Source organism: Microcoleus sp. B7-D4 (genome assembly GCF_036705125.1).
In the GTDB taxonomy this organism is placed as follows: Bacteria; Cyanobacteriota; Cyanobacteriia; order Cyanobacteriales; family Microcoleaceae; genus Microcoleus.
In genome coordinates this window covers 1-57,671 of sequence record NZ_JAUBTT010000014.1, presented here as the reverse complement: position 1 = coordinate 57,671, position 57,671 = coordinate 1, and the positions used below count along the sequence as shown (strand labels likewise).

General features: G+C 45.6%; 52 protein-coding genes (1 of these 52 running past the window's edge). 31 read left to right on the top strand and 21 right to left on the bottom strand.

Annotated elements, in window-relative coordinates; translation table 11 throughout:
- Positions 1–78 carry the 3' portion of an adenylate/guanylate cyclase domain-containing protein gene (locus QUB12_RS08090; protein WP_333141430.1) on the top strand. Its footprint begins 1,692 nt before the window's first position, so only the last 78 of its 1,770 coding nucleotides appear in the window; the start codon falls outside the window, past its left edge; its stop codon occupies positions 76–78.
- A gap of 241 nt (positions 79–319) precedes the next feature.
- On the opposite strand, the gene QUB12_RS08085 is transcribed toward QUB12_RS08090, so the two are convergent.
- Positions 320–3,301 carry a PAS domain S-box protein gene (locus QUB12_RS08085; RefSeq protein WP_333306310.1) on the bottom strand — a complete coding sequence of 994 codons (2,982 nt, stop codon included), beginning with the start codon at positions 3,299–3,301 and terminating at the stop codon, positions 320–322.
- A 686-nt stretch (positions 3,302–3,987) separates the two neighbouring features.
- Here QUB12_RS08085 and QUB12_RS08080 point away from each other — a divergent pair.
- Genes QUB12_RS08080 through QUB12_RS08070 form a run of 3 tightly spaced genes read left to right on the top strand, consistent with a single transcriptional unit; the run spans position 3,988 to position 5,507 of the window.
- Positions 3,988–4,161, top strand: coding sequence for a hypothetical protein (locus QUB12_RS08080; RefSeq protein ID WP_333290005.1), 174 nt, complete (start codon positions 3,988–3,990; stop codon positions 4,159–4,161).
- 12 nt (positions 4,162–4,173) lie between these two features.
- Positions 4,174–5,289: an anthranilate phosphoribosyltransferase gene (gene trpD, locus QUB12_RS08075; RefSeq protein WP_333141425.1), complete on the top strand. Its 1,116-nt coding sequence runs from the start codon at positions 4,174–4,176 to the stop codon at positions 5,287–5,289.
- Positions 5,286–5,507 carry a hypothetical protein gene (locus tag QUB12_RS08070; RefSeq protein WP_333141423.1) on the top strand — a complete coding sequence of 74 codons (222 nt, stop codon included), beginning with the start codon at positions 5,286–5,288 and terminating at the stop codon, positions 5,505–5,507. The genes trpD and QUB12_RS08070 overlap by 4 nt, the downstream gene beginning before the upstream one ends.
- A 106-nt stretch (positions 5,508–5,613) precedes the next feature.
- Here QUB12_RS08070 and QUB12_RS08065 read toward each other — a convergent pair whose 3' ends face one another.
- The gene (locus tag QUB12_RS08065) at positions 5,614–6,258 is read right to left on the bottom strand and encodes a retropepsin-like aspartic protease (RefSeq protein WP_333141421.1); all 645 of its coding nucleotides are present in this window, start codon (positions 6,256–6,258) and stop codon (positions 5,614–5,616) included.
- Between the two features lie 389 nt (positions 6,259–6,647).
- Here QUB12_RS08065 and carA point away from each other — a divergent pair, with 389 nt between their 5' ends.
- The 5 genes from carA (at position 6,648) to QUB12_RS08040 (ending at position 11,446) form a co-directional block, all read left to right on the top strand.
- Positions 6,648–7,805, top strand: coding sequence for a glutamine-hydrolyzing carbamoyl-phosphate synthase small subunit (gene carA, locus QUB12_RS08060; protein WP_333141419.1), 1,158 nt, complete (start codon positions 6,648–6,650; stop codon positions 7,803–7,805).
- 181 nt (positions 7,806–7,986) lie between these two features.
- Positions 7,987–8,343, top strand: coding sequence for an STAS domain-containing protein (locus QUB12_RS08055; RefSeq protein ID WP_015176627.1), 357 nt, complete (start codon positions 7,987–7,989; stop codon positions 8,341–8,343).
- 384 nt (positions 8,344–8,727) lie between these two features.
- Positions 8,728–9,183 carry a ribonuclease III domain-containing protein gene (locus QUB12_RS08050; protein ID WP_333102974.1) on the top strand — a complete coding sequence of 152 codons (456 nt, stop codon included), beginning with the start codon at positions 8,728–8,730 and terminating at the stop codon, positions 9,181–9,183.
- Positions 9,184–9,437: 254 nt separating this feature from the next.
- On the top strand, positions 9,438–10,871 hold the full coding sequence (rlmB, locus tag QUB12_RS08045) for a 23S rRNA (guanosine(2251)-2'-O)-methyltransferase RlmB (protein WP_333306308.1): 1,434 nt from the start codon (positions 9,438–9,440) through the stop codon (positions 10,869–10,871).
- Positions 10,872–11,167: 296 nt separating this feature from the next.
- Positions 11,168–11,446 (top strand): DUF1816 domain-containing protein, encoded by a 279-nt coding sequence (locus QUB12_RS08040; protein ID WP_333306306.1) that lies wholly within the window; start codon positions 11,168–11,170, stop codon positions 11,444–11,446.
- A 134-nt stretch (positions 11,447–11,580) separates the two neighbouring features.
- Here QUB12_RS08040 and QUB12_RS08035 read toward each other — a convergent pair whose 3' ends face one another.
- From QUB12_RS08035 to QUB12_RS08025, 3 genes are all read right to left on the bottom strand, one after another.
- The gene (locus tag QUB12_RS08035; protein WP_333306304.1) at positions 11,581–12,411 is read right to left on the bottom strand and encodes an alpha/beta hydrolase; all 831 of its coding nucleotides are present in this window, start codon (positions 12,409–12,411) and stop codon (positions 11,581–11,583) included.
- A 55-nt stretch (positions 12,412–12,466) separates the two neighbouring features.
- On the bottom strand, positions 12,467–13,768 hold the full coding sequence (locus QUB12_RS08030; RefSeq protein WP_333306302.1) for a serine hydrolase: 1,302 nt from the start codon (positions 13,766–13,768) through the stop codon (positions 12,467–12,469).
- A 213-nt stretch (positions 13,769–13,981) separates the two neighbouring features.
- Complete coding sequence (locus QUB12_RS08025; protein ID WP_333287548.1) at positions 13,982–14,437, bottom strand: helix-turn-helix domain-containing protein; 456 nt, start codon at positions 14,435–14,437, stop codon at positions 13,982–13,984.
- Between the two features lie 159 nt (positions 14,438–14,596).
- Between QUB12_RS08025 and QUB12_RS08020 the strand changes: the two genes are divergently transcribed.
- The 3 genes from QUB12_RS08020 to QUB12_RS08010 all read left to right on the top strand — a co-directional run bounded on the left by QUB12_RS08020 (position 14,597) and on the right by QUB12_RS08010 (position 18,416).
- The gene (locus tag QUB12_RS08020; protein ID WP_333306300.1) at positions 14,597–14,767 is read left to right on the top strand and encodes a hypothetical protein; all 171 of its coding nucleotides are present in this window, start codon (positions 14,597–14,599) and stop codon (positions 14,765–14,767) included.
- A gap of 759 nt (positions 14,768–15,526) precedes the next feature.
- Entirely contained in the window at positions 15,527–16,987 is a 1,461-nt protein-coding gene (gene gatA, locus QUB12_RS08015) for an Asp-tRNA(Asn)/Glu-tRNA(Gln) amidotransferase subunit GatA (RefSeq protein WP_333306328.1), read from the top strand.
- A 142-nt stretch (positions 16,988–17,129) separates the two neighbouring features.
- On the top strand, positions 17,130–18,416 hold the full coding sequence (locus tag QUB12_RS08010) for an alpha/beta fold hydrolase (protein WP_333306298.1): 1,287 nt from the start codon (positions 17,130–17,132) through the stop codon (positions 18,414–18,416).
- Between the two features lie 104 nt (positions 18,417–18,520).
- Here the strand turns inward: QUB12_RS08010 and QUB12_RS08005 are convergent, their stop codons facing one another.
- Positions 18,521–19,264 carry a pentapeptide repeat-containing protein gene (locus QUB12_RS08005; RefSeq protein WP_333306296.1) on the bottom strand — a complete coding sequence of 248 codons (744 nt, stop codon included), beginning with the start codon at positions 19,262–19,264 and terminating at the stop codon, positions 18,521–18,523.
- Between the two features lie 277 nt (positions 19,265–19,541).
- On the opposite strand from QUB12_RS08005, the gene QUB12_RS08000 reads away from it, so the two are divergent.
- The 4 genes from QUB12_RS08000 (at position 19,542) to QUB12_RS07985 (ending at position 23,552) form a co-directional block, all read left to right on the top strand.
- Entirely contained in the window at positions 19,542–19,670 is a 129-nt protein-coding gene (locus QUB12_RS08000) for a hypothetical protein (protein ID WP_333306294.1), read from the top strand.
- 179 nt (positions 19,671–19,849) lie between these two features.
- Positions 19,850–20,500, top strand: coding sequence for an ATP-binding protein (locus QUB12_RS07995; protein WP_333306292.1), 651 nt, complete (start codon positions 19,850–19,852; stop codon positions 20,498–20,500).
- A gap of 297 nt (positions 20,501–20,797) precedes the next feature.
- Positions 20,798–21,136 carry a DUF3593 domain-containing protein gene (locus tag QUB12_RS07990; protein WP_333141396.1) on the top strand — a complete coding sequence of 113 codons (339 nt, stop codon included), beginning with the start codon at positions 20,798–20,800 and terminating at the stop codon, positions 21,134–21,136.
- Positions 21,137–21,461: 325 nt separating this feature from the next.
- Positions 21,462–23,552, top strand: coding sequence for a serine/threonine-protein kinase (locus QUB12_RS07985; protein WP_333141394.1), 2,091 nt, complete (start codon positions 21,462–21,464; stop codon positions 23,550–23,552).
- On the opposite strand, the gene QUB12_RS07980 is transcribed toward QUB12_RS07985, so the two are convergent.
- Genes QUB12_RS07980 through QUB12_RS07970 form a run of 3 tightly spaced genes read right to left on the bottom strand, consistent with a single transcriptional unit; the run spans position 23,529 to position 28,561 of the window.
- A complete protein-coding gene (locus tag QUB12_RS07980; protein ID WP_333141392.1) occupies positions 23,529–25,127 on the bottom strand; it encodes a helix-hairpin-helix domain-containing protein in 1,599 nt (532 codons plus the stop codon). The two genes, QUB12_RS07985 and QUB12_RS07980, sit on opposite strands and share 24 nt — an antisense overlap.
- The gene (locus QUB12_RS07975) at positions 25,111–25,899 is read right to left on the bottom strand and encodes an LAGLIDADG family homing endonuclease (RefSeq protein ID WP_333141390.1); all 789 of its coding nucleotides are present in this window, start codon (positions 25,897–25,899) and stop codon (positions 25,111–25,113) included. Before QUB12_RS07975 ends, QUB12_RS07980 begins: the two co-directional genes overlap by 17 nt.
- 1 nt (position 25,900) lies before the next feature.
- A complete protein-coding gene (locus QUB12_RS07970; RefSeq protein ID WP_333141388.1) occupies positions 25,901–28,561 on the bottom strand; it encodes a DNA polymerase III subunit alpha in 2,661 nt (886 codons plus the stop codon).
- Between the two features lie 267 nt (positions 28,562–28,828).
- On the opposite strand from QUB12_RS07970, the gene QUB12_RS07965 reads away from it, so the two are divergent.
- Positions 28,829–29,692 (top strand): DUF4037 domain-containing protein, encoded by an 864-nt coding sequence (locus QUB12_RS07965; RefSeq protein ID WP_333141386.1) that lies wholly within the window; start codon positions 28,829–28,831, stop codon positions 29,690–29,692.
- Between the two features lie 73 nt (positions 29,693–29,765).
- Here QUB12_RS07965 and QUB12_RS07960 read toward each other — a convergent pair whose 3' ends face one another.
- Together QUB12_RS07960 and QUB12_RS07955 are read right to left on the bottom strand one after the other, a co-directional pair.
- Complete coding sequence (locus QUB12_RS07960) at positions 29,766–30,185, bottom strand: lysozyme inhibitor LprI family protein (RefSeq protein WP_333141384.1); 420 nt, start codon at positions 30,183–30,185, stop codon at positions 29,766–29,768.
- Positions 30,186–30,201: 16 nt separating this feature from the next.
- The gene (locus tag QUB12_RS07955; RefSeq protein ID WP_006632397.1) at positions 30,202–30,516 is read right to left on the bottom strand and encodes a DUF2499 domain-containing protein; all 315 of its coding nucleotides are present in this window, start codon (positions 30,514–30,516) and stop codon (positions 30,202–30,204) included.
- A gap of 406 nt (positions 30,517–30,922) precedes the next feature.
- Between QUB12_RS07955 and csaB the strand changes: the two genes are divergently transcribed.
- From csaB to trmB, 4 genes are all read left to right on the top strand, one after another.
- Entirely contained in the window at positions 30,923–31,969 is a 1,047-nt protein-coding gene (csaB, locus tag QUB12_RS07950; RefSeq protein WP_333141381.1) for a polysaccharide pyruvyl transferase CsaB, read from the top strand.
- A 13-nt stretch (positions 31,970–31,982) separates the two neighbouring features.
- The gene (locus tag QUB12_RS07945) at positions 31,983–32,798 is read left to right on the top strand and encodes a Uma2 family endonuclease (RefSeq protein WP_333306290.1); all 816 of its coding nucleotides are present in this window, start codon (positions 31,983–31,985) and stop codon (positions 32,796–32,798) included.
- Between the two features lie 74 nt (positions 32,799–32,872).
- On the top strand, positions 32,873–33,592 hold the full coding sequence (locus QUB12_RS07940; RefSeq protein WP_333306288.1) for a Uma2 family endonuclease: 720 nt from the start codon (positions 32,873–32,875) through the stop codon (positions 33,590–33,592).
- A 159-nt stretch (positions 33,593–33,751) separates the two neighbouring features.
- Positions 33,752–34,384, top strand: coding sequence for a tRNA (guanosine(46)-N7)-methyltransferase TrmB (trmB, locus tag QUB12_RS07935; protein WP_333306286.1), 633 nt, complete (start codon positions 33,752–33,754; stop codon positions 34,382–34,384).
- Between the two features lie 193 nt (positions 34,385–34,577).
- Here trmB and QUB12_RS07930 read toward each other — a convergent pair whose 3' ends face one another.
- Together QUB12_RS07930 and QUB12_RS07925 are read right to left on the bottom strand one after the other, a co-directional pair.
- Complete coding sequence (locus tag QUB12_RS07930) at positions 34,578–36,092, bottom strand: phospholipid carrier-dependent glycosyltransferase (RefSeq protein ID WP_333306283.1); 1,515 nt, start codon at positions 36,090–36,092, stop codon at positions 34,578–34,580.
- A 23-nt stretch (positions 36,093–36,115) separates the two neighbouring features.
- Positions 36,116–36,343: a hypothetical protein gene (locus tag QUB12_RS07925; RefSeq protein ID WP_333306281.1), complete on the bottom strand. Its 228-nt coding sequence runs from the start codon at positions 36,341–36,343 to the stop codon at positions 36,116–36,118.
- A 57-nt stretch (positions 36,344–36,400) separates the two neighbouring features.
- Here QUB12_RS07925 and QUB12_RS07920 point away from each other — a divergent pair, with 57 nt between their 5' ends.
- Positions 36,401–40,027: a CHAT domain-containing protein gene (locus tag QUB12_RS07920; protein ID WP_333306278.1), complete on the top strand. Its 3,627-nt coding sequence runs from the start codon at positions 36,401–36,403 to the stop codon at positions 40,025–40,027.
- A gap of 121 nt (positions 40,028–40,148) precedes the next feature.
- On the opposite strand, the gene QUB12_RS07915 is transcribed toward QUB12_RS07920, so the two are convergent.
- The 5 genes from QUB12_RS07915 to acsF form a co-directional block, all read right to left on the bottom strand.
- Positions 40,149–41,528, bottom strand: a complete 1,380-nt coding sequence (locus QUB12_RS07915) for a site-specific DNA-methyltransferase (protein WP_333141366.1) — start codon at positions 41,526–41,528, stop codon at positions 40,149–40,151.
- Between the two features lie 14 nt (positions 41,529–41,542).
- The gene (locus QUB12_RS07910; protein WP_333141364.1) at positions 41,543–42,067 is read right to left on the bottom strand and encodes a hypothetical protein; all 525 of its coding nucleotides are present in this window, start codon (positions 42,065–42,067) and stop codon (positions 41,543–41,545) included.
- A 76-nt stretch (positions 42,068–42,143) separates the two neighbouring features.
- Positions 42,144–42,575 carry a hypothetical protein gene (locus tag QUB12_RS07905; protein WP_333300956.1) on the bottom strand — a complete coding sequence of 144 codons (432 nt, stop codon included), beginning with the start codon at positions 42,573–42,575 and terminating at the stop codon, positions 42,144–42,146.
- Entirely contained in the window at positions 42,568–43,155 is a 588-nt protein-coding gene (locus tag QUB12_RS07900; RefSeq protein ID WP_333141360.1) for a Uma2 family endonuclease, read from the bottom strand. Before QUB12_RS07900 ends, QUB12_RS07905 begins: the two co-directional genes overlap by 8 nt.
- A gap of 105 nt (positions 43,156–43,260) precedes the next feature.
- Positions 43,261–44,337, bottom strand: coding sequence for a magnesium-protoporphyrin IX monomethyl ester (oxidative) cyclase (gene acsF, locus QUB12_RS07895; RefSeq protein WP_190738830.1), 1,077 nt, complete (start codon positions 44,335–44,337; stop codon positions 43,261–43,263).
- Between the two features lie 514 nt (positions 44,338–44,851).
- Between acsF and QUB12_RS07890 the strand changes: the two genes are divergently transcribed.
- Positions 44,852–45,328: a TM2 domain-containing protein gene (locus tag QUB12_RS07890; protein ID WP_333141357.1), complete on the top strand. Its 477-nt coding sequence runs from the start codon at positions 44,852–44,854 to the stop codon at positions 45,326–45,328.
- Between the two features lie 176 nt (positions 45,329–45,504).
- The gene (rpmF, locus tag QUB12_RS07885) at positions 45,505–45,678 is read left to right on the top strand and encodes a 50S ribosomal protein L32 (protein ID WP_006632406.1); all 174 of its coding nucleotides are present in this window, start codon (positions 45,505–45,507) and stop codon (positions 45,676–45,678) included.
- A 42-nt stretch (positions 45,679–45,720) separates the two neighbouring features.
- On the opposite strand, the gene queA is transcribed toward rpmF, so the two are convergent.
- The gene (queA, locus tag QUB12_RS07880) at positions 45,721–46,863 is read right to left on the bottom strand and encodes a tRNA preQ1(34) S-adenosylmethionine ribosyltransferase-isomerase QueA (RefSeq protein WP_333141355.1); all 1,143 of its coding nucleotides are present in this window, start codon (positions 46,861–46,863) and stop codon (positions 45,721–45,723) included.
- A gap of 147 nt (positions 46,864–47,010) precedes the next feature.
- Here queA and QUB12_RS07875 point away from each other — a divergent pair, with 147 nt between their 5' ends.
- Positions 47,011–47,400, top strand: coding sequence for a hypothetical protein (locus QUB12_RS07875; protein ID WP_006632408.1), 390 nt, complete (start codon positions 47,011–47,013; stop codon positions 47,398–47,400).
- Between the two features lie 342 nt (positions 47,401–47,742).
- Here the strand turns inward: QUB12_RS07875 and QUB12_RS07870 are convergent, their stop codons facing one another.
- Positions 47,743–48,336 (bottom strand): YraN family protein, encoded by a 594-nt coding sequence (locus QUB12_RS07870; RefSeq protein WP_333141353.1) that lies wholly within the window; start codon positions 48,334–48,336, stop codon positions 47,743–47,745.
- Positions 48,337–48,350: 14 nt separating this feature from the next.
- On the opposite strand from QUB12_RS07870, the gene QUB12_RS07865 reads away from it, so the two are divergent.
- The 3 genes from QUB12_RS07865 to QUB12_RS07855 all read left to right on the top strand — a co-directional run bounded on the left by QUB12_RS07865 (position 48,351) and on the right by QUB12_RS07855 (position 50,703).
- Positions 48,351–48,866 (top strand): pentapeptide repeat-containing protein, encoded by a 516-nt coding sequence (locus QUB12_RS07865; protein ID WP_333141352.1) that lies wholly within the window; start codon positions 48,351–48,353, stop codon positions 48,864–48,866.
- A gap of 295 nt (positions 48,867–49,161) precedes the next feature.
- A complete protein-coding gene (locus QUB12_RS07860) occupies positions 49,162–50,163 on the top strand; it encodes a DMT family transporter (RefSeq protein WP_333141349.1) in 1,002 nt (333 codons plus the stop codon).
- Between the two features lie 21 nt (positions 50,164–50,184).
- Positions 50,185–50,703: an SET domain-containing protein-lysine N-methyltransferase gene (locus QUB12_RS07855; protein ID WP_333141347.1), complete on the top strand. Its 519-nt coding sequence runs from the start codon at positions 50,185–50,187 to the stop codon at positions 50,701–50,703.
- A 410-nt stretch (positions 50,704–51,113) separates the two neighbouring features.
- Here QUB12_RS07855 and dnaG read toward each other — a convergent pair whose 3' ends face one another.
- Complete coding sequence (gene dnaG, locus QUB12_RS07850; protein WP_333141345.1) at positions 51,114–53,141, bottom strand: DNA primase; 2,028 nt, start codon at positions 53,139–53,141, stop codon at positions 51,114–51,116.
- 261 nt (positions 53,142–53,402) lie between these two features.
- On the opposite strand from dnaG, the gene QUB12_RS07845 reads away from it, so the two are divergent.
- From QUB12_RS07845 to QUB12_RS07835, 3 genes are all read left to right on the top strand, one after another.
- Positions 53,403–54,338: an NAD-dependent epimerase/dehydratase family protein gene (locus QUB12_RS07845; RefSeq protein ID WP_333141343.1), complete on the top strand. Its 936-nt coding sequence runs from the start codon at positions 53,403–53,405 to the stop codon at positions 54,336–54,338.
- Between the two features lie 155 nt (positions 54,339–54,493).
- Positions 54,494–55,438, top strand: a complete 945-nt coding sequence (locus QUB12_RS07840; protein ID WP_333141341.1) for an Rpn family recombination-promoting nuclease/putative transposase — start codon at positions 54,494–54,496, stop codon at positions 55,436–55,438.
- Between the two features lie 18 nt (positions 55,439–55,456).
- Entirely contained in the window at positions 55,457–57,553 is a 2,097-nt protein-coding gene (locus tag QUB12_RS07835; protein WP_333141339.1) for a tetratricopeptide repeat protein, read from the top strand.
- Positions 57,554–57,671: the final 118 nt, after the last annotated feature.

The following is a 57,671-nucleotide window of genomic DNA, read 5'->3' as shown; positions in this document are numbered from 1 at the left end:
GCGGGACTTTTTGCGGCTTGTTTGGGGCAAAATCCGGGGGATAAGGTGGCTCGAATTTATTGGGAAAGGTGTCAGTAGTTAGTTGACAGTTGACAGTTGACAGTTGACAGTTGACAGTTGACAGTTGTCAGTTGTCAGTTGGTAGTTGTTAGTTGGTGATTTTTAGTAATAACCAAGGACTACTGACTGCTGACTAATGACTAATGACTAATGACTACTGACTGCTGACTAATGATTAATGATTAATGACTACTGACTACTGACTACTGACTACTGACTACTGACTATTGATTAATGACTAATGACTAATAACTGCTGACTACGGTTGTTCGATCGGCAATTCTATGATAAACTCGGCTCCGTGGCCGAGTGCAGAAACGCAAGTCAGTTTGCCACCGTGTTCTTGGACAACTTTGTAGGAAATGGACAAGCCTAAACCGGTGCCTTTGTCAGCGGGTTTGGTGGTAAAAAAAGCCTCGAATAACTGCTGGGAAACTTCTTCTGGCATACCGGGGCCGTTGTCAGAAATCCTAATTACAGCATTGGAGTTTTGGACTTCAGTCCTAATTTTAATCTTGCTGCGGTTAGCTTTGACTTCGGCAACTGAACGCCCTTCGTTGTATTCCTCGATCGCGTCGATCGCATTTCCGATCAAATTCATAAATACCTGATTGATTTTCCCAGCATAACACTCAACCAAAGGCAAATTTCCATAGTCCTTAATTACCGCAATTTCGGGATAGTTGCCTCTGGCTTTCAAACGGGTTTGCAGAATCAGCAACGTTCCTTCAATCCCTTCGTGCAGATTAACTTTGCTCATTTGAGAATCATCTTTGCGGGAGAAATTTCTGAGCGATCGCACGATTTCCCGAATGCGATCGGCCCCAACCTGCATCGAAGACATCGCTTTGGGCAAATCTTCTAGCAGAAACTCTAATTCGATATCCTTAATTTTATCTTGAATTGCTGCCGGCGGCTGTGGGCAGTGCTGCTGGTACATATCGATCAAATCCAGCAAATCTTCCGTGTAGTGGCCGACGTGGACGAGATTGCCGCACACGCTGCTAACAGGATTGTTAATTTCGTGAGCAACACCAGCTACCATTTGACCGAGAGTAGACATTTTCTCAGTGTGAATCAATACCGCTTGAGTTTGCTGCAATTCGTGCAAAGTATTTTCGAGTTGAAGTTTTTGTTGGGTTAACTCTGTTTGCGATCGCAGTAAAGCTTCTTCACTGCGTTTTTGCTCGGAAATATCAGTAATTAACCCTTCCAAAGCTATCAATTCTCCAGAGTCGGAAAACACTCCCAAACCTTGCTCCCAAACCCATTTTAATTCGCCGTTTTTAGTAGTAATTCGGTAATTTAGCTGATAGGGTCGATTTTCTTGTAAGGCAACTTGCACGGCATTCCACAAATTCTCGCGATCGTCCGGGTGAGTCAATTCCGATATAGAAACTTGCCGAGTGCCGATAAATTCTTCAGGAGAATAGCCGGCTAACTGATAGCAACCTTCGCTGACAAACTCCATACTGCGATCGGCATCGTTCCGAAAACGGTAGGCCATTCCCGGCAAATTGCTCATCAGCGTCGCCAAAGCCCGCTGGCTTTCCCGTAGGGCTTCTTCGGCGTGTTTGCGATCGGTAATATCCGTCATCACCGCCAGCATACAGAGTTCGCCGTCCAAATTAATCAATTCCGCTGACAGCAAACACACCACCACCGATCCCGACTTCATGCGAAACTCGCACTCCTGATTGCGAACAACACCTTGTTCGTGCAAACGGCGCCTAAAATTAAGTCTGTCTTCAGGCCTTACCCAAATATTTAACCCCGGTACTGTATTCCAGGTCGTTTCTTCTAAACTGTAACCAGTCATCGACAGAAAACTATCATTAACTTCTATAAAACGACCCTCAGCAAAAGTAGTAATTATCATCGGATCTGGACTCGACCGAAAAGCCTTAGAAAACTTTTCTTCCGATAACCTCAACTTTTTAATAGCCTCTTCCAACTGACTTGTCCGCTCTTTAACCCGGCATTCCAATACCTCATTAGCCTGCTTCAGGGCTTCCTCAGCCTGCACCCGATAAGTGATATCGCGCACCACGCCTTGCAGCCCTATTTTGCCGCCGATATCCATAGAAGTTAGCAGCACCTCCGCCGGAAACTCAGAACCATCCAAACGGCAGTGCCGCCAGTCAAAGCGGCAATTTCCCGATCGCATAGCCGTATTAATTCGCTCTTGATAAATACTCCTAGAATCTTGTCCGTCCGGTTGCAACGGCGGGCTAAATTCGGCAGGATGCTTGCCGCAAAACTCCGACTCAGTGCTGCATCCAAATAACTTTAAAGTAGCCGGATTGCAATCCAAAAAACCCTCTTCGTCTAGCAGCATTACCGCATCAGTCGTCGATTCGTACAAAGTGCGAAACTTTTTTTCCGACGCCTGCAAAGAAGCAATCAACTGCATCTTTTCCTCCGCCGCCCGCTTTTGCTCAGTAATATCCTGCATTACTTGAGAAAAGCCCTGCAACTTTCCCCTTTCATCGCGCAAAGGAGTAACAATAATATTTGCCCAAAATCTTGATCCGTCTTTGCGAAGCCGCCAGCCTTCATTTTCGTATCTACCTTCGGCCACCGCCCTGATTAATTTTTCTTGGGGCTTGCCGATTTCAATATCTTCTTTCGTGAAAAAACACTCCGCATTATTGCCGACTATTTCATGAGCTCTGTATCCCAAAATGCGTTCTGCACCTGAATTCCAGCTAGCTACATACCCATCAGGATCTAACATGAATATAGCGTAATCCTTAACGCCTTCAATTATTAAGCGCAGGCGTTCTTCGCTTTCTCGAAGTCCAGATTCTGCTTGCTTGCGCTGGGTGATATCTTCTACAAAACCTTCGTAGTAGAGCAATTTACCTGCTTCATCGCAGACAGCCCGCGCATTCTCAGCGATCCAAATTATTGTTCCGTCTCGGCGATAAATCTGCGACTCAAAATCCGATACGATGCCCTGTTCTTGCAAAGCATAAACAAACTGATCGCGGCGATCGGGATTGACGTAAAGCTGATGGCTGATATCAGTCAGACAGCCCATTAATTCCTCGGCGGAATTATATCCGTAGATTCGAGCCAAAGCTGGGTTAGCGCTGATGTAGCGACCGGATTGGGTTGTTTGAAAAATACCAGACACAGCATTTTCAAACATACTATAATATTTTGCTTCCATTTGGTGCAGTGCCTCCGCGACATTCAGGCATTCTATCGCTTTATTTCCTAATTTTTGATTTCCCACTTGTGAATACCCTGCTCTTGTGTGTGAGTTGAATATTTTTGGTTTACAGCCTGTTAATTTTGAGCCGTTATTTAGGCTAAAGATGGTGTTTCGCAGCCGGAGACGAGTGTGTTTATTCATCTGTCCTACGGGGCTGTTAGTTGTTAGTCGTTGCTGCGGAAAGTTTACTTGCTCCGCTATTTAGTTGAGGCGTGGCTGGCTGTCACAATCGCCTTGGCAAATAGCTCGGCCTGCGGTGCAGGTGTTCGCTCAAAACCCGCTCCTTGAAATCTCCCTGAATATATTAGCAGTTGAATACCCTGAAATAAGTTAGTAGCAAAGATGTTGTTACAATAAAAGGCAGCTACTTCTACAACCGCCAGAGTCTATTTTTATGATTTGGGTGAGAGTACGATCGACTCTTACCCGAAGCAACTAACCCGCCTGCAAGAGCTAAATGCTCGCTGTCCTTGCTGTCAGTCGATCTTAGATTTTAGATTTTAGATTAAAGTTGACTCCCCAGATGAATCTGGGGCTCTCCTAAAATCTAAAATTTTTTGGTTTCCACAACTCCTGTCGGAAACTTTTATCGGTCTTTGGGTGCTCTGAGTTACTGTTAAGTATTATTGCTGATAAATAATACAGCAGACTGCTGGCAGTTGTACGATCGGGGGTTTGTATGTAAAGTTGGCACAACAATAGGGTAATTGTTGTATCAAAAAATTCATATTCTGCTGCTGCGGGCGGAAAAATTCTGTAGCGGTGCTGGCATTTGGGCAAAAATCTGGGGCCGATCGCGCAAAATGTGGTCGGCAAGTCTGGTAAAATCCCGATCGATTCTCGGTTTGGCCGCAAAGCTCGATCGAGCTAAATTTGACTAGAAACTAATATTAATGACCGATTCTCCTCTACTAGCAACGCCAGAGTTATCCCCTGCTTCAACCCTGACGGCGGATTCTCCTGTGTGGCCAGCCCTCCTCCAACAACTATTAGACAGACAATCTCTCTCACGCGCCCAAGCAGCCGACTTGATGCAGGGATGGCTAGCAGAAGCTATTCCCCCCGTCCTCTCAGGAGCAATTTTAGCGGCCATCCAAGCCAAAGGCATCTGGGCCCAAGAATTGGTAGGAATGGCTCAGGTATTGCATTCTCAGTCGCTTGCAGGCGAGTCGGAGAGCGTTGTCAATCCCAACTCCTCAATCTCCAATCTCAAATTAATTGATACTTGCGGCACAGGCGGCGACGGCGCTTCCACGTTTAACATTTCCACTGCTGTAGCTTTTGTGGCCGCCGCCGGCAAAGTTCGAGTCGCGAAACACGGAAATCGCTCCGCATCGAGCAAAGTGGGTTCTGCTGACGTGTTGGAAGCACTGGGAGTCAACCTCAACGCCGATCCCGCGAAGGTGAGATGTGCGGTAGATTCCGTGGGCATCACCTTTTTATTTGCCCCTGGGTGGCATCCCGCACTTAAGGCTGTAGCGTCGCTCCGGCGCACTTTGAAGGTGCGGACTATTTTTAACCTATTAGGGCCCCTTGTCAATCCTATGCGCCCTACAGGGCAGGTAATCGGGGTGTTCGATCCTAGTCTGGTATCAACTATTGCTCAAGCTTTGGGCGAGTTGGGGACTGAGTTAGCTGTAGTCGTTCACGGCAGAGAAAAATTGGACGAGGCGGGTTTGGGAGATGTGACTGATTTGGCGGTTTTGTCTGATGGCAAAGTGGAACTCACTACTTTAGACCCGGAAAAGGTAGGATTGACACCAAGTGCGATCGGCTCGTTAAAAGGCGGAAATGTTGAGGAAAACGCCGAGATTTTGCGGAACATTTTGCAAGGCAAAGGTACGCCCGCACAAATGGATGTTGTAGCTTTGAATGCGTCTTTGGCTTTTCAGGTGGGAGGTGCAATTCCTATGGGTTCTCACGCAGCAGGAGTTTCTATGGCTAAGGAGATTTTATTTAGCGGTGAATCTTGGTTGAAGTTGCAAGAGTTGATTGAGTTTTTGAAATGAAGTCAGTTGTCAGTTGGGAGTTGGCAGTTGGCAGTTGGCAGTTGGCAGTTGACAGTTGGCAGTTGACAGTTGACAGTTGTTATATCATGTTCGGTCGATTGACCGTGATTCCTGTAGGGGCGGGTTCACCAGCAATAGTCGCCAAAAACCGACAATCTCAAAAACCCGCCCCGACTATGTATGATGCGCGATCGATCGGACATGATATTAGTTGTTAGTTGAGCCGAAAGCAGTTGGTAGTTGTTAGGAAAGCAGTTGCTACAAATAACCAGTAATCAATAACAAATAACAACTAACAAATAATAACTAACCACTAACTTCTTTTTAAGACCGCGATCGAAATTCAATGACATCTTGCTTAATAGTCACATCTTTATTACCAAAAAAGTCGTGACCCAACAGTCCGATTTCTAGGGATGGCGAGACAGCGACAACTACATTGTTAACGGCCAGACCACCTGCTTCCATAGAAGTCAGGCGACCGAGGGGAAAAGTAGCCACTCCGTTGGGAGTTTGTGCTTGCACTGTGCCCTGGAGAACAACCCCCAAGGCTTTAGCCATTGCTGGTGTAATTACTGTGCCACTAGCTCCAGAATCTACCATCATCTCGAACTTTTGTTTGCCGTTAAACGTGACTTCTATGACGGGGATATTAGCCTCCCGGCGTTTGATTTTTGCCTGAAACACTCCCGACTTTGCTGCCGCCGAAGTGGGCGGAGTCAATTCTTTGGGGAGAAAACCGCAGACTGATTGGCTGAGGTTGACGGTTCGGCCTGACGAGCTCCGCATGAAGCATCCCTCACTTTCTTGAGCCACTGCTGGCGAGGAGTTGGCAACACTTCCTACTAAAATTGAACTGCTCAGAGAAATAACTCCTGCTAACACCAGTAAAGGTTGGCGCAGGTTTTGAGGGATGGGTAGAGGCTTTTTTGAGTTGGAGAGTAAAGGCAAGGGAGATTTGCTGGCCATAGTTTGATTAAACGCAGTAGCTCGATCGTAACAGCGACAACTGCCTTTTGGTATAGATATAGAATTTCCGCCCGCATCCTAAGCTGCTGGCAGATAAATTGCTGGCGCGGGGGAGATGGAGAGTTTGCACTTATAGCCTTTCTCAGTAACATGAGGTGCACGCTTTATAAGCGGGCATAGGGCATAGGCCTCCGTGGGCATAGGCCTCCGTGGGCATACCTCACCAAGATTGAGAACTGCTGTATGGCTGCTTTTTGATTACCTGTGGCATAAGTGCCTTGCTTTTGCGAACCATTGCACAAATTAAAATAATATCTGTACATTGCCGACTAGCATCAAATCCCTGGCAGTGGTAAGAATTAAACCAAACGAAAGTAATTAAGGATGCCATGTCACTTTCAACTGCACAACCCGCTCTCCTAGTCCTGGCTGACGGTACTGCTTACCGCGGCTGGTCTTTTGGCGCTGACGCCACCGTCGTTGGCGAGGTAGTATTTAATACTGGAATGACGGGCTACCAAGAAGTATTGACCGATCCCAGCTATTGCGGTCAAATTGTAACTTTTACTTATCCAGAATTGGGCAATACCGGCGTAAATCTTGAAGACGAAGAATCCTCGCGCCCGCAAGTTCGGGGTGCGATCGCCCGGAACGTATGCAGTCGCCCCAGCAACTGGCGCTGCTCACAATCTCTGCAAGACTACCTGAAACAGTACGATATCCCCGGAATTTACGGGATCGACACCCGCGCCCTGACTCGCAAGATTCGCACGGTGGGAGCGATCAACGGCGGCATTTCGACGACGATTCTCGACCAGGCAGAGCTTTTGGAGCTAGTGCAAGATGCCCCCAGCATGGACGGGCTGAATCTGGTGCAGGAAGTCACCACTCGCGAGGTTTACGAGTGGTCTGAAGCCACGGACTCGGTTTGGGAGTTCAGTCCTACAGTCAAACCTGCTAACGGCCAAATGTGGACGGTGGTAGCGCTAGACTTTGGGATCAAGCGCAACATCCTGCGGCGTCTGGCGAGTTACGGGTGTCGGGTCATCGTTGTCCCGGCTGACACGTCGCCGGAGGAAATCCTCAAATACAACCCGGACGGCATTTTTCTGTCCAACGGCCCCGGAGATCCGGCGGCGGTAACGGAAGGGATCGCGACTGCGAAAGCTTTGTTAAAGTCGGACAAACCCGTATTCGGCATCTGCATGGGACACCAAATTTTGGGACTTTCCTTGGGTGCAGAAACTTTTAAACTGAAGTTCGGCCATCGGGGATTGAATCATCCAGCGGGTTTAACTGAGCAAGTAGAAATTACTAGCCAAAATCATGGTTTTGCGATCGACCCCGATTCCTTAGCCCCCGAAGTAGAGATTACTCATCTCAATTTGAACGATCGCACCGTAGCCGGATTGAAGCATAAAACTCTGCCGCTGTTCTCAGTGCAGTACCACCCAGAAGCCAGTCCGGGCCCGCACGACGCCGATTATTTATTCGATCGATTCGTGCAGTCCATGCGAGACAATCAGAAAGTAGCCAGCAGTAAGTAGTCAGCAGTCAGCAGTCATTAGTCAGTAGTCCTCAGAGGCTGTTTGTGTCGATCGCTTCTGACTAATGACTAATGACTAATGACTAATGACTAAAAAACTGTAGACAAAATACCAAAAAACTCCTATAATGAAGCCTCGACTTTAAGCAATATCTAGCTAGGAGGGTGTCATTTCTGAGTCATTGACCCTGACCGTTAGCCTCAGAGGCACTCGCGAAGTCAGGAATAACTGTCAGTTATTTCGCCTGACGGGCCTGCTGGACGCTTTTTCTGAGGCCACTTTTCGGAAGGTAATAAGCAAATGTATTGACGAGGGCCCAAAACACGTAATTTTGGACTTGTCTCAGATAGACTTTGTGGATAGTTCAGGCTTGGGCGCACTTGTGCAGCTTGTCAAAAAAGCCCAAACCTTGGAAGGGACATTGCAAATTGTCTCAAATCCCCGCGTAACTCAGACTGTTAAACTGGTTCGCTTAGAGAAATTTTTGTCTTTGCAGCCTTCGGTTGATGAGGCGGTAAAAAACGTCAAGGATGCTTGACGCCAAAGTGAATTAAATTAGCTATCCGGTTCTCAACGCTGGATAGCAAATTTTTATTTTTGTGCGGGTAAAACAATACCGATTTTCCCAGAAGCTGCGACACGCGCCAGCGGCTATTTCCCCGATTCCTAGAGTTTCGGTGGATGGGCAGTAAAATATGTGTGGCAAACACGCGAAAAAATGGTATAAGAAGTAGAGCATCCCGATGATTGTAAAAAGCCTTTTTTAGGAGTGCGATCGTCGCGCCAAGCTTTGCCTATATATCTCGTTTCGCGATCGGACAGCGAACACTCCTGTAAAAGCTATAATTGCTGAAGTAGTGAAAGACGCAATAAGTAAGTGACTAGAAAAACCAAGCTGTGCGGAAGTTTTATTTAAAAAAGTATGTCGCCGATCGCAGATGACGGACTCAAACTGAGTCTGACGGATATCAGTTTAAATCGAGTGCATCCTGCGAGGGCTACACCAGCAGAAATAGAAAGAATTTCGCCCGCAGCCTGGGCATATTTGGGAGATGCAGTGTACGAACTCTACATTCGGAGTTCGTACTTAGTCCCGCCCAGAAGATTGCAAGCTTATCACGAATTGGTGGTGGGGCAAGTACGAGCCGAAACTCAAGCGCGTCACTTGCGATCGCTCTCTCCTTACTTGAACAGTACAGAATTAGCAATTGTCAAGCGCGGCCGCAATGCTGCTGCAGGCCGTTCTAAGCGAGCAGATCCAGAGATATACCAACAAGCCAGCAGCTTAGAAACTTTGATCGGATATTTGTATCTCACCGATCCCGAAAGATTGACCGAGATTCTGGCACTTTTAGAACTTGAGAATGAAATGATTTAGCAGTTAAGAGTTGGGAATGGGGAGGGATGAATTAACCATCCTGGCACGGCTAACATAAAACCGCAAAAATCTCGATCGGCAAAACAAGATTTATCAGTTATTAACTAGCTATTTGAACACAGCAAAATCCTTGCTCCCTCGCTAGACTATCTCAAATCTCAAAGCCCAAAGATTGCTCCCTCAATCAAGAATCTCACATCTACAATCTACAATCGACTAGCCTTCAGCCAAAACCTTTTGACCACAAGAAACCAATGAGAAAATTTACCAAACCCAACTTTTCGCGATCGAATTCCGACAGCAAGCCATTCAAAAGCGAAGGCCGCCGTCAGGACTCACAACCATCCTCTCCCCGCTTTGAACGCAAGCCCCGTCCCGATACTCGCGGAGTAGACGCCCCTCAAAAGCGATCGACCTTCGCCCCGCAATCGCGAGAAATGCCCGTGAGAGCAATTTTCAAACGGAGAGTCGATTCCGACAGCCAACCGGAAATTCGCAGAAATAATCATTTCAAAGACAGAGACAGCAGCCCGCAGGAATCCCGCGGCAATTATTACCAAGACAGAGACAGAGATAGTAGCCCGCAGCCGGCCCGCAACAATTTCCGAGACAGAGACAGCAGCCCGCAGCCGGCCCGCAACAATTTCCGAGACAGAGACAGAGACAGAGACAGCAGCCCGCAGCCGGCCCGCAACAATTTCCGAGACAGAGACAGAGACAGCAGCCCGCAGCCGGCCCGCAACAATTTCCGAGACAGAAACAGAGACAGCAGTCCGCAGGAATCGAGGGGCAATTATTACAAAGACAGAGACAAAGACAATAGCCCGCAGGAATTCCGGGGCAACCATTTCAGAGACAGAGACAAAGACAGAGACACTCGCCCTGTTGACACTGCCTCAAATACAGTCGTGCAACCAGACGCAGACACAGACGACATGATTTACGGCCGCCATGCGGTGCAAGCAGCTTTAGAAACAAACCAAGTCCTCAACCGGATCTGGGTTGTCCCCCACCTGCGCTACGATCCCCGCTTTCACAGCTTGCTAACCGAAGCCAAAGCCAACGGCAGCATCATTGACGAAGTTGACGATTTGCGCCTCGACTACATCACGCGCAAAGCAAACCATCAAGGCGTAGCAGCTCAAGTATCAGCCTACGAATACCTGGATTTGAGCGAACTGATCGCAAAGGCTAAGTCGGCTTGCGAAGATCCAGTAATTGTGGTAGCAGAAGGACTCAACGACCCGCACAATCTAGGGGCGATTATTCGCACCGCAGAAGCATTGGGATCTCAGGGCATGGTGATTCCGCAGCGACGGGCTGTTGGGATTACCTCAGCAGTGAGAAAAGTGGCAGCAGGGGCATTGGAAAGCCTGCCCGTGGCGAGGGTTGTCAATCTTAACCGGGCGCTGGAAGAACTCAAAGAGGCTGGATTCTGGATTTATGGGACTGCAGCAGGCGTCGGTCAATCTATAGAGACAGTCAAGTTCTCCGGGCCCACTGTTTTAGTGGTGGGTGGTGAAGCTGACGGTTTGAGCCTTTTGATACAGCGCGGATGTGACGGATTAGTTTCAATTCCTTTAAGGGGCCATACTCCTAGCCTGAATGTCTCGGTAGCAACGGGGATGGCTTTATACGAAATTTACCGTCAGCGCGGGCCCAAAAAGTTTCACGTACACGGATCGTAAAGGTGCTTGAAAAAAAGAGCACAACAGAGTAGTTTATTGTGAATGCTGCCCAGAATTGAGCAGCACCACACCCGGAACAAGTAAGGATAGCCGATCGACTGTCGTTACTTGTTCAGGCGAAAGTAGAAGGGGCCTGGCCCCTAGGTTCAAACAGGAATTCGACACAAATCTATTTAGATATATTTAAATAGATTTGTGTCGGTCCTTGGTAGCAGTCAGCCACGTGTAAATAACAAAAGCCTAGGCGTGTTCGCAGCACCCTGAAAACACCGTCAAATACATTAGAAGAAAAGCAGATGAAAGAATTCTTGATTAGCTTGCTCAATTTTTTCGGATTGGCTTGGTGGGTTGAAGTTAAAACTTCAGCGCCGCGGTGCATTTACTATTTTGGCCCGTTCTTAACCAATGGAGAGGCGGAAGCTGCAAAAGCAGGATATGTAGAAGACATAGAAAATGAAGGGGCAGAAGGTGTTAGTGTTTCGATTCACCGCTGCAAACCAATTACTTTGACAGTTGCAGAAGATTTGGGAAAGCTTGGTGATGGAGGGCTGTGGCCGGTTTTGAGCAGTCAGTAGAAGCAGGGGAATTTTGAGTTTTGAGAGGCCTACGCTTCCCTCGCAACGCTGTGCGGTTTTGAGTTGTGATTTATAACTTCAAAACTGTTGAGTGTTGGGTGATTAATTCCTTCTGACAAACTCCAAACTTAAGACTAGCAATTGCCCACTGCTTCGGGGTGACTCTCCATCCAACGATCGATGTCTGCGAGTACCCGATCGGGAATTTCCCAAGGGAACAAGTGGGCTGTATTGGGATAACACTGCCACTGACAATCGTGGAGGTGGCGGGCGGTTTCTAAACTGGATGCTGAGGTGATGTGCCGATCGCCCTCTCCGGCGAGCACCAAGCTGGGACATTGAATGTCGCCCAGGTGGATCAGTCGATCGTATCCAGCCCTCAGAGCGGTATTTAACGCCTTGGTGGCCGTGTTGGAAGTCTTTAGGTAGGCGGGGGTACCTGCCTGTGCTAAGTAGCGGTAAGGGGTGGCGGTATGCTGCTGTATCAAGTAGCGAAAGAGCGATCGCCTAGCAAAAGTATCAATATTCCACTGCCAACCCGGTATCACCCAATTTATAATTCCGGCTAAACCGGTGTAAAGGTTATCTTGCCAAGAGATGGGAGGATGACTTCCTCGCGGTTTGGCTGCGGATGCAAGTAAAATCAAACCGGTGACTCGCTGGGGATATTTCATGGCTAATTCTAGGGCTAAAATCCCTCCCAAAGACCATCCGATCACCAAACACCGATCGACTCCTAATCTGTCTAATAGTGCTTCTAAATCGACCAGATGATCGGTCATTTCAAAGAAAGTTGAGGTGCGGCTGTTGCCGTATCCGCGCAAGTCTGGGGCGATCGTTTGGAACCGCTTTGATAGGTGTTCTGTAAAGACCGACATACAATCGCCGGAACCTGGATGGCCGTGCAAGCAGAGAATAGGAAACCCTTTGCCTTTGACGGAAACACTGAGTTGTTGATGCGGCATTTTTTAACTGTTTGGGCGGTGCGTTGTCCCCGCTATAAATTGTATATTCCAGCGCTTAAAAGCTGGGGTTTCGGACCATGTAATCGGCAATTTTAGAAATAGACTGGCGCATTTGTAGCTCGCCGCTGCGGCTGTCAATCACAGTAATCACATAGGCCTCGTCGTCAATGCTCATCGCTAAAGTTGTGCCGAGTACCCGCGAATTTTGGCCAGTTTTTTCGCCCAACCACTGAGCTTTAGTTCCTTTTAAAGCGGCAAATCCCAGAGCGTGATCGTACTGGCGGTTGAGAGTTTCTATTAACAGTTTAGCACCGGGTGTTTCGCCGTTGTAAATTTGCACCATCATTTCCGTGAGTTCGTTAGCAGTCAGGCGGTTGCGACCAGAACCGGGGTTGGAGGGCATAATTCTTTCCCCCATTAATTTGAAGTTGACGCGGGTGACTTCGTAGCCGCTATTATCTAAATATTGATTGATGTAATCCGAACCTAAATAATCGATTAGTTGATTGGTGGCGATATTGCTGCTGCGATAGATCATTTCTTCTAACAGTAGCTGTAGCGGGTAATTGCGATTAGACCTAATCTTTGCCGATGCGTCTTCGGTGAAATTACCGCGAGTGACTAATACTTCCTGGTTCAGACTAATTTTTTCTTTTTCGACTTTTTGCATCAGGGCGACAGCAATCGGCAATTTAATTAAGCTGGCCGGACTGGCAGGAGGCACATCGCCCCGGAGGTTTACGCACTCTCTAGAAAGGTTGCAAATGCCGATCGAAGCTTGAGCCGACAAACCGCTTTCCCTGGCAAGCGCACCCAACAAATCAGATTTTGCTTGCTGCACTTGAAAGGTTGCTGCTGTTAAATTTTCCCGGTATTCTTGAGTTTTTGAGGCAGTGAGGGAAGCTAAAAATGAATTTTGAGGAACTTCCTGCAAGTTGTTGAGGGCTTGATGCCAGAAAAATTGAGTTTGCTGCGAAGATTCGATCGACTTATTTGGCTGCCCTTTAGTTTCTACGGCTCTGTTGGCTAAACGGACTGCTTGCTGTAAGTTGTCCTTAGCCCTCTGTTCTACTAATATTTGAGCTTCTACTGCTTGCAACTGCTGTAGCAGTTGTTCTTGAGGATTGGCTGCGAAGGGAACTAAGCCGGAAAGGATGCTTGGTTCTGGGGAGGGAGAGGAGGGTTTTTCTAATTCGGCGATTAGCCCATCGCGAATTTTGTAGAGTTCGTCTAGGGAACGTGGGTTAGATGATTGAGAGAATGAACTTGCGATGGTTAACATCTGAACCAGTCCAATGCCGGCTACTACTGCCGCCATCTTGTTGGCGATCGACAAAAAACGCCTGAGTTCTGGCATATTTAACATCCTCAACACAACCAAATTCTATATAAGCAGCTATTGTTACATCAGTCAAACGATTTTAGATTTTAGATTTTAGATTTTAGATTTTTTCTTCAATCTAAAATCTGAAATCTAAAATAGTTCGCTCGCGCCAATGTGGCAAGATAACTAAAATAAAGGGAGCGATCGCACGAAGGCAATCAACCCCCTCTAAATATTGGGAACTATCTACTTTCTGCGCCGCCGTCGCCAGTCAGCACCCAACCGCTTGAGGTAATCCCAGCCGCGTTGGGGCCAGACATGATCGCTACCGATCTTTTCGGCAATCCAGTGAGCGACTTTGGGGCCTGTCCAGTCTCCGCCGTCGGGGGCAGGGCCTAGCAGGGCTTGTCGCAGTTCTTCTTGCTGTTCAGGATTCAGCAAGGATTTTGCAGGAGGGGGCTGGCGGTCTCCGCTGCGGTTTCTGACAGAGTTAGGCCCTTCTCGGTTATAGCGCTGGACAATTTCTTTGGCGTAGTCGTAGTTGAGGCCTACGACTTGGGCTGCTTGTTTGATAGTCCAATTTCGGGACACTAACAGCAGCAAGTGCCAGCGGCGCGACTCTGTGGTGTTTTGTGCCTGCCGGTAGCGAATTTTGAGTTCCTCTGCCGTCAGGTGGGATTCTAAGTGAGCTTTAGGTGGCATTCCTCCAACGGGGCATCGGGAACTTCTTACCATATATCTTTGGTTTTGGGGATAATTCCGGATGAAATTATTTTCCTGGGGATCGTTCGGGCAAATAAGTAGCTTTTTTTACCCCAGATGCACGCAGCTAGTCGCATTTGAGGAAGGACTGCTGTTTTTTTGCAGGTGCGCGCAACAGGAGACTTCGGCGTGGCGGTGAGCGTTCCGAGCTTTTTTGTGAACCTCAGATTTCTGACAGGCTTTTTGACCTTTGGCACAATGGGCGTGGATCGGAAAAGGTCGATCGCTATTTTCTTCGATCGCGCCGCCGCCATTAATTCACTCGGCTGACTGATAACTTTCAGTCATTGTTGACTAAAAAACTGCTCTTCATAATCTGACCCTAATTATTAGGGTATAGACCGCCATACTCTAATATTTTCTTAGCATCATTTTCTCTTTTTCGTTCATCTTTTGCGTGAGTTTCAGGACGCGATTAATTGCCTAAAAAATCAGGCTCATATGCTACATTAAATATATCTAATCTAACACAATTGGGAATTGGTTAAAACAAAAATTTTATTAGAGTCTGAATAGTTCCCGGAATAAAGCAGTCATAATCTAGGATGAGTTAATTTTTAATACTATATTTTTCTACCATAAATCCTGGGTTGCATCGAGGACAAACTGGGCTGTAATATTTTAGAATTTAGATTACAGAATTTGGAATGACTGATTTCCTAATGATTGCGATCTTGCATAGACATTCTTGGAGACCGAACCTAATTATGTAGGGGTCGCATTGCACACCTTACCCCTTACTCATATAAATATCGGGTCAAACCACTTTTTGCATCAGTCCTGATACAGTTGCATTCTTGGTTTGTTAAAAAATTAGGTAAAAAACTCGATCGCTATTTGGTGGCCCGTGGGATTTTGGGAATTTAATCTATTGTATATAAAATGACCGATCGCCCGTTAGCGGAGCCCTCTTCGAGGCTCGAACTTTCGCCACAAAAATAGCCGACTTTGCCTTCGGGCTGTAAGCAGGTACAATTGCCAGTTATATTAACTGTATTGTCTCAAAGTAGAAATGATAAAGGTACGAGCATGGCATCCATCCGCGAGTTGCACCGACAACTGGTCAATAAAGAACGCTCTGCTGTGGAAATTACTCAAGAAGCATTAGACCGAATTACCCAGCTAGAGCCGAAGTTGAAAAGCTTTCTGTGCGTGACGGCAGACAGCGCATTGGCGCAGGCCCATAAAGTGGATGCCCAAATCGCAGCCGGAGAGCAAATTGGCCTGTTGGCCGGCATCCCGATCGCCGTTAAAGATAATATGTGCACCGAGGGCGTTCCCACAACCTGCGCCTCTCGGATTTTGGAGAATTTTGTGCCTCCCTACGATGCCACCGTCGTCTCGAAACTCCAAGCAGCCGGTGCGGTGATTGTGGGTAAGGCGAATATGGACGAGTTTGCAATGGGGAGCTCGACAGAAACTTCTGCCTATCAAGTTACCGCGAATCCTTGGGACTTGGAGCGCGTGCCCGGAGGGTCTTCTGGCGGTTCTGCCGCAGCGGTAGCCGCTGGAGAATGCGTCGTGAGTTTGGGTTCGGATACTGGGGGCTCAATCCGCCAACCTGCTGCTTTTTGCGGGTTGGTGGGGCTGAAACCGACTTATGGGTTGGTTTCTCGCTACGGTTTGGTGGCCTATGCTTCTTCTCTCGATCAAATCGGGCCCTTTGGCCGGACTGTTGAGGATTCGGCGATTTTGTTGGGGGCGATCGCCGGTTATGATCCGAGAGATTCCACGAGTCTTAATGTCCCAATTCCTGACTACGCTCAAGCTTTAAGACCCAGTTTGCGACCGAAGGGTCAGATTAGAATTGGTGTAATTAAAGAAACTTTTGGTGTAGGGCTGGACTCCGGGGTTAAAGACGCTGTTACTAAGGCGATCGAGCAATTTCAACAATTGGGCGCAGAAATTCAAGTCATTTCTTGTCCCCGGTTCCGCTACGGTTTGCCCACTTACTACATTATTGCTCCCTCGGAAGCTTCGGCAAATTTGGCGCGATATGATGGAGTCAAGTACGGTTTCCGGTCTCCCGACTCCGATAATCTTTTGGATATGTATGCCAAAACCCGCTCTCAAGGGTTCGGTGCGGAAGTTAAACGCCGGATTGCGATCGGCACTTACGTATTGTCGGCTGGATATTACGATGCCTATTATCTAAAAGCTCAAAAAGTTCGGACTTTGATTAAAGAAGACTTTGAAAAAGCTTTTTCTCAAGTTGATGTTTTAGTCTGTCCCACTGCTCCTACTACCGCATTTAAGGCAGGCGAAAAATTCAATGACCCCCTGAGTATGTATTTGTCAGATTTGATGACTATTCCCGTGAATCTTGCTGGTTTGCCAGCGTTGAGTTTGCCCTGCGGATTTGATGATAAAGGACTGCCCGTGGGTATACAACTGATTGGTAATGTTTTGCAAGAATCTCGGCTGTTTCAGGTGGCTCACGCTTACGAACAGTCTACGAATTGGCACTTACACCACCCCGAATTGCATTAATTTTTGAAACTCGGCGGAATACGGTGGCGGAGGTTAGTAATCGATCTTGGCTAATTGTCTGAATTAATAATTTGCCATTAGCTTTTGAGCGATATCTAATTTCCCGCGTGCTCTATCTATGAACAATCTGCTAGTATTCCTTTTGTCTAAATCGCTAATAGCTTTTGGGATAGTTTTGGCCGTTGCTTATTCTGCTGCTTGTGTATTCCTCTTTGTAGCGCAAGGTAAGTTTATCTTTTTTCCCGCGCGCGCGATCGAAACTACGCCAGATGCTTTTCAGTTGAAATATCAAGATGTTTGGTTGCCAATTTCAACTAAAACAGGCGCGGTGGACAGCGTGCACGGGTGGTGGATTCCTGCCTCGGAAAATCCCCCCAGCCCCCCCTTGCTAAGGGGGGGAGCAAGAAAGGGGGAGGCTGTTCCCTCTGTTAACACTGTTAACACCGGAGACTCGGATACCCCCCCCAGCCCCCCCTTGCCAAGGGGGGGAGCAAGAAAGGGGGAGGCTGTTCCCTCTCCCTCTGTTAACACCCCAGACTTGGATACCCCCCCCAGCCCCCCCTTGCCAAGGGGGGGAGCTAGAGGAGTCGGAACGTCCCCGCAAAGTGAGAGACCGGCCGTCGCTCCGGTTCCCCCCCTTAACAAGGGGGGGTTAGGGGCAGGGCTGTTTGATTCTCACCAAAAACGAGGTTTTTGTAGGGGTAGTGCCCCCGTGCCTACCCCCGCCACCAACCATCGAATGGGGGTTTCTGGCAAAAAGGGCCGGCACGGGGGCACGGCCCCTACCAAGAATGAAACCGCCCTGGGGCTAGGGAAGGTAGTTTTGTATCTACACGGCAATGCTTCAAATGTGGGAGCAAATGTCGAACACGCTTATCGATTTCATGGGTTAGGTTTGTCGGTATTTGTGATGGATTATCGTGGTTATGGAAAAAGCCAGGGCGATTTTCCGAGTGAATCTCAGGTTTATGAGGATGCTCAGCTTGCTTGGGATTATTTGGTGAAACAGCGGGGGATTAACCCGAATCAAATTTATCTCTACGGTCATTCTTTGGGAGGGGCGATCGCGATCGATCTAGCCGTGCGTCACCCGGAGGCGGCAGGGGTAATTGTAGAAGGCTCTTTTACTTCCACGCGGGCGATGGTGAATTTCCAAAAAGGGCTGTTTTGGATGTTTCCGATCGATTTTTTGCTGACACAGCGGTTTGATTCTCTTTCAAAAGTCGATCGCCTGCAAATGCCTGTGCTGTTTATTCACGGGGCTGCTGACAATGTAGTTCCAGTGGAAATGACCAAAAAACTGTTTGATGCAGCACCTGAGCCCAAACAGTTGTACATAGTTCCTGACGGAGGTCACACTAATGTGGCACATATCGGGGGCGCAGAATATCTGCAAATACTGAGCCAATTTTTAGGTTCTTCACAGTAGATAAAAGCTATTGGCGGTAACAGGTTAAGTTTGATAGCTGTACCGCCTGCTCGCCCTTCTAACAGTAGATATCTCAAGCGGAGCAGTTATCCCGATGATACCGCTTAGTACAACCTTAATACATTCAGCCACCAGTCATTTAAGGCATAGCAGTAATTACAGTAATTGTTCGCGCTTATAGCTTGTTCTTTCTTAACTTCGCAGCCGCGCCGAGATGTTTTTCGATCCGGCATCCGGGCGCCGCAGAGATTGGCATCTGTAAGATTAGTTTTGTTCAATCTCGCATCCCTCAAGTCGGCAGATCGTAGGTCGGCACCGCTAAGATTTGCACCGCTTAAATCGGCTTCTTGGAGGTCGGCCCCCCTGAGATTTGCACCGCTTAAATCGGCATTTCTCAGGTCTGTTCTACTTAGTTTAGCGGCGCTCAAATTACTGCATTTTAAATTAGCCAACTGGAGCGATGCGTCTCGCAGAAAACTCTCGCTGAGGTTGGCATTTTCTAAATTGGCTCCCCTGATGTCTGCCCTGCTCATGTCAGCTTTGCTGAGGTCGGCGTCAGCCAAAAAGGCGTTTCTCATGTTGGCGTTGTTTAAATTAGCTTCCATTAAGTCAGCCGCAGTCAAGTCGGCATCAACTAAGTCGGCCCTGTTGAGAGTGGCGCGGCTCAAGGAAGCGCCAAACAAATCTGCACGGCTCAAGGAAGCGCCAAATAAGTCGCATCCGGGACATCCTCTGGTTTCTAGCAGCCGCTTGACTAGAGACAGATTTTGAGCTTGTAAGGGAAGTGCGGCGCAAAATGGGAGTAGCATTATCGCTGCAGTCAGAATTTTCAGTTTGATTTTGGTCATAGTCTGGGTAAGTCCTGTAACTGCCTTTCATCACCGATTTGTCTGCTGGACTTACGTGCGGGGGGCCAAAAACCCGGTTTCCTCGTTAATTCCTCGCTGCCCAACCCAATATTCTGAGCAGAAACAGGGTTGTTTGCGTAAGTCCTAGTCTAGTGGATGGACGCGACTCGACGGTGTAAGGTTCGATCGCCATCACGGATATTACTTACGCGTTGGGGATGAAAGCCCGCACATCAAGGCTCCCCGGCAGCGAACGGCGAACGGCCGGATGCGCTAAATGCCAGGGATTCTGGAGCTGGCGACGGCTGCGGCAAGTGACCGACTCCGACAACGGATAAGTATTTGTAATGGATGCAGTTGGATTTTGCTGCCGAGGGCGATCGTTCTCCGTACAGGCGATCGGTAAATAAGCCAATTGGCTTAGACTCTTAAGACATATTGCTGATGCGCTGCCTTCTCTAAAAAAGATAGCATTTTTGTGTGATCCCCGAAATAATACTGAGCAAGCCAGTATCAAAAAAATACCAAATGTCTCGGCGGGTAGGAAAATTGGGTACAGCTAATACTTTCAGACGAGGAAAATAGATGTCGAACAGCATAGATCAACTTGCAGAAGGTGGCCGGGGGATCAAACTCATGTGGCAGATTGCAGACGAGATCAGTTACACCCGGACTCTCGACAATCGAAATTGTTTGTGGCTGAGTAAAAGTTACGAAGTAGAAGGTCGCAATCGATCGCAAAATATAAAAAATGCTAGCGTTTTAGATGGGTTAATGAATTTATTAAACACCTGGGATTGGCAGACTGAAACAGAGCAGGAAGAAGAGCTGTATGAAACTTGTGTTCAACATATTAGCCTGCAAGTCAACACAGATGTCAATGCTTTAACTCAAGTTTTGTTGTGGTTTGAGCAGTTGAAATATTTATCGCTCCCCAATGAGGTTTGGTGTAAGTTTCAGTTGGCGTTGGCTGAAGGTTTCACTAATGCAGTTCGCCACGCTCACAAAAAGTTGCCAGTAGAAACTCCTGTTCAACTGGAAATTATGGTGTTTAACGGACGGTTGGAACTCAAAGTTTGGGATTGCGGGCCGTGTTTTGATTTTGATGCTAAGCTAAAGGAAATTAGGGCAGCAGATAGAAATAACGGCTTGGATTTAGAAGTTTTGAACGATGCTTGCTTGATGCCTAGCAGACAAAAAACTTTGGAACCGTCTCTATTCCTAATTGCTGGGTAGCTTTGGGGTGAGGGACAATTAACAGACTGGCACGGTGAAAAATGTGTTATTCTAAAAACGGTGTTAGGGGAAAAGTTACGGGTTTTGTCTCCGCGTCGGTGAGGGGTTTTGAATACCGCCAACCTGCTGCGGCTTGGGTTAAGAGCTATGGTGTTGGGTGACGCTATAGCGGTTCGATTGGAACGGGTGCATCTGTCTAATTAAATATTAAAAACTAAACATTAAAAGTTAAAAATTATTCACACTAATTTTTGAGCTTTTAATTTATCATAGTATCTGGTCGCTCACCAATTACTAATGATTTCCAAAGAAACTTTATTTGTTCTGTCTCTATTTCCCTACTTGGGATTTCTCTGGTTTTTGACTCGATCGGGAAAAACACCCCGTTTAGCTCTGATGGGCTTTTACGGCACTCTCGTTTTTGTAGCGGTGACTATTCCCGCCGCAATTTACGCAAAAGTTGCCTACAACGAGTCACTAGCAAATGTCGATTGGCTGCACGGTTCTGCGGAACTATTCTTAACACTTGCCAATATTTTATTAGTTTTAGGCTTTAGAGAAGCGGTGATTAAAGCCAAAGCATCGTCACAGAAGGGCGACGAGGAGCAAGAGTGTCTTTTAGATGGGGGAGAATAGCCGGGATCACCTCAGTTTGGTATTTGCTCTCTGCAGAAATGCTCCAGAATAGCCGTAGTTAACAGTTAAGTGTTGACCTATCAGTTTGTGCTCCGCCAACCTGCAAAATTTTAGGAAAGCACTACAATATATGGAAACTCACATCAAGCACTTTTAGTGTCGTCACCTTGGTTTCTTGCCACGGGCTCAACCTGAGAGCCGAGATTTTGGGTTAAGAAAGCGAGTTTCTCAGGTATTATCGAGAATGGTGCTCTGGGCGTGAGTGGAAACAGACTACCATGTTGCTAAGTTTAGCAGTGGTGGGAATCTCCAGGCAGAAAAAAAGATGAGCTATTGTCTCAATCCCCATTGCCAAAAGCCGCAGAATCCTGACTCAACCAAGTTTTGTCTGGCGTGCGGCTCTAAATTGCTACTGAAAGAGCGTTATCGCGCCATTCAACCTATCGGTGAAGGAACATTTGGCAGAACTTTTTTAGCTGTCGATGAAGATAGGTTGAAAACTCCCTGCGCCATCAAACAATTTTTCCCCCAAGTACAAGAAAAAGCTGAATTAGAAAAGGCAACTGCACTGTTCAAACAAGAAGCTCACCGACTACACGAACTCGGAGAACACCCGCAAATTCCAAGTTTGCTGGCTTCTTTTGAACAAGCCAAACGTCTGTATCTTGTGGAAGAGTTAATCGATGGAAATAATTTGTTTCAGGAGTTGCAGCAGCGGGGAGCTTTTAGCGAGGAACAGATTTGGGAATTGTTGATCAATTTGTTGCCTGTTTTGCAATTTGTTCACGAGCAGCAGGTGATTCATCGGGATATTAAGCCGGAAAATATTCTGCGAAGAACTCCCCAAACCTTGTGGGCGGCGGCGGGATATGGCACCTCAACTCCTGGTAAAGGAAAAGGAGGGGCAAATTTACCTCCATCTTCTGGTGGTATGAAAGGGATAATTGTCGCTGAATCTCCTGCTGTAGAGGGCAAGGCCAGGGGGGGTCAGTTTGTGCTCGTAGATTTTGGAGTTGCTAAGCACATTACCGGCCTTTCTGAGGCGCAAACTGGAACGATAACTGGAACTGCTGGCTATGCGCCCATCGAACAAATTCGCAGCGGCAAGGCGTATCCGGCGAGCGACCTTTACAGTTTGGGCGTTACCTGCATTCACCTGCTAACAGGGGCGGTACTGAAGGATTTGTTCGATGCTTTGGAATGCAAATGGATTTGGCGATCGCACCTGGCGCAAAAAGGCATAAAAGTCAGCAAAAAATTAGCAACTATTTTGAATAAATTGCTCAAAGATTCGGTAAGAGAGCGATATCAATCCGCTGCTGAAGTCTTGCAAGACTTGGTAAATGTTGGGCAATATCCCCGCTCTCAAATCAGTTATAATTCGCCCACGAAAATAGCTATTAATTCGCCAGTAACTAACTCGCAGCCCCATAAAGCAACCGCCGTCTCAGCCGCGCCGCCCGCCAAGATTCATGTTGCGCCATCCGCTGGCAATCCGACATTTTTGTCGTCTAATAACTGGCGGTGCGATCGCATTCTCCACGGTCATTCAGCCTCGGTTAATGCTGTGGTTATTAATCCTCAAGGCAATATTCTCGCTAGCGCCAGCGATGATAAAACAATTAAGCTGTGGAACCTGGAAACAGGTGAATTCATCCATACTTTTTTCGGCCATTCCGCAACGGTTGATGCTGTGGCAATCAGCCCAGACGGGAGAATGATGGTTAGCGGCAGTTTTGACAGAAAAGTCATTGAGTGGAAGCTGGATAAAAAGGCGATGATTCGCGAATTTTACAGCGATTTTGGTTCGCCGTACAGTCACCGATACGGCCCCGTGTACTCGGTGGCTTTTAGTTGCGACTCTGGAGCGATCGCGAGTGCCAGCGGCGACAAGAGTATTAAATTGTGGAATCAGCGCAACGGAGAATTGGTTCAAAAACTTTCGGGACATTCTGACAAGGTTTTATCTGTTAGTTTTCGCCCTCAAAGTATGATGCTTGCCAGTGGTAGTGCTGACACAACTATCAAGATGTGGCTGGTAGGTATTGGGGAGAGTGTACGGACTTTTGTCGGTCATTCAGATTGGGTTTATGCGATCGCATTTAGTCAAGATGGAAAGACGATTGTCAGTGGAAGTGCCGACGCTACTGTTAAATTGTGGAATGCCGATACAGGGGAATTGATTAATACTTTGAGGGGGCATTCTGATGCGGTGATTTCGGTGGCGATGAGTCCAGATCGCGAAACTATGGCTAGTGGCAGCCGAGACGGTACAGTTAAACTCTGGAACCTGGAAACAGGAGAATGTTTGTGCTCTCTTGCTGGGTGCAATCCGGTGGCTTTTAGTCCAGACGGTCAAACTTTAGTCACCGGTGGGGATGGCGGCGAAGTGTTAGTTTGGCGGGCGTCTGTTTAGTTGGGCGAGATAAGTGACATACTTGTGAAGGCGATCGGTGTCAGTGTCAAGTAAACGACTGGCCCAAGAATATACATTAAGTTGCGATCGCATTTCTCGAAACACCGCAGCCTCCCCGCGATTGTCTAGAGGAAAAACCCAAGCATCAAATTTAGCCGACTTGAGACGGCTAACAGTTCCCTCGCCATCTTGCACCCACAATTGACGGTTAATGCGAAAGGGTTGACACGAATATTCACCGACAACAATTCCCCCCACAGAAACGCTAGCATCTTCTCCCCCATAGGAAAGTTCTTCCAAAAGGGCTTTGAGGTCATTGAGTTTTTCGCCGTCTTGTACTTGCTGCAGTGTAAGCTTGACAATCACCATTTCTAAAACTTCCACAGGTTTTGTCGATCGTACAACGTTGACTGGTTCCGCCGGCCAATGGTTATTTATTTCCGGTTCCGCCTTCTCGATTTCCTCTTCAACCTGTACTGTTTCAACGGGCTTTGCAGTGTCTACAATTATCTGAATTTCCTCGCCATCTTTCTCTATTTTTCCACTAATCAGTAAGATAGCATTCTCTACAATGTAAGGTTTCACTTGTTCGTAAGCCTTGGGGAACACCACAGCTTTTATTTGAGCGGTCAAATCTTCTAATTGCAAAATTGCCATCGCCTCGCCTTTTTTTGTCACTACCATTTTGATAGCGCTGAGCATGACAATAACTGATACTTTCCCCTTTTTATCTGCTAACTGTTCGAGAGTCACAACATCGGGGTCTTCGTTTACTTGCATGAGAAACTTTAGGGGATGTTCTGACACATAAAAGCCAAGCAGTTCTTTTTCTAAACGCAATTTCTCCTGTTTTTCATAATCTTTTATTAATTTAGATTTGGGCGCGGACTCATAGGTATTGACTGACTTCCCGAAGCTATTCGCACCTAACAAGTCAAAAAGATTGCCTTGGCCGCTTTCTCGGTCTCTTTTGCGCTCTTGCGCCCATTTCATCACTCCTTCGAGGTCGTTTACTAATTGCTTGCGGTTGTTTTCAATTTTATCAAAAGCACCGCATTGAATTAATGCTTCTAAAGCGCGGCGGTTGACAGAATGGAGATTTACGCGATCGCACAAATCAGCCAACGATTTAAACTTACCTCCTTCCTGCCGCGCCGCCAAAATATTTTCAATTGCCGATTCTCCCACATTTTTAACAGCCGAAATTCCAAACAAAATTTTATCTTTTGCAGCGCCAGTCATCTGTTTCGGCATCGGTGTAAAAGTAAGTTCCGAACTATTAACATCGGGCGGCTCCACCTCAATACCCAGCTTGAGACAATTGGCAATATATTTCTGTACTTTATCCTGATCGCCCCTGTTAGCAGTCAGCAGCGCAGCCATGTATTCTAGAGGATAATTCGCCTTTAAATAGGCAGTTTGATACGTGATATAGGCATAGGCCATTGAATGGGATTTATTAAAACAGTTAGATGCCACCAAACTATTTTCTAGGATAAAGTTATGTTCTCGTTCAACGCCTATGTCATAGACTTCTTGAGTTCCTAGGGATTTTCGACTAATAATTTTTACCATGTTTGTAACTCCTGAGAATAGCCTCTATTTTAGTTTTCTTTCGTTGCAATCCCAAGCGGGGATATTGATACACAAAATCATAGAATGCTTGTATATTTTTTCGACTAAAGATTCTCCAATAATAAACTTTTTTTAATTGATGCTCTTGTACAGAACCCATCCCTAGGTGCATTGCTAGTTCGCGGGCAAATTCAAAGGAACCAACAATGCAGACTAAACCGCCACTTCTACCTTTGTTTGCATAAGCACAACCGTCACCGTCAAAATAGCCTAACACATAAGACCCTAAATATTTTAAGTTAGGGAAATAGGTAACTTCCGAAAAAGTTCTTCCTGTTATGATGCCGTAGCCCTGTAAAGAGCTGGCCAGCTTTTCAGAAGAAAAATTTATTCGGTAGTGAGGAGCATAATTTTGAGGCTGAATAACTCTAATTTCACCAGAGTATTGTAGCTCTATGCTGAGCATTTCTGTAAGTTCTTTGTCAATAGATTCAAAAGCTACATAATTAGTTTGAGTAACGCAGCCATCAGCAGCTATCAATCCTAATAAATAAGCTTTAGCTTGAGAGTCAATTACATCAAAATAGCTCTCATTTAAAGTATAGCGGTTTCGCCGCTTAGTATTAATGTCGGCTTCTTTTAAAACCCTTGAAACTGCTCTTTCGCTCACACCAAGGTAGTTAGGAATGTCTCGACACTCCATGCCGTGATTAAAAGCAGAAATGATTTGTTCCTTGTGTTCCGATTTTAGCTGCCTATAGTCGAGATACATTTTATATATCTGAGCTAGAGTTGATTTGTTTTAAGTCTAATCCTTGTTCAAAGATTTCGTCAATGGGCAGCATTTGACCGCCAACAGTCATAAACTTGTGATCTTTTGTGGCGCGAATTATCGAGCCATCTTCCAGGCAATACTCAAAGACCTCCTGCTGCCCCCGGCGATGCCACTGTGCAATTGACTGTGTATAAATATAACCGTTGCTATCAACACTATAAACAGTACATTCAATTTTTTCCTCAACAATTTTGCCAATAGCCATCGGCCCATATTCCACAGTCAATATCTTCGTGTCATAGCTCAAGCAATATTCCGCGAATTGCAGCATCTGTGCGAACAGTTTATCAGCTATTCTTTGACTGACTCCATTCTTAGTTGCGCCGTCGATAAACGTTTCTTTTTGCTTCTGCATTTCATCAGCTTTCTTCTTGCCCATTGCCCGCCGCAGCAAGTCAGCTTGCCCCAAAGAATATCCCGCCAAATCTTGAGCCATCCGCATAATTTGCTCTTGAAAGCAAAGCGTTCCGTAAGTCTCTTTTAAAATCGGCTCTAATAGCGGATGATCGTACTCAACTGTTTTACCGTGCTTGCAGTCAATAAACTGAGGAATCAAACCTGCATCCAGCGGCCCAGGTCGGTAAAGTGCCAAAATAGAAGAAATATCATCCAGACAGGAAGGTTTGAGTTTTTTCACTACATCCAGCATTCCCGATGATTCTAGCTGAAAAATACCTTCTAAATCTCCTCTTTCTAAAAGTCTATAGGTTTTATCTACATCATCGGGTAACTTTTTGATTCGGCCAAAAGTCTCTTGAGCTCTGCGCTCTATATCAGAAGGTAACATTTCTGGATCTACAATTAGATTTTGGGTTTGCTTAATATAATCAACAGTTTTCTGGAGCGTTGTTAAATTTTTCAATCCCAAAAAGTCCATTTTCAGCAGCCCCAAAAATTCCAAATCTTCCATGAAATATTGGGTAATCACAGCCCCCTCATTATTCTTTTGCAGCGGTACAAGTTCATCCAACGGCTCGGAAGAAATTACCACACCTGCCGCGTGAACACCATAGGTTTTGTTAGTTCCCTCAATACGAATTGCCATGTCAATCCACTGACGAACTGGGACTTCAGTACCTGTTTCTGCATTTATGCAAATTGTATTTTCATAGTTGTCTTTAAATTCCTGTGCAGGTGTTTCATTGGAAATCATCACTTTAAGTTTTTCCGGTTTTCCCCTGGACACGGGAATTAATTTTGCCATTTCGTCGGCTTTTTTGTAGGGAATACCTAACACCCTGGCAACATCTTTCAAGACAGCTTTTGATGTCATTCTGTTGAAAGTAATAATTTGCGCTACGCGGTCGCTACCATATTTTTCAGTAACGTATTTAATCATGTCGTCCCGCCTTTCTATGCAGAAATCGCTATCAATATCTGGCATGGATTTCCGTTCGGGATTGAGAAATCGCTCGAATAGTAGTCCGTGATGTACGGGGTCTATATTGGTGATTTTGAGGACGTAGGCCACTAGAGAACCTGCGGCCGAACCGCGTCCCGGCCCTACTGGAATATCGTTGTCTCTCGCATATTTTATGTAGTCCCAAACTACTAAAAAGTATTCTGAAAAGCCCATCTGCTGAAGCATTTTCAGTTCGTATTCTAGTCTTTGTTTGTAGACTGGGGGGATTTCATTTCTGGTGCGGGCTTTGAGGCGTTCTAACAGTCCCAGCCAGGATATTTCTTCTACATAAGTATCGGCTGTATGTTCGGGGGGAATTGGAATTGTGGGAATCCGAGCTTCTCCTGTGAGCTCGTATCTCGATACTTTATTTGCGACTTCTAGGGTATTTTCGATCGCCTCTTTGATTGTTTCATCATCCAAATGATCTCGAAACAGTTGCGCCATCTCCTCTGCGGACTTAAGATATTCAGTACCGCTGTAGCGCATCCGCTTGTCTTCTTCAATCAGTTTGTTGGTGTTAATGCACAGCAAAGCATCGTGTGCTTCTACGTCGTTGCAGGAAATATAGTGAGAATCATTGGTGGCAATTATTTTAATCTTGAGTTCGCGGGCAATTTTAACGATTTCAACATTAACAATCCGGTCTTCCGGGGAACCGTGGTCTTGAATTTCTAAATAGTAATCTTCCCCAAATATTTCTTGATACTCTTTGGCGACTTCGCGGGCCTTATCTAGCTTGTTTTGCAGAATGTTTTGGGGAACTTCGCCACCCAAACAAGCACTGGTAACAATTAAACCTTCGGAGTATTGTTTTAGCAGTTCCTTGTTGATGCAAGGTCGGGCAAAAATACCTCTTTCAGGCATTCCCTTTAAATGGGAAATTGTGGTTAGTTTGACGAGGTTTTTATAACCTTGGGTATTTTTAGCTAAAACAACTTGATGGTATTTTCTTCTACCTCGAACTTTTACTTCAATGTCGCCGTTGACGACATACATTTCATTGCCAATAATCGGCTTGATATTTTTATTTCGGCAAACTTTGATTAGCTCGATCGCCCCGTACATCACCCCGTGGTCAGTAAGGGCGATCGCGGGCATCCCCAATTCCACCGCCCGTTCTGCGAGCTGCTGTAGCTGAGAAGCCCCATCTAGTAAGCTATAATCGCTGTGAATGTGCAAACCAACGAAGGACATAGGGATTTTAGATTTTAGATTTTAGATTTTAGATTTTAGATTCTACACTATCCGCGTGTCAAAGGGTAAAATAAAAAAACAAAGTTTTATGTTACTTTTGAGATAATTTTGGTGGGGATACGATGTCGCAACGCATCAGTTCGCCTCCGCCGTATTTGTTAACAATTATCAATTGTTGAGTTACGAGTTCACAGTTATGCGTTAAAATATTGAGTGCTAGAGTTAAGCATTAGCTGGAATTTTTTAAGTGCCAAGCAAGGTAATTAAATGCTGCACAATTATCAATTAGCTCTCGAAGAAATTCCCCCACTGGCTCAAACTATTGGGCAGCAGTTTAGCAGTTTGCCTCAAGTTGTAGCCGTCGTTTTAGCAGGTTCTCGAACAACTATAGTTACGGATGAGTCGTCTGATTTTGATTTTTACGTGTATGTTAAAGATGAAATTTCTGTTGACATACGGGAGGCGATAGCGAGACAATTTTCCGATCGCATCGCCATCAACAATCAATTTTGGGAACCCGGTGACGAGTGGATAGATATTAACACTGGTTGCGGTATAGATATTATGTACCGCAAGCCCGAATGGATCGAAGAAGAACTCGATCGCATCCTGGTCAAACATCAAGCATCAGTAGGTTATTCAACCTGTTTTTGGTGGAACGTTCTCACCTCATTATCATTGTATGACAGAGACGGTTGGTTTCAGCAATTGCAAGCCAATGTGGATCGACCTTATCCCGAACAACTCCGTCAAGCAATAATTGCCAAAAATTATCCGATTTTGCGCCACCAGATTTTTTCATTTCGCCACCAGCTAGAATCCGCTGTTTTGCGCCGCGATTCAGTAAGTATTATCCATCGAACAGCAGCTTTTTTAGGCAGTTATTTTGATATTGTTTTTGCTGTTAATTCTATCCCTCATCCGGGCGAAAAGCGTCTGGTAGAAAGGGCAACAGCTTTGTGTTCAAAATTGCCGGAAGATTTGGAGAGGCAGATTCACAGTCTAACTAATTCTATTTCGTTACCTGCAGGCGATCGGCAAATTTTACATTGTCTTGATGGACTGGTGGACAGTCTCGATGGATTGTTGATTGAGGCAGGTTTAATTGCTACTAATTCTTTCGCTAACTAGGTAAGTGCAAAAAAACCATAGTTCCATATCCTAGGGTTAGCACTGTGTAGACCCCTAAATATCGATCGAGCTTTTACAAATTTGCTTGTTTCAAATAACCTTCCAAATCTTTAATCCGTTCTTGCGTCACTCTGGCCCTGCAATAACCGTAGGTAGAAGCCGCCAAACTACCGCCTTCAAACTGCCCTTTTGCATACTCACAATTTTCATCTCGAAATTTAATCCAAGTACGCTGTGCCGCAGTCAACCTCTGCTTTTGTCTACTGCTGATTTTTGCTTGCAGTTGCTGATAGACTTGATTGAGCTTTTTGTCGGCCGCCTCAAACTCTTGACTAGAACACATATTCATGTCTAGCGTGGTTTGAGGACTTTTGCAGTTAGGTTGTTGGGCGACTTGTACGGGAATGTTGCTCGCTTGGCTGGGAAGCAATAATCCGGCTGTCAACAACAGCAAACTTGCGACAAATTTTACCCAAATAGTGCTATTTTTCACTTAGTTTCTCCTTTTTTTAATCTTTAATTTTCTCTGCTGGCTGAGCCGATCGCCAAATCCACCAAGCTGCCGCCCACAAAGTAAAATTGCCGATGAGAGTCATCGCGGCTTGCAGGGTAACGATCCATTCTAGGGCGGGAGAGTTGTCAAAATAGTGCCATGTACAGGCACACATAGCGCTGACGAGAGCGGGCAGCATTGCGGCGGAAAGGGCCCACCAAGCTCGGTTTTGAGTGACTTCGCCGTAAGTCCAAATTAACCAGATGGCGGCAATCCACTCGACGACGCTAGAGACGTGAATAATCCAGGTGGGAATTGACAAAGCGTGCATTTTTTGTATGGTGAAGGAAGATGAAAGATTTATCGATCGGGACTTACGCAACTGTCATATAAAATATGATGAGTCAGTCGATTTTAGATTTTAGATTTTAGATTTTAGATCTACTCCACAGATGAATCTTGGAGCTTGAGCTTTGGTCTAAAATTTTAGGAGCATCCACGACTTAAGTCGGGGCTTGTACCTGTTTTTGGGCTGGTCATATAATTTTAGATTAGCGATTCGAGATTTTATTAGATTTGCGATTTGAGCTGACTGATGACGTAAAGCCTTGAAGCTTGATGACAGTAGCATTTTTTTGGTAGTAGGAGCAAATCTCAAATCTCAAAAAAATCTAAAATCTAAAATCTAAAATCTAAAATCGTTAGATTCCCCATCACAAACAAATAAAAGAGTAGAAATGCGAGCAATTTTGTGCGGCTATTACGGTAAAGGCAACGGCGGCGACGAGGCGCTGTTGGCATCGCTACTGCAAATGTTACCAGATGGCGTGACGCCGATCGTCCTGTCTGGCAATCCTGTCGAGACCAATCAGCGGTACGGGGTAGCTGCGCGCGATCGCATGAATGCCTTTCAAGTTATCGAAGCACTCCGCACCTCCGACGCCCTAATCTGGGGCGGCGGTAGTTTAATCCAAGACGCTACTAGCATTGTGAGCCCTTTCTATTATGGGGGTTTAATGGGATTAGCGCAGCAGATGGGCTTAAAAACTGTTGCTTGGGCCCAGGGAATTGGGCCTTTGAAGCGCGAAATGACTCGCAAGTTATCTCAGCGCTGTTTTGCTGGATGCACCGGCGTCAGCGTGCGGGATAAAGGTTCAGCTACTTTACTTGCAGATTGGCAAATTCCCTTTACTTTAGCGCCCGATCCCGTGTGGGCTTTGGAGAATTCCCCCGTGTCGGGTTTGTGGGATTTACCTGCGCCCAGAGTGGCTGTTTGTTTGCGTTCTCACTCTACACTAACTCCCGCCCGTTTGTCAATCTTAACTCAAGCTTTAGTTGACTTTCAAAAAGCAACACGCACCTTAATTTTGCTGCTGCCTTTTCAAGCGTCTTACGACTTAGAAATCGCGAAACATTTGCACGAAGCCCTGCCCAAAACGAGCCGCATTCTCAGTTTAGAAGACCCCAGAAAATTGAAAGGAGTGTTCCGGGGAGTCGAAATGGCGATCGGGATGCGCTACCACAGCTTAATTATGGCAGCATCCGAAGAATGCCGCTGTTTTGCTCTCAGCTACGATCCCAAAGTCAGTCAATTGATGGATGAGTTAGAAATGCCGGGATACTTATTATCAGAATTGCCAGAAGATCCTTATTTAATCAGCAAAACCTGGATCGAACACTATGCTAACGGCGACGCCTTATCGCCAGACAGGATAAAATTTATAGTAGAGCGATCGCTCTTTCACCGCGAAGTATTGCGAGCCGCGCTCCAGCAGTCTCCGTAAGAGGTAAAATACCGTGACAGCCAGTACAGCCGACTTAAAAATTACCTGGGAAAAATTGCCAGACGACTTCATTTTAGATGAGGAACCTGTGGCAAATATCGACCAGCCCTTGCTCGCTGCAGCGTTGCGGGAAATCTTAGAAATCGCAGGGCTAATTGTAACAGGAATATTAGTTGCCCCAAACATGGGAATTTGTGCGACAGTAGACAGCAAGCTAGTTATCAAAGCTCCAGATTGGTTTTATGCCCGCAACGTCCAGCCGCTGGAAAATCAAGAAATTCGCCGCAGTTACACTCCCAACTTAGAAGGGGAAATTCCGGCGATCGTGATGGAATTTTTATCAGCTACTGCCAACGATGAATATTCTCGCAAAAAAACTTATCCCCCCGGCAAATGGTTTTTTTACGAGCAAATATTGCGAGTGCCAGTCTATGCACTTTTTGAACCAGCCGCCGGAGTGTTAGAAGTCTACCATTTGGATTCATCAGGAAAGTATGAAGTACAACCACCCGATGCTTTCGGCCGTTATTGGATTTCTGGAGTTGGATTATTTATAGGTGTTTGGTATGGCACAAAAGCCGAAAGAACCGGATATTGGTTGCGGTGGTGGGATGAAAGTTCAGAGATGTTATTGTGGGGTGCAGAAATGGTAGAAAGAGAACGGCAGGAAAGGGCTATCGCTCAACAACAAGCCGAACAAGAACGGCAGGAAAGGGCTATCGCTCAACAACAAGCCGAACAAGAAAGGGAACGGGCCGAACAAGAACGAGAACGATCGTCCATATTTGCCGCACAATTAAGAGCATTAGGCATTGAACCAGAAGCTTAAAAAATAGGCGATGCTATTCTAGCGAAAATCATTGCCAGCAGTTCTACCGCATTCTTAGTAAGAGGTAAAATACCATGACATTCAATCCAATTCAATTCAAAATATCCTGGGAAAAATTGCCAAAAGATTTCATTTTAGACGAGCACCCCCTGCAAGATATCGACCAGCCTTTGCTCGCCGCCGCCTTACGGGAAAGCTTAGAAATTGCGGGGCTAATTTTGGAGGGAACATTAGTTGCGCCTCATCTGGCGATTTGTGTAAATTTCAACGATAAGCTAGTTATAAAAACTCCCGATCTGTTTTATGCCACCAACGTACACCCCCTTCCCGATCGAGAAATTCGTCGCAGTTATACCCCCAACCTAGAAGGAGACATTCCGGCAATTGTCATGGAGTTTTTGCCAGAGAATCCTCCTAGTTATCAGGATGAATATTCTGCAAAACAAACTTATCTACCCGGAAAATGGCATTTTTACGAACAAATATTACAAGCTCCAATCTATGTAATTTTTGAACCTGCGATCGGAGATTTAATAGTATATCATTTGAATTCATCAGCACAGTATGAAAAACAGCAAGCCGATGCAAACAATCGTTATTGGATTGCCGGACTTGGGTTATTTCTGGGTGTTTGGCAGGGAACAAAAGCCGAAAGAACGGGATATTGGTTGCGGTGGTGGAATGAAAGCGGAGAGATGTTATTGTGGGGAGTAGAGATGGTGGAAAAGGAACGGCAGCGAGTCGATCGACTAGCCGCCCAATTAAGAGCAGCAGGCATTGAACCAGAGACCTAATGCAATAATGAGCACTTTAAAATTGTCACTCTGCAATTTAAGATTGCTCATTAATTAAAAAGTAGGGAACAACATCACAAAAATCAATATTTATCTGCGTTAATCCACGTTCATCTGCCTTCATCAGCGGTTAAAAATTACATTCAGGAGACAGCAAAATTGGCCAGAGTAAGAGTGCGGGAACACGTCAATCCCCTATCAATTAGATATCAAGCATCTGCAAGTCCCCCGGATTGGACTAAAATCTATTCCGACTTAAATTTACCGCTGCATTTAGATATCGGCTGCGGCAGAGGACGGTTTTTATGGCACATGGCACAAATCCAAACTGACTGGAATTTTCTCGGATTAGAAATTCGGGAACCTCTGGTAGAGGAGGCGAATCTTTGGCGGGACGAAACAGCTTTGACCAATTTGCACTATTTGTTTTGCAATGCGAATAGTTCCCTAAAACCAATTTTAGAAACTTTACCCGCAGGCACTTTGCAGCGAGTTAGCATTCAGTTTCCAGATCCGTGGTTCAAGAAAAAGCACCACAAACGGCGGGTGGTGCAGCAGGAATTAGTTAATGAATTGGCAACTTATCTGGCAATTGGTGGCGAAGTTTTTATCCAGTCAGATATTGAGGAAGTAGAAAGGGAAATGTGCGATCGCTTTTCATCTAACCCCAGTTTTAAACGTCAAAACGGCGACAACTGGCTAGCAGAAAATCCGCTGCCTGTGGCTACTGAAAGAGAAATTGCTACTCTGAAACGGGGCGAACCAGTTTATCGATCACTCTATCAAAAATAATGCTTGCTTTTGCAAACTCACCTTTGTCATAAATGTTATAACTTACATCTTGCACCTTGGTTAGGAACAGGCTTTTCGGCCTGTTCCACAAAACTTAATTTTCTTGTGGAACGGCTTTCCGGCCTGTTCCACAAAACTTAATGTTCTTGTGGAACGGGCCGGAGAGCCCGTTAACAAAAGAATTATTTCTAACTTAAACCCAAGATGGTAGCCACATCCGAATTTTCCATTCAATTTGCGACAAAGGCAGTCCCAAATAGATAGGCATCCAGAAAATAAAAGCACCCAAAACCAGAAAAATAATTGTTACCCCCATCCCTCGGAGTCGAGTTTGAGGGCTGTGCAGCCACCTGTCAACCCACCAAGCAAGTGCTAAGGCTGAAAACACAGAACAGCCCATATAATGGTATAAAAATATGCAGCGAGTCACCTTCACCCAAGGCAGCAAATTAGCAGCCCAATTAACTATTAAATATAACGCCAGCCACATTTCAGCAGTCGGCGGAAACAAAATCGGCCGCTGCTGTTCTATCGCGTCAACAGAAGCCTCGCTGCGCGTTTGCAGCCACACCAAAATCCGGTGAACTAAAACTCCTATTACTAGCAGTAAAGCTAAGGTTGACAGCCACCAAAGGAAGGGATTTCCCATCGCATGAACGTCAAAGATTACCTTAGTTGCACCTTCAGGTAAAGGTGGCAAAACCGGATCAGGTTGGGCATTGCTGCTAGCAGTTTTGTAGAAGTAAACTATGGGGCGTAGCATCAAAGGCCAACTGTACCACGTGGAACAGTAAGGATGTACATCTGGGCCACTTTTAATCCGCTGGTGATAAGTCAAAATTTCCGTTTGCATCTGCCAGAAATTGGGAGTTGGATTAAAGTGCAGGTGAGGAATCCAAGAGATGCTGTAAACTAGAATAGGAATAATAGCTAGACTCAAGCCGAGTTCTATAAAATTGAGTTGAGTCAGTTTTTGTACTGGACTTTCGGCAGGAATTAGAGGTGAATCTCCCTCGCGGCTTTGTTCTTCATTTCCTCTGTTACCCTGGATGAAACGAACTGCCCAAGCACAGATTAAAATTAGATAAGTACCGAAAAGAAACCACAATCCGTTCCATTTGATAGCCGCAGATGCGCCGAAGCCTATCCCGGCTAGTACCAGCCAAAGCCAGCGCTTTTTGCCTTCTGCTTCTACGGATTTTAAAATAAATAACTGACCTAAAATCCCAAATAAAACCAGATAAATGTTGTTCAGCGCGTAGCGAGACTCAACTAAAAACAAACCGTCGCAGGCAATCAATAAAGCAGCAAGAAAAGCAAAGGTGCGGCGCCTAACTAGCTGATAAGCTAGGGCTCCCACAACTAGGGGAATAAAGGAACCTGTGAGAGCATTCAGCCAGCGGTAATCCCAAGGAGAAAGCAGGGAGCCAGCCATACTGTTGACGGCTGTTTTTCCGAAGGGAAGGTGAGTGCCGATCCAAATGCCGATCGCAATTATGTACTGGCTCAGAGGCGGGTGAGCGTTGAAAAACGGAGTTTTGGTGAGATAATCGTTGGCAAATTTAGCGTAATAAACCTCGTCAAATACTAAAGTGTTAAATCGCTCTAGTTCCCAAAAGCGGAGAGTTAAGGAAAAGAGGAACACACCGAGCATTGCTAGGGAAAAAATAACATTCGATTGGTTTAATTGTTTTTTCTTGATTTTCATAAAACAGCAGCCAATAATAGATACTAAATTTGATGGCGATCGCTAATTTTAAATTTCTGAGTTGAGAGTAACGTAAAATAGGACTTGTGCAGAAACCGAATTTTTGAGGTGAAACCGGGTTTTTTGGAAAAACCCAGTTTCTTAAACCCGGTTTCTAATAATGCTTGGAGAGTGCAGCGAGAAGCAGTAGCCACTATTGTTTCACCAAATGCTCCCCATCTAATTAGCAAGCCGGAAGGAAAAGCGGGCATCACAAGGTGCGATAGATTATGATAGCAGCTAATCATGTCTTTTTTGAGCGAGTGCTTATGAATCCCATACTTTCGATTGGGGGGCGTTGGGGGTTAGCTGTAGGTGCGACTATCCTGATGGGCTCTGCCGCCGCGCCAAATCCCCAGACATTTGAAAGTTTTGCTGATTTCTGTACCAACAAAGAGAATTTGACCCCTGAAGCCAGACATACGGTGGAGGTGTTGCTATCAAAAGCAAAAACACAAGAGTGCGATCGCGCTCAAAAAACCCTGACTAATCTCACAGAACTTTCCCTAATTCGCAATCAAATAGTCGATATCAAACCATTATCAAAATTAACCAATCTGAGAGAACTCAACCTCAGTAGAAATCAAATAACAGATGTGCAACCCTTATCGGGACTGACTAATCTGAGATTTCTCACCCTCACTTCCAATCAAATCTCTGACGTGAAACCATTATCGGGACTGACTAATCTCACACTACTTTACCTAGCTGACAATCAAATAGTCGATATCAAACCATTATCAAAATTCACCAATCTGAGAAGGCTCAACCTCAGTAGAAATCAAATAACAGATGTGCAACCCTTATCGGGACTGACTAATCTGAGATATCTCGTCCTCAATTTCAATCAAATCTCAGACGTGAAACCATTATCGGGACTGACTAATCTGACAGAGCTTTTCCTCGAAGCTAATCAAATCGTAGATGTAAAACCTTTAGCGGGATTGACTAATCTAACAGGGCTGTCCCTCGCATCTAATCAAATTGTAGATGTGACACCTTTATCGAGAATGACTGAGTTAAACTTTCTTTATTTGAGTGGCAATAAAATTGCAGATGTGAAACCATTATCGGGATTGACAAATCTGATAGTGCTTTTCCTCGCATCAAATCAAATCGCAGATGTGAAACCTTTAGCGGGATTGACAAATCTGCCCACCCTAGACCTCAGTAGAAATCAAATCGCAGATGCCACACCTTTAGCGGGATTGACAAATCTAACTAACCTAGACCTCAGTAGAAATCAAATCGCAGATATCAAACCTTTAGCGGGATTGGTATATCTGACAACCCTCGATCTCAGTAGAAATCAAATCCCGGATGGAGAAGCCGATCGATTAATTCAGAAAAACCAACAACTATTAAATCAAAAAACAGATGAAGCCGAGCGATTGCTTCAGGAAGCTAAGCGACTATTGGCTCAGGAAACAGCAGCATCTTACCAGGATGCCTTGCAAAAGTTTGATGCAGCGCGTTCGCTTTATCGAATGCTTAGAAATTGGGAGGACGAAGCTTACACGCTGAATCAAATCGGCTTCATTATTAATAGATTAGGAGACAGACAGCAAGCCCTGAACTACTACAAGCAAGCTCTTTCTTGGCATCAGACTATACGCGATCGCCCTGTGCAAGCCCTCATCCTCAACAACATTGGGGCCGTCTACTATGCTTTGGGAGAGAAACAGCAAGCCATCGACTACTATAACCAAGTCCTTTCCTTAATTCGGGAAATGGGCGATCGCCCTGAAGCAAGTATCAACCTCAGCAACATCTCGAACCTACCCGCAAACAGCGATAGATCTTTGGTCAATCGCACTGCGGAAGCCACCACACTCAACAACATCGGCTTAGCCTACAACGATTTGGGAGAAAAACAGAAAGCAAAAGAGTATCTTAACCAAGCCCTTCCCTTATTCCGGGCTATGGGCGATCGGACTAAGGAAGCCACTATCCTCAACAATATTGGCATAGTCTACTATGATTTGGGAGAAAAACAAACAGCCCTCGACTACTACAAACAAGCCCTCGATTTGAGACAAAAAGCGGGCGATAGGCGTGGAGAAGCCAACAGCCTCAACAATGTAGGTAATACTTACTCAGAATTGGGAAAACTGGAGAAAGCAGAAGAATATTTCAACCAAGCCCTGCCGCTGTTTCGCACTGTGGGCGATCGTCCTGGGGAAGCCCTCACCCTCTACAATAGGGCTATTCTCAAAGGCGATCGAGGCAATTTAATCGCAGCCCTCACTGACATTGAAACCTCCATCAAAATCATCGAAAACCTCCGCACCAAAATTACCAACCACGAACTCCGTATCTCATACTTTGCCACGGTACAACACTATTACCAGTTATACATTGACCTGTTAATGGAACTGCACAAAACCAATCCCAACTCTGGTTACGATCGCAAAGCCTTAGAAGCCAGCGAAAGTTCCCGTGCCCGCAGCCTTCTCGAACTTCTTCAAGAAGCAAACGCCGATATTCGGCAAGGTGTCGCCCCGGAATTATTGCAGCAAGAACGCAATTTACAACAGCAACTCGATGCCTTAGAAACACGCCGAATCGAAACTCTAAGCCGCCCCAATCATACCCCCGCAGAAAAAGTAGAATTAGACCAAAAACGGCAAACTTTACTAGGACAATATCAGGACATTCAAGCCCAAATCCGCTCCACCAGTCCCCGGTACGCCACCCTCACCCAACCGCAACCTCTAACGCTGGCACAGATTCAACAACAAATCCTCGATGACAATACCATTTTACTCCAGTATTCTTTAGGGAAACATCGTAGCTATCTCTGGGCTGTGACTAAAACCAGTATCACCAGTTATGAATTGCCCAAACAGGTTGACATCGAAAAAGCCGTCCGCAATTTCCGCAATGCTGTGACTAACCCGCGCTACCGAAACATTCCCGATCGAGTTGCTGAAGCTAACAACACGCTTAGTCAAATTATTTTACAGCCCGTAGCAGCACAACTCGCTCAAAAGCGCCTGCTGATTGTTGGCGATGGCATTCTCAATTACCTCCCCTTTGCCGCCCTCTCGCTCCCCGAAACACCCGGTAAAAATCCGAATCCGCCTTTAATTGTAGACCATGAAATCGTGCTGCTGCCTTCCGCTTCCACCTTGGGAATCTTAAGACAAAACTACAATGACAGACAACCCCCAACTCGGACTTTAGCAATGCTCGCCGATCCAGTTTTTAGTCCTAACGATGAACGAGTTAAAAATTCTTCTTCAGCCACCACTCAGCAAGCGGTAGAATCAGCAAATCTCGGTTTAAGTCGCTCCAGAGGGGACAATAACGTACAGTTTGACCGTTTAAAATTCACTCGCCAAGAAGCTCAAATCATTCAAGCGTTAGTACCAGCTAATTCTCGCACCCAATCCTTGGATTTTGCAGCCAGCCGCGCCGCAGCAACCAGTCAGAACTTAAGCCAATATAAAATCATTCATTTTGCCACTCACGGTTTAGCGAATAGCACTAACCCGGAACTATCAGGAATCATCTTGTCGCTGATAGATGAAAAGGGCAACCCTTTAAACGGATTCCTGCGACTGACTGATATTTTCAATCTCAAATTAGCAGCAGATTTAGTAGTGTTAAGTGCCTGTCAAACAGGATTAGGGCAGAACATTCAAGGCGAGGGCATGGTAGGATTAACGCGGGGATTTATGTATGCTGGGGCGAAGCGAGTTGTGGTGAGTTTATGGAATGTGGATGATGAAGGAACGGCTAACTTAATGTCGAGTTTCTATCAGGGAATGCTGCAAAAAGGGTTAACGCCAGCGGCAGCCTTGAGGGCGGCGCAACTGGAAATGTTGAAGCAGGAAGAGTGGCGTTCTCCTTATTATTGGGCGGCTTTTACGCTTCAGGGGGAATGGCGATAAATTTTAGGGAAAACAGTTATGATATCAAGTCAGGTTAATTGCTGATAAATCTTATATGGTAATAGTCGAGCAAATTTTTGCGATGTGGCAGAATGCTTTTTGTGATTGTTTTTGTACGCTGCTACTGCCATTCTATCCATTGCCTCACAATATTTTCTAGTTCCCCAGCAAACGAATCAGTTGCATAAAGATCAAAGTTATTAATCATCTCGCTTTTTTCTAAGGGAGACTCAGCTTGAAATATAGATTCATCTAAGTTAAAAAGCGATAATTGGCGAGACTCGTCATCCGATGGATTTTGGTGTAGGGATGTTTGCTGGCTGACAAAATCGCCCATCCGTTCGCAACCCTTAGCAAAACGGCGCAAAGTAGTTGCGATCGCCTCAGAACTATTATCAATTCCTATCCATCCCCTCCCAAACTCCGAAGCAACACTCAAAGTCGTACCCGAACCGGCAAAGCAATCGAGCACTAAATCATCAGGATTTGATGAAGCTCGAATAATTCTACTAACTAGATCGCGGTTTTTCTCAGTTGGATAACCTGTAATTTTAATATTCTGATTGTGAGCATCGCGAAACTCTAGCCAAATATCTTGTACGGGAATCCCGCTACTGCTATCCAAATATATCTTGCGACGGGGATTTCCTGTTGCAGACCAATATATTTCCCCTCTAGCATCCATTTCATCTAGTGTTTGAGGTGGAAATTGCCAATGCTTTCCTGGTGGCGGATTCATCCCTCGCCAAGACTTTCCAGTTTCGCCATTTCGCACTCCAGGCGCATGAATCGGAACCTTTTTATATCGCCGTCCAGTTTCCTTTTCAATGTATTCATATTCTTTGTTGGCGCGCTTATCTGTCCATTCTTCAACAGGACGATTCCAGACATAAGTATCTGATTTACTATAAAACAGGATAAAATCTGAAACATTGCCGTAAGTCTTTTTTGTGTAGTTCTTTGGATTACATTTTTTCCGAGTAATCCAATTTCTAAAATTACGTTGACCAAAAATTTCATCCATAATCACCTTGATATAAAAGGCCATTTTATCATCAAGATGGACATATATTGAGCCGTCATCAGCTAATAACTCTCTCAAGAGTATCAACCTCTGACGAATAAATTCAATATAGCTGTTCCCTCCTAATAAGTCAGAATAAGCCTCAGTCTGAGAACGTGATTGAAACACACTTTTAGTTGCAAAAGGCGGATCTATATAAATTAATCTTACTTTACCTTTTACTGAACTATCTTTAAGTAAAGATGCTAAAATTGGTAAATTATCTCCATAGTAAAGACGGTTTTCATTTGCCAGACATAGCTGTTCATTGCTAGACCACAGTTTTACACATTCAGCTTGATGAGTGTCTAAAACTTCACTTGCAGGCACTTTTCCTGGATATGAAAAGCACGCATCCAAGCTATTATTTAATGGGCTTTCACTAAAATTAGATGCAGCTTCACCCTGCGATTGTTTTTTTGAAATACCCGTAGCCATTGTCACTCCTATTTTCAAGAACGCAGCCATTCCACTGTAATCCGATCTGGAACCATACGCAGTGTCAATACAATAATCTTATCTGGCCAGCTATTTTCAATATTTGCGTAGTCATCCCACATCGATCCGAGTAAGAGACCAGGCCCATCATTCAGGAAAATTACTTTAGTTCTTAAGTTATGATTTTGTGTATAACTGAGGATTTCATCAGCGCAGCTACGATAACCACCTGTTCGGTCGTCTTCTTGTGCACCGCCTCTATCTGAATCATATCTTGCCAATCCTATTGCCAGCAAGTCATTTTCATTAATATCGTAAATCACAAAATCAACAGGACGTTTTGGGTTGGGATAGTTGACGAAGACATTTCCCATCAGGATATCTTTTCCAGCTCGCTCTGGCCCTCTGATTGCCAAGTAGGGAAAGTGTAAGCGGAATAAGGAGAAAAATCTTTCAGTTAAGTCGTATCCCTTTTTTCCGCGACTTTTGTATTCCCACAATAGAGCCGACATTGCCTCATCGGGAATTGGACGAGTCAATCGATTTTAGATTTTAGATTTTAGATTTTAGATTGACTTGCGCGAGATAAATGCTCTTTCTTGAGGATTTTAGATTTTAGATTTTGGATTGATTCCACGGATAAATCACGTGGCGGGTACCACCTTTGAAATTCTTGGTCATATAAGCAGCTTGAACTTCTTGAACAGACCTAAAACGTGCTCCAAACTGATTGCAAATATCCGCTGTCTTTTTTTTCCTTCTGAGCATTTCAACTGGAATCTCAGGGCTAACATACTTGCGAAACACCCTAAAAAGTTGAACTCGCATCCATGTGCTGGGAACCTCTGAAATCTGTATAAATAGACGCACTGATGATTCAGAAGTCCTGAGTAATTGCCCAAACATTACTAGAACAGGTTCGTAAAGTTGGCAAGCCTCCTGCAATATATCGGGATAGTATTCTCCGGCAGTCAAGGTGATCCAGTTGTGTCCATCTGCTTTGTAGTCTGCAAAAGAGTTGCGTCTTCCCGATATCATATTACTCACCCTTCATCTCAAAATTAACTCCTTGGTAAAGTTCGCTTAATTGAATTTGAAACTCGATCGCACTTAATGTCATAACTTCATCCGCCGTTGTATATTCTGTTAATACCCATTTATTTTCTGAATTCTTAGCAAATTGTTCAACATAAAATTTATATTGGTCAATCATAATATATTCTCGAAGACTGGAGATAGATCGATAATACTGAAATTTATCGCCTCGGTCATAATCTTTGGTTGAATTTGACAAAACCTCAACAACCAGCACCGGATTAGTTACCGTAGTCGTACCGCTGCCCTCATAAGCAGGCTCTCCAGAAATCACCATGACATCGGGATAAGTGTAAAGGCGATATTGCGACATCCACAAACGCACGTCACCCATATACACGCGATAGTTCGGCATTCCCAAAGTCAATTTAAAGCGGGCATAAAAATTACCTGCGATTTCATTGTGATTGGTTGTTCCACCTGTCATTGGCACTATTTCTCCATCGCGGTATTCACTTTTAAACTCCGCAGCTTCCTCTAATTGCAGATATTCTTCGGGAGTGCAGTAGCGTTTTTCTGTTTGTACAACCATAATATCCTCAGAGCGACGCCCATCAAGACTAATCTAACATTATATCCAAAAAAAGCGGCTCCGCTTGTCGCAGAACCGCCGTCACAGAGGATGAAAAATCAAAACTTAACGCACAGCACCCTGTACTGAAGGTGATTCAATTGTTTTCATGAAGTACAGCTTCACTAATTGCCAGCCGTTCGACAGATACAAAGGCAATTTTTGGAAGAACTGCAAGAATTTCGGAGTATTAGAAGCAACAATTGCAGTCAACTGCTGATTGTTCTTGAGGCAAATATCCAGGCGTTCATAAAATTCTGGATTGTTCACGTCAAGCATGACAGGGAATACGCGGCCTGCTGTTTCGTTGGTCTTTTTAATCACTTCGATGTCGTATTCGCGAGCATCGAGTCCGAGCGATCGATAAAAACCGGCGCGCTGGATATCATTGAGATACATTGTCGCGAACACTGACAGCAAGAAGAAACGGCACCAAAGCTTAGCGCGCCAATCATTCAACATCTGAGGCTGAGCTCTCATCACCGCATCGAAGAAATCTCCGTGGCGGTTTTCATCCTGGCACCAATTTTCAAAGAATCGGAAAATCGGATAAATCTGGTCTTCAGGATGGGCTTTTAAGTGCTGATAAATCGTGATGTAGCGCCAATAACCGATTTTTTCCGACAAGTAAGTCGCGTAGAAAATAAACTTCGGCTTAAAGAATGTGTAACTGCGGCTCTTTGTCAAGAAACCCAAATCCAGGGACAAATTAAAGTCGGACAGCGCTTTGTTGAGGAATCCGGCGTGCCGCGCTTCGTCGCGGGACATCAGGTTGAAACCCTCGGCGAGCACTGGATTTTTGTCTTTGAGCCTGCGTCCCAATTCTTTGTAAAGCAAGAACCCAGAAAACTCAGCGGTGCATGAACGTTCTAGAAACTCAATGAACAACTGGCGTTTTTCGCCGTCAATGTGATCCCAAGATTGAGCGAACTCCTCATCCCGCACGAAGTGGTTTTTGTTGTAGTCAACGCGGAACTCTTGGATAATTGCTTCTAGTTCGGCTTCATTTACCGAGATGTCCATTTTGGCCATCTCGTCAAAGTCGGTTGTGTAAAATCTCGGCGTGAGAATAGTTTCTTTGGCTGGGGCTTTCACTCCCGGCCGCAGTTCTTCAAAAGTGGGTTTTTTGAGGGAATCTACCATATTTTTATTGGATTTCTGCTTATAACTACTCGCTTGTTTCCATTGTCGGGTACTGCGGGCGATCGCGCTCGTGTATTTCCGGCCAGCGCTGGCGGCGCGCTTGGTTTGGCGCTCCGTGTGGAATCTAAGTCTAAGCTGCTGTAATTTCCACGCCCTCCAGTTTACCAAGCTCTCGCCCGCGCAAATATGTTGCTGGCGTTAAGAATTGCTACGCAAAATTACTCACTGGGCATGGGCATGGGGCCTGGGGCATGGGGCATGGGGCATTGGGCCTGGGGCATGGGGCATGGGGCATGGGGCATGGGGCATGGGGCATGGGGCATGGGGCATGGGGCATGGGGCATGGGGCATGGGCATGGGGCATGGGGAATTGGGGAATTGGTAGTAAATAACCAATAACTTCGGACAATACACAAATATCTGCTGGTGTCAAGCTGTTTAAACACGAGATAGAAAGTACAAAATGTATAGAGGGACTCCAATTCTTAGAATAATCAGGCAGGACGGTCAGAAAATGAGCAATTTAGGTGTTAGTTACCTTTTATGGGCAGCTTGTTTTTTCGGCCCATTCGGACTCCACCGCCTCTACAACGGCAAGATTGGTACGGGTTTGCTGTGGCTGTTTACCTTTGGTTTGTTTGGGTTTGGGCAATTGTTTGATTTGCTGTTGCTGCCGAACATGGTGGACGAACACAATGCCAGTCTCAGGGGCAAACTCGGCGTATCTCGCGAAGGTATACCCCTATATCCCAGCAGCGGGGCGATCGCCGCGACATACCCCAAGCCAACTCCAGACCAGTTAGGGGTTAAACTCCTGAAGGCAGCTTATACCAAGAACGGAAGATTATCTGTCACCCAAGGGGTGATGGCAACCGGCGCTACTTTTGCCGAAGTGGAAGAGGCTTTCACGGCACTGCTCAAAACCGGTTATGTGAGTATCGAGAACGATCCCGTCACTGGCGTCGTGATCTACCACTTTCACGAACTTTAGCTGCTGCGGGTGCGTTGCCTAGGGGATTTTGTCTATTTTTCCAGAAGCTAATCGCTGACGCACCCTACTACTTGATATTGCTGAGCGAGCAGTTGTTGCGGTTTTTCGAGTAAGCATTGCCGACAAAATCGGCTAGAATGTTTGTTTGTCTATATAAGCAGAAAGTATTTAGCGTCATGGCAGTCCCTAAGAAGAAAACCTCCAAATCCAAGAAGAATATGCGTAAGGCCACATGGAAGCGCAAAGCTGTAGTGGCAGCTCAGAAAGCTCTGTCTCTGGGCAAATCTGTTCTGACTGGGCGTTCCAACAGCTTCGTGTATCCCGGCAATGAAGAAGAGGAGGAAGAATAGAAACGGCATACCGGGCATGGGGCGAACCCGATGCCCGATCGATCAATCCTTTTTTGCTGCTGGTAAAATCAGCATGGCATCGCCAAAGGAATAAAAGCGGTACTGATGCTCGATCGCTTCTCGGTACAAATCCAACAGCCGAGGCCTTCCAATCATCGCACTTATCATCATCATCAAAGTAGAGCGGGGCAAGTGAAAATTGGTAATCATCCCCTCTACAACCCGCCACTTGTAACCAGGGTAGATAAACAAATTGGTCGGGCCGCAAAAAGGTTGCAAGGAAAAATCGCCACTCGCGGCGGCTGCTCCCTCTAAAGCTCGCACTGCTGTTGTACCCACCGCAATGATCCGCCCGCCTCTGGCTTGAGTTTCCCGGATTTTCTCGACGGTGGCGGCGGGTACTTCCACCCATTCGCCGTGCATTTTGTGAGCCGTCACGTCTGCCACCTCCACCGGGCGAAACGTCCCTACTCCGACGTGTAAGGTGACAAAAGTTTTTTCGATTCCCCGCTGTTCCAAGCGGCTGAACAATTCTTCGGTGAAGTGCAGGCCTGCTGTGGGGGCCGCCACCGCCCCGGGTCGATCGGCATAAACAGTTTGGTACTGTTCGGCTGAAGCTTGGGAATTTTCGATGTAGGGCGGCAGGGGTACGTGGCCGTATTCGTCCAAAAACTTCGCCAGATTCTCATCTGTGGGGATGTCAAACTCCAACAGCCGTCCCCCTGTTGCCTCGTCCCTGTCTATAACTGTTGCAGTCAAGCGACGACGATGGGGGGGCATCGTGGCATCGGTTCGGCAACAGCAAGGATCTGTGATCGAGTCCTCACAGGCAGGGGCGATGGGATCAAACTCAATTTTTGCTCCCAACTTTAAGCGTTTCCCCGGTTTAACCAAAGCCAGCCAACAGTTGTGCTGCCGTTCTTCCATCAACAATATCTCCACAGCCGGGCCGTTGGGTTTGTGCCCGTAGAGCCTCGCTGGCAGCACGCGGGTGTTGTTGAGCACCAGCAAGTCGCCCGGTTGCAGCAAATCGGGTAAATCCCTAAAAATCCGGTGTTGGTGGCTGCTGGGAGAATCTACAGCCAGCAAGCGAGAACTGTCCCTCGGCACTACGGGATTTTGGGCAATGCGCGAGGGCGGAAGTTCGTAGTCGTAGCCGTCCAAAGACCAGTCCATCTCTGTCATCGAGTGAATTCCTGTGCGATCGATCTGTCAACTGGGTAACAAATTGGGTAAAAACCCCCATCCAAAGTCGGGTGCTTTTCCCCTTGTGGCAGCGGGTATAGCCCGCCATGATAGAGGTGTAGCATCAGCTTTGCTCGAAGGATCGTTATGGAATACCTCTACTACATCGCCAATACTAGCCTTACTCTGAGAGTCGTGGATTACCTACGCACGGCTCATCATCTTCCCTTGCAATTTATCACTGTTATTCACCAAATTGACGGCTGGGTGGTAAAGGTGAAAATGAGCCAATATTTAACTCCAGAAATGCACGGGGATTTTCGGGCTTTTATGAACGAACTCGGGATTCCTTACGATCCTGAAATTCGCTTGCAAATGGCGCTTTGGAGTTTGGAAACCGGACAGTCGCCACTGAGCGTGATGCGCCGCTACCAGGTGGCCGTGGTTTGTCACGGCAGCCCTGACCGTAAGGAAATTGAAGCCTTTCGCCAGCAGTTTGTCAAGGGTCTGGGATATTGCCCGGAAACTCTCGCCTAGATTGCTACGCATATAAATTAACTCTTATAGCCTTTCTCAGTAACATGAGGTGCTCTGGCGGGCATAGGGCATAGGGCATAGGGCATAGGGCATAGGGCATAGGGCATAGGGCATAGGGCATAGGGCATAGGACAAAGCCCCCATACCTCACCACGCTTGAGAATCGCTATATGACAGAACAGGAGAGGGAGAGAAGGGGAAAGCGGGAGAAGATTTAACGCTTTTTTCAGCTCCGTTAAAGCTCAAGAGAGAAATGCGCGACAGCCTAGGCAAGTTAACAATTAAAAATTACCTAGTGGCCTTGCTTTGAGATTTTACCCTCTAAATTTTAATTATATACTTTTAAATGCTAAAAGCCGAGCGAATGTATTCTTGCAGGGTGAGTCGGTAGTTTCCGGCAACGGCGGATTGAGAGTTCGCTGCAGTTAATGGTGGTAATATTCGCTTAGTGTTTTGTTGTGAAGGTTCGCACCTGACTAAGGCGACATCAAAGCGACAAGAATTATTTGCTAAATCTGGGTGAGTGCTTAAAAATATTTCGGCTGTCTGCCACAGTTTGGCTTGTTTTGTTGTGCTAACAGCTAGCATTCCACCAGCATCCCAATTTCCCTGGCGGCGAGTTTTTACCTCTACAAATGCTAATGTTGGGGAGTGGTGATTGGGAAGAAATTGGTTTTTTGCGCTTTCTTCATCTCTTCCGAGTGCGATGATGTCAATCTCTCCCCAGCGACAGTGCCACTGGCGGTGCAGGATTTCCCAACCTTGCTGCTGCAACCACTCGGCGACTAAGTTTTCTCCCAATGTGCCGATATCCCTAGAGTTGGGGGATTGGGGGCAATTGGAGTCAGCGGTGGCTAACGGGCGATTCCCTACGGGATAGCTACGCTTGACGCTCTTTCTGGTAGAATTCAATTCTGAACTGTCACGACTGCCCATTAGCTTGAACTTGTATGATGATTTCTCGAATTCGCCAACATATTTATACTTTCTTGCTGAGTTTTGTTATTTTAGCAGTAATTGCCGCTGGGGCGATCGGCATTAATCCCGCACCTGCTTTGGCTTTGGATCACGACAAAGAAATCCTAGTCGGGGCTGATTTTAGTGGACAAGTTCTGACTGACGACAGTTTTAATAAAGCTAATCTTCGCAACAGCAATTTTACTAAGGCAGATTTGCGGGGTGTCAGCTTTTTTGCGGCCAATATGGAAGAGGCAAATTTTGAAGGCGCTAATTTCACGGGTGCTACTTTAGATTTAGCTCGCATGATGAAAGCAAATTTAACTAATGCTATCCTTGAGGGTGCTTTCGCTTACAATACCAGGCTGGAAGGAGCTATTATTGACGGTGCTGATTTTACAGAGACACTGCTGCGAGACGATATGATAGAAAAACTTTGTAAAGTGGCAAAAGGTACTAATCCGGTGACGGGTAGAGATACTCGCGAAACTCTTTTTTGCGATTATTAAAAGGCTAATTAAACAAAACTTACCCCGCGTGCGGGGTAAGTTCCATGTAAACTCTCTGGCAGTAGGGCGATCGGGATTGAGCCACGGCCCGATACATGACTGCAATATCAGCGGAACCCCCAGCAAATCGAAGATTTTCTGCTGTAAACGAGTCGGCGTCAGGTCGAAACTAACTGCAACACCCGCTAGTTTAGGCTGCATTCGAGTTTAAAATATTGAATTTTATTACTTTAGTCAACCTCTTGACGGTTAACTAACGGAATTTAGTTCCATTGCTAATGAATTAGGCTACTCAATGACTACAGAATTAAATAGTGGTTCTCAAAGATCGCCAAACACTCTCCATGCTTGGGGTATAGCAGTGTTGCTCCTTGTCACCCTAATCTGGGGTACAAGCTATCCGGTTATCAAGGGAGCTCTCAGCAGTCTTTCTCCTTCTGCAATATTTGCAACCCGCTACGTAATAGCAGCGTTGCCGTTTACCCCCTATTTGCGCTTCCTGAATTTTTCCCTGCTACGGGATGGAGTCTTCTTATCACTCATACTGTTTCCTGCATCAGTCCTCCAAACCCTTGCCCTTGAGACGACTTCTGCCGATCGTGCTGCATTCATTGCCAGTTTCAACGTCATCCTAGTTCCTCTGCTAGGGCAACTGCTAGGTAGGCAGGTGTTCCCAAAAACTTTCCTCGCCGCAGGACTTGCCATCTTTGGCATTGGAGTGATGTGTTGGGAGAGTGAACAGCTAGTGCTCGGCGATCTGTTGATGTTGGGCATGGCTTTTCTCTACTCGATCTACATTCTTAAGCTTGAGTCCACCACGTTGCGCCACCCCATTTTGCCACTCGCTGCGATCCAGCTTTGGGTGATAACAATATTTTCTTTAATTTGGGCCGCTCCCGATCTGCTTGCACAACAGGAGGCAATTGGCGCGAATCTTGGTATTCTTTTATATATTGGCTTATTTGATACTGCTGCTACGATTGTGCTTCAAGTATTAGCTCAACGATGGGTTAAGGCTGAGGACACGGCGCTCATGTATACTTTCGAGCCGATTTCCGCAGCGATTTTCTCGTTTCTACTACTGGGAGAGAAACTGGGAGTACGCGGTCTGATTGGCGCAGCTCTTGTAGTGGTGGCAATGGTTTTTGGTGAAAGCAAATCTCAGGGCACTGAGCAGAATGGCGAAATACAGGTTAACGAGTCGATTGTTGCAGCGCTGCCAGATTCGGATACTGAGCCCATTAACCCTCCAGCGTCGCTTCCGAGTAACCTCGTGGAAGTAGAATTAGATTTGTAATTGGTATTAAGAGTGAGGAAAATGGGTTTCGATATTTTCATCCAGCAAACAGAGAAAGGTAGAGGCGTTTTTGCCAGCCGAGACTTCTGTAAAGGTGAGACTGTGGTGGTTGGACGCCGAGTCGATATCTTGCCCGAAAGAACTACTCACACCTTTCAGATGGACTTTGACCTGCATATAGAATCAGATGAACCGGGATCAGTGATCAATCATTCTTGTAGCGCAAACACAGGGGTTCGGAATAATCAATTCGGAGCCTACGATTTCGTGGCATTGGTTGATATTCCTTCTGGAAGCGAGATTACCTGGGATTACTCTTCAACAGAGTACAGTTTCATTGACATTCCCAAATGTTGTTGTGGCTCCACCGAATGTCGATCCAAGCTCCTTGGATATAAATTTCTCCCTGACGAAATCAGGAAAAAGTATGGTGAGTTTATCGCCGATTACCTCAAGGTAACGGCACCTGAAACGGAACTTCCCCCGCGTACTCTTAAAGTTCCTAGTATTGCCCCCGTCAGTAAGGCGATCGGGCTTTAGCCCCCGCCGGATACATGACTAGAATGTCAGCGGAACCGCCAGCAAATCGAAGGCTTTCTGCTGTAAAGGAGTTGGCATCGTCAGGTCGAAACTAACTGAAACACCCGCTAGTTTAGGCTGCACTCGATTTTTAGCATCGTCGATAAATTAGTCACTAAGGTCCGAAAACTTTGAACGGGAAACTTCTCCAAAGTAAGCTTTGTTGAAGCTTTCCGTTTCGCCGGAGTAGCAAACTAAACCTGGACAACCACCGAACCAGACTCCCAAGGATCTAACTACTCGTCATCCTCGAACAACAACAATGCTAATGGCGATCGCATATCCCATCTAAGTTTGCTTCCATTTCCATCTTCTGGCTGTTTCGTTGGTAGCTGATTTTGGTTCGTAGTAGGGACTAAAGTCCTGAAATTCTAGAAATTTCCCCCCCAAGGCACGGATGTTAAATCGTAAAAATTAACTTGACGCAGCCGCTCTAATTCCTTGAGCCATTCTTGTTCGGCACAGAATAGTTGGTGATATTCTATAGCCTCTTCGCCACTGCTAGCGGCCTTGGCTTTTTCCCACATATTGAGTGCAATCCGGCGGCGCTTCATGCTGATAATTTGCTCGATACAGGCGAGGGCAGATCTAATTACTAGAGGGGCGCGATAAACGTTTCTTTCTGAGAACTCATTTAAGTGAAATAAATGGGAGATTTGATTGAGTTGATTCGGATATTCAATGAAGCTATCTTGCAATTTCAATATTAACTCTGAAGGCGCTACTTGTAAAGACATTTTGTGCAATATTTCTGCATTCACAATCTGGTGCCACAAAAATCTGTGGTGAGAAAGGCTAAACTGCACGTCTCTAGCTTCTATTGCCTCTCTGACATCTTGGCGGTATTCGGGACAGTGCAAATAAATCTGCAATAATTGCGCTTCTGCTTCTTCTAAAAGACTGCGGGCTACGGCAGATAAGCTTGATTTTGAGTTTTTGTTTTCGCCGCTTGCACGCTGCTTTTTATATTGTTTGGTCGGCTTCAGCTTGTTTCTAATTAACAGGGGCATTGTCAATGATTCGTCTTGACTCTGCCGCTTTGCCCAATCGCTGACTACTTGATTGAGCAAGTTTTCAGCGAGCATTTTTGTGAGTCTAAAATCTCCTTTGCTGAGAATTTCGGCGCTTTTTTGCAAATAATGTGCTAGCTGATTGTCGTCTGTGATATTGGTTAATAATTTTATAATTTTTTTTGTGACTTGCTGGGAAGTATCGGCTTGCTTCAAATCTTGATTGACGAGCATTTGTTGCAGTTGCCAGTCGAGCCACAACGGAGCATTTTCCAGCAAGTCTCGATATTGTTCTGGGGAGTATGTTTTGAGATATTCGTCCGCATCTTTGCCGTCGGGAATGTTGAGCACCCGCAGTTGCACTTCTCCTTGATAAGCGAGTTTTTCTATTTCCCCAATAGCGCGTTCTGCTGCTTGAGTTCCTGCTTTGTCGGCGTCAAAGTTGAGGATAATTTGTTTGGAGTCAGTGTACCGCAATAACTGCCGTACTTGGTTTAAACTTAAGGCTGTTCCCAGGGAAGCGACGGCGTTGGAGATGCCGGCTGCCTGAAGTGCGATCGCATCAAAGTACCCCTCTACAACCACTGCGCGATCGGCTTTGCTAATGGCTGTTTTCGCCGTATCTAAGGCGAATAAAGTTTTGCCTTTATCGAAGAGTTCTGTTTCGGGAGAATTGAGGTATTTCGGCTGTTCGTCGCCGAGAGCTCTGCCGCCGAAACCGATGACTCTGCCTTGGGTATCGCGAATGGGAATCATAATGCGATTGCGGAAGCGATCGTAATAACCGCTGCCGCCATTTTTTCGGGGTACAATTAATCCAGCTTGTTCTACTAATTGCGCCGGATAGTTTTTCTGTTCTACTAAATAACTGTAAAGTGCTTCCCAACCTTGGGGTGCATAACCTAATTGAAATTGTTGGATAGTTTCTTCGCTTAGCTGGCGCTCTGATTTGAGATATGCTAAGGGTTCTTCTCCTTGAGTTTGTCGCAAAGCGTGTTCGTAAAAGTTGGCTGTTAGTGCTGAGATTTCATAGAGTTGTTCCCGCAGAGAAATTTGCCGCTGCAATTCTTGTCGGTGTTCTGGTTCGACTGTTTTGACTGGGACTTGATAATTTTTAGCTAATTCTAATACTACTTCGCTGAAAGGGCGTTTCTCCAATTCCATGAGGAACTTAAAAGCATTGCCGCCGGCACCGCAGCCGAAACAATAATACATTTGTTTGCCGGGACTGACTGTAAAGCTGGGAGATTTTTCGTCGTGAAAGGGACACAAACCTACGAATTCTTTCCCGCGTTTCCGCAAGACGACGCGACCGGAAATAACGTCTACTATGTCGGCTCTTTGTTTGACTTCTTCGATTGTTTCTGGATGCAGCCGGGGAACTTGCATAGGGCTATTTTAGGCAACTTGAAATTATTGGAGAAGGAAAGCACTACACGGATGAGGACACGGATACACGGATGAATTATCTAGTCTGAGTGATTTCTCATGAGATTCAAAATCCCAGCCCCCTTAAAAAGGTGAAATAATCAGTGTCAAAGTCACCCTTTTTAAGGGGGATTTAGGGGGATCTCCGGGGATAGAAAACACGCCCTAGGGCATAACTTTATTGTAAGATATTTACACTAACTGTAAGGAGCATCGAAAATAATGCGAATTTTAATGATGGGCGGTACTCGGTTTATTGGGGTTTATCTTACTAAGATTTTAGCAGCACAAGGGCATGAAGTGGTGTTGTTTAACCGGGGCAACAAGCCTGTACCGGTTGCGGGCGTAAAACAGATTCAGGGCGATCGCACAAATGTTGAACAATTGCAAGAAAAGTTATCGACGGTCGAGTTTGACGCGGTTTTTGACAACAACGGCCGTGAACTCAGCGATACAAAGCCTTTAGCTGAAATATTTAAAGGGCGGGTGCAGCACTTTGTTTACATGAGCTCTGCGGGGGTTTATTTGAAATCGGATCAAATGCCTCATATTGAAGGGGACGCTACCGATCCTAAAAGCCGGCATTTGGGTAAATGCGAAACCGAAAATTACTTGGCCGAGTCCGGTTTGCCTTGGACTTCGATTCGCCCGACTTACATTTACGGCCCCCAAAATTATAACGATTTGGAGGCTTGGTTTTTCGATCGCATTGTGCGCGATCGACCGATTCCGATTCCCGGTAACGGAATGCACTTCACGCAGTTGGGGCACTGTCAGGATTTGGCTAAAGCAATGGCGGCGGTTTTGGGGAACCAAAGGGCGATCGGGCAAATTTACAACGTTTCGGGCGATCGATTTGTCACCTTTGACGGTTTAGCCCGCGCCTGCATTCAAGCGGCAGGCAAATCCCCTGATGCTATTAAGATTGTACACTACGATCCGAAACAATTTGACTTCGGCAAAAAGAAAGCTTTCCCAATGCGATTGCAGCACTTTTTTGCTTCAGTTAATAAAGCTGTCACCGATCTTAACTGGCAGCCGGAATTTGACTTAGTTTCTGGATTGAAAGATTCTTTTCAGCATGATTATGTAGTTTCGGGGCGGGACAAAGCTGAGATAGATTTTTCAGTCGATGACGAGATTTTGAAAGCCGTTTGAAGTTAAGTTATAGTGGGAGCATCTCAATAGCAAAAATCTAGCACCCACCCTAACCCTCCCCTTAGTAAGGGGAGGGAACAAGAAACATAGCAAACACACTGTCACAGTAAGGTTTGCAGCCGTGTTAAGTCCAAATCTCGAAGGAGAAAAATAACATGAGATTTATCAATCCCAAAATGGATTTTGCCTTCAAAAAAATATTTGGCTCCAGCCAAAGTACAGAGATTTTGATTAGTTTCTTAAATGCCATACTCTATGAAGAAGAATCGATCATTAAAAGCTTAGAAATCCTCGATCCTTATCTTGGCCCTCAAGTAGCCGGAGCTAAAAATAGTTACTTAGATGTCAAAGCGCTACTTAATGACGGCACATTTGTGATTATTGAAATGCAAGTTTTGAAGGTACAGGCATTTGGCAAGCGAGTTTTGTACAATGCAGCAAAAACCTATGCACTCCAATTAACAAGGGGAGAACTCTACAAGCAATTGCGACCTGTGATTGCTTTGACTATCACTGATTTTGAAATGTTTCGCGGCGAGCAAGATGTGATTTCGCATTTTGTCTTCAAAGAAAGAAATCGCTTGTCTGATTATCTACAAAATGACATTGAGTTAGTATTTGTAGAGTTGCCAAAATTTAAGAAAGAATTGGATCGACTGGAAACTCTTACGGACAAGTGGATTTACTTTATCAAAACTACTGGCACTTTGGATGAAGTACCTCAAACAATGGTCACAGTCCCGGAAATTCAGAAAGCCTTTGAAATTGCCAATCAAGTTAGTTTGACACAGGAGGAATTTAACATATTACAACAGCAAGAGTTTTTTGCTCAAGATCAAGAGGGTTCAGTGGCTTTAGGTCGGGAAGAAGGCAGACAAGAAGGCAGACAAGAAGGCAGACAAGAAGGCAGACAAGAAGGACAAGTAGGGTTAATTATGCGTTTGCTGAGTCGCCGTTTAGGTCAAATAAACCCGGATATTGAAAGCCGCATTAGCCAATTGCCGATCGACAAATTAGAGAATCTTGCAGAAGCCATGTTAGATTTTTCTAATGCCGAAGATTTAACAGCTTGGTTGGAAGCTAATTCTCCAAAAGACTAGGAATATTAGGTAAATCTCATGCTTGGAATAACACTCGGCAATCGCTACAGTATTATCCGTCACTTGGGAGGCGGCGGATTTGCTCAAACTTATTTAGCGGAAGATAAGCAGCTACCAGGCAATCACCTCTGCGTCGTCAAGCAGCTTAAACCTCACGCAACCGATCCCGAAACTTTAAAGGTAGCAAGACGTTTATTCGATACGGAAGCACAAGTTTTGTACAAGTTGGGAAATCACGATCGCATTCCCCGACTTTTTGCTTACTTTGAAGAAAATCAAGAATTTTATCTTGTTCAAGAATTTATAGAAGGCCACGATTTAAGTCAAGAAATTACGCAAGCTTCTCCGGGAACTGCGGGAGTCATGCAGGAAGATGCAGTCATTTGTATATTGCAAGAACTTCTAGAAATTTTAGACTTTGTACACCAACAAAATGTGATTCACCGCGATGTCAATCCCCGCAATATCCTCCGCAGAGATAGAGACGGAAAATTAGTTTTAATTGACTTCGGCGCAGTCAAAGAAATTACTACTCAAATCACCACTCCTCAGCCCAAGAATAGCTTGAGTGTCAGCATCGGTACTCCCGGTTATATGCCCAGCGAACAAGCTCACGGCAACCCGAAACTCAGCAGCGATATCTATGCCGTCGGTGCGATCGCAATTCAGTTCCTCACTGGCATAAATCCTCACCAAATGCCAAGGAACCCCGATACAGAGGAAATTATTTGGCAGGACAAAACATCAGTCAGTCCTGAATTTGCGAAGATTTTAGATAAGATGGTAAAGTACGATTTTAGGCAACGTTATTCTAGTGCCAGCGAAACGCTGCAAGCTATTAAAGAATTGAAAAATTCTTTCAGCGGTACAGTTCCTGTATTGCCTCCGGTTGCTGCTGCGAAGGGGCCGGTAAAATCCCGAAAAAAACTGTATTTAAAAATATTGTCGATCGCCAGTTTAATTGGCATCAGTATTATAGCATCTATTTATGGTGTAAATACTTTTAATGCGGCCAATGCAACTGACCTGTACAACCGAGGTAATACTCTTTACAATTTAAGCCGATTTGAAGAAGCTCTGGCAGCTTACGAGCGAGCAATAACTCTCAGACCGGACTACGCGGAAGTTTGGCAGGAAAAAGCCAAAACTTTGTACGAATTGAAAAAATACCAAGAATCGCAGTCAGCTTATGATAAAGCCATAGAATTAAAGCCGGAATACTTGGAAGCTTGGACGGGACGCGGTTATGCTTTGGATAAGTTGCAACAGTCTCAAGAGGCGATCGCATCTTTTGATAACGCTTTGAAAATCCAGCCCGACTATGCTGCAGCGTGGGAAGGCAGAGGCGATGTTCTCTTAGATTCGCAGCGGTACGAAGAGGCCATCACTTCCTACGAAAAAGCCGTAAAATTTCAGCCCAATTTGTACCGTGCCTGGTACAATCGCGGACAAGCTCACCAAAAATTAAAACAGTACGATCGAGCCGTAGAATCCTATCAAAAAGCAGTTGAAATCAAATTCGATAATTATGAAGCTTGGTACAATTTAGGCAATGTCTTCCTAGAATTAAACAAAAACCAAGAAGCTTTTGAAGCCTACGAAAAAGCCGTGCGATTTCAGCCCAAGTTTTATCAAGGCTGGTACAGTAAAGGCATCGCTTTCCTGAAAATGCGGAGGCATGAAGAAGCGGTAGAAGCTTACGAAAAAGCTGTTAAATTAAAACCTGATTATTATCAAGCGTGGTATAATTTAGGTTGGTCATACCACGAATTACGCAAGTACGAACAAGCAATTGAGTGTTACAGCAGAGCCTTAGATTTAAACCCGAAAGAATATCAAGCGTGGTACAATAGAGGCAATGCTCAGTCCAATTTAAAGCGGTACGAAGATGCGCTAGTCTCTTACAATGAAGCTGTCTATGTCAAGCCTGACTACTCGGAAGCCTGGTACAGCCGCGGCAATGCGCTTGTGGCGGTAAAAAGATACGAAGATGCGATCGCCTCCTATGACAAAGCAATTCGCTACAAACCGGATTACGGAGCGGCAATGGAAGCAAAAAAGCGGGCAGAAAGTCAGCTAGGAAGCAGCCCGCTAGAATCCGAACAACAACAATAATTGTTATTAACCCGCGTGGGCGGACTTTGTTTGTGTAAGTTATTCCGCATCTAAGGAATGAGAATTAAATAACTTCCACAAGTTTGTGGGATGGGCGTCCCGCCCGTCCTTTTTGGAC

Bases quoted from the DNA above. Each gene is read 5' to 3' on its own strand.
- trpD (WP_333141425.1), top strand. From the start codon at position 4,174: ATGACCGATTCTCCTCTACTAGCAACGCCAGAGTTATCCCCTGCTTCA.
- QUB12_RS08070 (WP_333141423.1), top strand. From the start codon at position 5,286: ATGAAGTCAGTTGTCAGTTGGGAGTTGGCAGTTGGCAGTTGGCAGTTG.
- QUB12_RS08065 (WP_333141421.1), bottom strand. From the start codon at position 6,258: ATGGCCAGCAAATCTCCCTTGCCTTTACTCTCCAACTCAAAAAAGCCT.
- carA (WP_333141419.1), top strand. From the start codon at position 6,648: ATGTCACTTTCAACTGCACAACCCGCTCTCCTAGTCCTGGCTGACGGT.
- QUB12_RS08050 (WP_333102974.1), top strand. From the start codon at position 8,728: ATGTCGCCGATCGCAGATGACGGACTCAAACTGAGTCTGACGGATATC.
- rlmB (WP_333306308.1), top strand. From the start codon at position 9,438: ATGAGAAAATTTACCAAACCCAACTTTTCGCGATCGAATTCCGACAGC.
- QUB12_RS08040 (WP_333306306.1), top strand. From the start codon at position 11,168: ATGAAAGAATTCTTGATTAGCTTGCTCAATTTTTTCGGATTGGCTTGG.
- QUB12_RS08035 (WP_333306304.1), bottom strand. From the start codon at position 12,411: ATGCCGCATCAACAACTCAGTGTTTCCGTCAAAGGCAAAGGGTTTCCT.
- QUB12_RS08030 (WP_333306302.1), bottom strand. From the start codon at position 13,768: ATGCCAGAACTCAGGCGTTTTTTGTCGATCGCCAACAAGATGGCGGCA.
- QUB12_RS08025 (WP_333287548.1), bottom strand. From the start codon at position 14,437: ATGCCACCTAAAGCTCACTTAGAATCCCACCTGACGGCAGAGGAACTC.
- gatA (WP_333306328.1), top strand. From the start codon at position 15,527: ATGGCATCCATCCGCGAGTTGCACCGACAACTGGTCAATAAAGAACGC.
- QUB12_RS08005 (WP_333306296.1), bottom strand. From the start codon at position 19,264: ATGACCAAAATCAAACTGAAAATTCTGACTGCAGCGATAATGCTACTC.
- QUB12_RS08000 (WP_333306294.1), top strand. From the start codon at position 19,542: ATGCCAGGGATTCTGGAGCTGGCGACGGCTGCGGCAAGTGACCGACTC.
- QUB12_RS07995 (WP_333306292.1), top strand. From the start codon at position 19,850: ATGTCGAACAGCATAGATCAACTTGCAGAAGGTGGCCGGGGGATCAAA.
- QUB12_RS07990 (WP_333141396.1), top strand. From the start codon at position 20,798: ATGATTTCCAAAGAAACTTTATTTGTTCTGTCTCTATTTCCCTACTTG.
- QUB12_RS07985 (WP_333141394.1), top strand. From the start codon at position 21,462: ATGAGCTATTGTCTCAATCCCCATTGCCAAAAGCCGCAGAATCCTGAC.
- QUB12_RS07980 (WP_333141392.1), bottom strand. From the start codon at position 25,127: ATGGTAAAAATTATTAGTCGAAAATCCCTAGGAACTCAAGAAGTCTAT.
- QUB12_RS07975 (WP_333141390.1), bottom strand. From the start codon at position 25,899: ATGTATCTCGACTATAGGCAGCTAAAATCGGAACACAAGGAACAAATC.
- QUB12_RS07970 (WP_333141388.1), bottom strand. From the start codon at position 28,561: ATGTCCTTCGTTGGTTTGCACATTCACAGCGATTATAGCTTACTAGAT.
- QUB12_RS07965 (WP_333141386.1), top strand. From the start codon at position 28,829: ATGCTGCACAATTATCAATTAGCTCTCGAAGAAATTCCCCCACTGGCT.
- QUB12_RS07955 (WP_006632397.1), bottom strand. From the start codon at position 30,516: ATGCACGCTTTGTCAATTCCCACCTGGATTATTCACGTCTCTAGCGTC.
- csaB (WP_333141381.1), top strand. From the start codon at position 30,923: ATGCGAGCAATTTTGTGCGGCTATTACGGTAAAGGCAACGGCGGCGAC.
- QUB12_RS07940 (WP_333306288.1), top strand. From the start codon at position 32,873: ATGACATTCAATCCAATTCAATTCAAAATATCCTGGGAAAAATTGCCA.
- QUB12_RS07930 (WP_333306283.1), bottom strand. From the start codon at position 36,092: ATGAAAATCAAGAAAAAACAATTAAACCAATCGAATGTTATTTTTTCC.
- QUB12_RS07925 (WP_333306281.1), bottom strand. From the start codon at position 36,343: ATGCCCGCTTTTCCTTCCGGCTTGCTAATTAGATGGGGAGCATTTGGT.
- QUB12_RS07920 (WP_333306278.1), top strand. From the start codon at position 36,401: ATGAATCCCATACTTTCGATTGGGGGGCGTTGGGGGTTAGCTGTAGGT.
- QUB12_RS07915 (WP_333141366.1), bottom strand. From the start codon at position 41,528: ATGGCTACGGGTATTTCAAAAAAACAATCGCAGGGTGAAGCTGCATCT.
- QUB12_RS07900 (WP_333141360.1), bottom strand. From the start codon at position 43,155: ATGGTTGTACAAACAGAAAAACGCTACTGCACTCCCGAAGAATATCTG.
- acsF (WP_190738830.1), bottom strand. From the start codon at position 44,337: ATGGTAGATTCCCTCAAAAAACCCACTTTTGAAGAACTGCGGCCGGGA.
- QUB12_RS07890 (WP_333141357.1), top strand. From the start codon at position 44,852: ATGAGCAATTTAGGTGTTAGTTACCTTTTATGGGCAGCTTGTTTTTTC.
- rpmF (WP_006632406.1), top strand. From the start codon at position 45,505: ATGGCAGTCCCTAAGAAGAAAACCTCCAAATCCAAGAAGAATATGCGT.
- queA (WP_333141355.1), bottom strand. From the start codon at position 46,863: ATGACAGAGATGGACTGGTCTTTGGACGGCTACGACTACGAACTTCCG.
- QUB12_RS07875 (WP_006632408.1), top strand. From the start codon at position 47,011: ATGGAATACCTCTACTACATCGCCAATACTAGCCTTACTCTGAGAGTC.
- QUB12_RS07870 (WP_333141353.1), bottom strand. From the start codon at position 48,336: ATGGGCAGTCGTGACAGTTCAGAATTGAATTCTACCAGAAAGAGCGTC.
- QUB12_RS07865 (WP_333141352.1), top strand. From the start codon at position 48,351: ATGATGATTTCTCGAATTCGCCAACATATTTATACTTTCTTGCTGAGT.
- QUB12_RS07860 (WP_333141349.1), top strand. From the start codon at position 49,162: ATGACTACAGAATTAAATAGTGGTTCTCAAAGATCGCCAAACACTCTC.
- QUB12_RS07855 (WP_333141347.1), top strand. From the start codon at position 50,185: ATGGGTTTCGATATTTTCATCCAGCAAACAGAGAAAGGTAGAGGCGTT.
- dnaG (WP_333141345.1), bottom strand. From the start codon at position 53,141: ATGCAAGTTCCCCGGCTGCATCCAGAAACAATCGAAGAAGTCAAACAA.
- QUB12_RS07845 (WP_333141343.1), top strand. From the start codon at position 53,403: ATGCGAATTTTAATGATGGGCGGTACTCGGTTTATTGGGGTTTATCTT.
- QUB12_RS07840 (WP_333141341.1), top strand. From the start codon at position 54,494: ATGAGATTTATCAATCCCAAAATGGATTTTGCCTTCAAAAAAATATTT.
- QUB12_RS07835 (WP_333141339.1), top strand. From the start codon at position 55,457: ATGCTTGGAATAACACTCGGCAATCGCTACAGTATTATCCGTCACTTG.